Here is a 57671-nt window from a genome sequence, read left to right as displayed (position 1 = left end):
GCTGGACCTTCTCGGTGTTCGGCGGCCTGCTCGGCTGGGCGGCGCTGATCGGCTTCGCCGTGGCGCACCGGCGCGGCTGGAACGCGGTGGCGCCGTGGATCAAGCTGGGCTGCGCGCTCGGCGTGGCGGCCGGGCTGGCCTTCGAGCCGGGCCGGCTGCTGGCGCTGGCGCCCATCGTCTGCGCGGTGGCGCTGCTGCTGCGTTCGATGCTGGTGCCCGGCGGCGACGCGGCGGTCAGCCCGCAGGCGCGAGCCGCCGGTACAGCCGCACCACCAGCCCGCCGCCCAGGTTGAGCGCAAAGGCCCACAGCGCGCGCCCGGGCACCACGAAGCTCAGCGCCATCGTCAGCAGGCACGACACCAGCAGCACCAGCAGCGACACGCGCCGCTCCACCCAATGCGCGTCGCGCACCGGCTCGGGCAGCAGCGACATCAGCAGGAACCCGATGAGCGCGAGCGCGCCGATGTTGGCCGCGTACATCACCGTGGCGGTGGCGTGCGAGGTGAAGCGGCCCATCAGCACCGTCGAAAAGGGCACCAGCGTCACGAAAAGCAAATAGAACAGGCTCCATTTGGCATAGGCCTCGCCCACGGTTTCGCCGCGCGAACGCGCCTTGATGAGCGACAGCCAGCTCTCCCCCAGCACGTAGAAGCTCAGCAGGTACGGCAGCAGCTTGGGGCCGAGCGCCAGCAGCGCCCGCAACAGCGAAGCCTCGTCGGCGCCCACGGCGGCTTCGTCGGGAATGCGCAGGTCGAGCACGAGGATGGTCATGCCCACGGCGAAGATGCCGTCGGTGAGCGCGTCGAGGCGGTTCTTGGGGTACATGGCGGGTCCGGTGGAGGTTCAGGCGGCTGGCACAACTGGCACGACAGGCACGACGGGTACATCCAGCCCGAGCTTCACCGCGTCCATCGTGACCAGCGTGCGAAAGCGCTTGACGTTGTTGCTCTGGAAGAAAAGCTGCCGCGTCAGCGCCGTGTACTGCGCCATGTCGCGCACCACGAACACCAGGATGAAGTCCCACTCGCCGGTCACGTAGTAGCACTGCTGCACCTGCGGGCAGGCCTTGAAGCTGCGCTTCATGGCGTCGAGCAGGTCGATCTGCTCGCTCTCGGTTTCCACCTCGGCCACGATGGTCAGCGGGTGCCCCAGCGCGGCGGGCGACAGCACCGCGCCATAGCGCTGGATCACGCCCTCGTCGCGCATGCGCTTCAGCCGCCGGTTGACCGCCGCGGTCGACAGGTGCACCCGCTCGCCCAGCTCGCTCTGCCGCGTGCGGCTGTCGGCCTGGATCAGTTCGAGCAGGCGGAGGTCGAGGGCGTCGAGCGGGGTCATGGGTGGAGAGCGTGGAGAGCTTGGAGAGGGTCGGATCCGGCCTGCGCCGCGCAAAAACGTTGCGCGAACAGGGCCGATTTTGCGCGCCTGTATCGCACTGCAGTCAATAGCATCTCTCCATGAACTCCACCGACGCTCCCCTGCGCGACACACTCACCGGCTGGCGCCGCCAGCTGCATGCCATGCCCGAGACCGGCTTCGAGGAGGCGAAGACCTCGGCCTTCGTCGTGCGCGTGCTCAAGGCGCTGGGCCTCGACGTGCACACCGGCATCGGCGGCACCGGCCTCGTGGCGAACCTGAAGGTGGGCCAGGGCCGCGGCGTGATCGGGCTGCGCGCGGAGATGGACGCGCTGAACATCACCGAGCTGCCCACCGACCGCGCCTACGCCTCCGCCACGCCCGGCAAGATGCACGCCTGCGGCCACGACGGCCACATGTCGATGGTGCTCGGCGCGGCGCAGTTGCTGCGCGAGCGGCAGGACTTCGACGGCACCGTGCGCTTCATCTTCCAGCCGGCCGAGGAGCATGGCCGCGGCGCCAAGGCGATGATGGACGACGGCCTGTTCACGCGCTTTCCGGTCGACGAAATCTACGGCCTGCACAACATGCCCGGCATGCGCGCCGGCACCATCGCCACGCGCACGGGCGGCATCATGGCCAGCGAAGACAACTTCACGGTCCACGTGAAGGGCCGCGGCACGCACGCCGCGCGGCCGCACATGGGCGTGGACGCCATCGTGATCGGCGCGCAGATCGTGCTGGCGCTGCAGACCATCGTCTCGCGCACGCTCGACCCGGGCGCGCAGGCGGTGGTGTCGTGCACCGAGTTCGTCACCGACGGCATCCGCAACGCGATGCCGTCGAACGTGGTCATCAAGGGCGACACGCGCAGCTACGACCCCGCCGTGCAGCGCATGCTGGAAGACCGCATGCGCGAGATCAGCGAGGGCATCTGCCGCATGCACGGCGCAGGCTGCGAGTTCAGCTACACGCACGAGTTCGCGCCCACCGTGAACTGGGCCGAATGCGTGCCCACGGCGGTGGCCGCCGCCACGGCCGTGGTGGGCGCGGACCAGGTCGACGCCAACGTGGCGCCGATGATGATCTCGGAAGACTTCGGTGCCTTCCTGAAGGTGGTGCCGGGCGCCTTCGTGTTCCTGGGCAACGGCGCCGAGGGCGAGGCGGGCAGCACGCCGCTGCACAACGGCAGCTACGACTTCAACGACGCGGTGCTCGCCACGGGCGCGCGCTACTTCGCGGAAATCGTCCGCCTGCGCCTGCCGCGCTGAACCCCGCAACATTCGAAACGACACCCATGCTGGTCACCAACACGAACGCCGTGCGCTCCGCGTACCCCCGCGAGCTGCAACACATCATGAGCATCGCCGAGGCGCAGCGCACGCGCGACTGGCTCTCGGCCTGGCCGATGCTTTCGCGGGCGCCCACGCCGCTGTGGCCACTGCCCGACATGGCGCAGTCGCTCGGCGTGGCGGGCGTTTTCGTGAAAGACGAATCGAAGCGCTCAGCGCTCGGCAGCTTCAAGGCCCTGGGCGCACCGGCCGCGCTGGTGCGCCTGGTGCTGCGCGCCCACCCCGCGTGGGAGCCGAAGGCCGTGCTGCAGGGCGCGTACGCCGAGGCGTTGCGCGGGTGGGTCGTCGTGAGCGCGACCGATGGCAACCACGGCCGCGCGCTGGCCGCGGCCGCCCGCGATGCCGGCGTGCGCTGCGTGATCGTGCTGCACAAGCACGTGAGCGCCGAACGCGAGAGCGCCATCGCCGGCTTCGGCGCGGAAGTGGTGCGCATCGAGGGTAACTACGACGCCTCGGTCGCGCACGCCGCGGCGCTGGCGCGGGAACATGGCTGGCAGGTGGTGTCCGACACCTCGTACGCGGGCTACGAAGACATTCCGCGCGACGTCATGCAGGGCTACGGCACGCTGGTCGACGAGGTGCTGGCGCAGCATGCGCGGCCTTTCACGCACGTGATCCTGCAGGGCGGCGTGGGCGGGCTGGCCGCGGGCGTGGCCAGCTACATGTGGGAACGCTTCGGCGCGCGGCGCCCCACGCTGGTCGTGGCCGAGCCGCGCCAGGCCGACTGCCTGCTGCAGAGCGCGCTGGGCGGCCGGGCCGCGAACGCCACGGGCACGGTCGATTCGGTGATGGCGGGCCTGGCCTGCGGGGAAACCTCGCCGCTGGCCTGGCGCTTCCTGCAGCCGTCGGTCGATGTGTTCATGACCATCGAGGACGACGACGCCATCGACGCCATGCGCCGGCTGGCCCGGGGCTCGGTGCGCGACGTGCCCATCGAGAGCGGCGAGTCGGGCGCGGCCGGGCTGGCCGCGCTGCGCGTTCTGGCGCTGTCGCAGGCGCACCGCGCGCAGGTCGGGTTGGCGGCGGACGCCAATGTGTTGCTGATCAACACCGAGGGCGCGACGGCGCCGTCGGTGTACCGGGAGCTCGCCGGCCTGGACGCCGAAGAGGTCTTGCGCCTGCAGCGCCTGCAGCGCCTGCATGTCGATCAGGTCCAGGCGAACCCATGACCGACCTCTGACCGATCCATGACCAATGGCACTGTCGCGCGACCACCCCGCCGATAGCATGAGCGGGTGACCACCCGCGACCTTCTCATCCCCCGCTGTTCCAACCCGCGCCACCGCCCGCGCCGCGCCGGGCCATGACATCGGCCGCCGGCGCGCCGCTGGACGACCGCGCGCTCGGCCAGCGCGTGCTGCGCGAGCACGTGGCCTCGGTGTACGCCTCGCGCCGGGTGTCGGTCAGCGCGCACCTGTGCTTTGCCTGGGCGCTGGGCGTGGCCTTCTACTGGCAGTACGGCACGCAGTGGGCGCTGTTCTGGCTGGCGCTGATCACGCTGGTCGACCTGTACGCGCTGCTCACGCCGGGCTGGCATGCGGGCATCGCGGCGGACCGCAGCCCGTACTGGGCGCGCAAGTACACGCGGCTGGTCACGCTGGTCAGCAGCGCCACGGCGCCGGCGCCGCTGTTCGTCATTTCCAACGACAACCTGCCGATCACCACGCTGCTGGTGGTGGTCATCATGAGCAGCTGGACCCGCGCCATGCAGGCGCTGTGGCCGCTGAAGCCGGCGCTGTTCGGCTACGGCCTGCCGATGATGCTGGGGCTGATCGTGGCGCTGGCCTGGCAGCGCGACGCGCTGCACGTGTTCCTGGCGGTCTTCGGCGCGGCGCACCTGGGGCTGACCTTGCGCACCGGCATCGAGCAGAACCGCATCCTCACCGACGCGCTGATCCTGCGCTTCGAGAACGAGGCCCTGGCCGGGCGCCTGGGCGAGCAGATTGCCGCCACCGAGCGCGCCAGCGCCGAGAAGACTCGCTTCCTGGGCACCGCCAGCCACGACCTGCGACAGCCGCTGCACGCCATTGCGCTGTTCGGCGCGGCGCTGCGCAACGAGCTCAGCGACCGCCCCGAAGGGCAGAACGCCGAGCGCCTGATGCGCGCCGTCGATGCGCTGGGCATGTCGCTGGACACCATGCTGGACGTGTCCCGGCTCGACGCCGGCGTGGTCACGCCGGTGGTGCGCCCGGTGCAGCTCGACGCGCTCTTCTTGCGGATGAACTTCAGCTTCGGTCCGCTCGCCGAGCAGAAGGCGCTGCAGCTGCGCGTGCGCGCCAGCCGCCTGTGGGTGCGCAGCGACCCCGAGCTGCTGCACCGCATGCTGTCGAACCTGGTCGACAACGCGCTCAAGTACACCGCGCGCGGCGGCGTGACGGTCACGGCGCGCGAGCGCGGCGAGGCGGTGTGGATCGAGGTGCGCGACACCGGCATGGGCATCGCGCCCGAGCAGTCGGGGCGCATCTTCGAGGAGTTCTACCAGGTGGGCAACCCGGGGCGCGACCGTTCGCGCGGGCTGGGCATCGGGCTGTCGATCGTGCAGCGGCTGTCGCGCTTGCTGGGGCATCCGGTGCAGCTGCATTCGCGCCTGGGGCGCGGCACGCACTTCAGGGTGGTGGTGCCCAGGGTGGCGCCGCCGCCGGGCGCGGCCGCCAGCGCGCTGGCCGATGCCGCGTCGCTGGCGCCTGTGAGCGGAGGGGTGGGCGCGGGTGCCGATGCGGCCCCGGCGTTGCCGCGCCGGGTGCTGCTGGTCGACGACGAGGCCGACATTCGCGCCGCCATGACCGGCCTGCTGCGTTTTCATGCGATCGACGTGCGCACCGTGGCCGACGAGGCCGGCGCGCTGGACGAGCTGGCGCGCGCCGAGGCCGAGCGCCAGCCCTTCGACATGCTGCTGTGCGACTACCGCCTGGCCGACGGCGCCGACGGGCTGGACGCCGGGCTGCGCCTGCAGCAGCGGCTCAATAGCGGCGTGCCCCTGCTGCTGGTGACCGGCGAGACCGCGCCCAGCCGTCTGCAGCGCGTGCGCGAATCGGGCGTGCCGGTGCTGTTCAAGCCGGTGGTGGCCGAGAAGCTGCTGCAGACGATGTCGGCGCTGGTCTCGGGGCGGCGCGCCGGGCACTGAAAGGCCGGCGAGCGGTCAATCTGCCAGCCTGTCAGATGGTCAGGCGGCGTTCCAGCCGAAGAAACGCAGCACCTCGTCGTGCTGCTTCATGGCGTCCGCGCGCCCGAGCGCCATCAGCTCGCGCGTGTAGGCCGACTCGAACAGCAGGTAGCTCGCCAGCGCGCCGCCCTTCACGTCAGCCGCCACCCTGGAGCCGCCCAGCAGGTGGCGCACGGCGCCGGGCAGGGCGTCGACATGGCGCGCGGCAATCACGTCCAGCCGCTGCGACGGCGAAATCACCAGCAGGTCGAGCGGGCGCAGCGCGCTCGCCGCGCGCGCTTCTTCGGGAATCAGCCCCAGCGTGTGGTTGATGCGGCGCAGCCGCTCGATGTCCACCGCCAGCGCATCCAGAAAGATGCTCGAAAGCGCATGGCCGGCGATCTGCGCCATGGTCGGGTAGCCGCTGTGGGTGTTGGGCGCGGCGGTTTCGCGCGGCTCGTGCATGCGGCCCGCGCCGATCACCAGGATGCGCTGCGCCCCCAGGTGGATGGCCGCCGCGATGGGGGCCGACTGCCGCATCGAGCCGTCGCCGAAGTACTCGGTGTGGCCCTGCTGCATCGGCAGCGCCGTGGCCGGAAACACGAAGGGAATGGCCGAGGACGCCAGCAGGTGCGTGTGCGTGATGCGGTCGCGCACTGACAGCCGCTGCGAGCGCACCCAGGGCTCCATGGGCACGGCCGCCTCGAAGAAGGTGACGTGCTCGCCCGAGCTGTAGCTCGACGCGGTCACGGCCAGCGCCTGCACGTGGCCGGCGGCCATCAGCCCGGGCAGCCGCTCCAGCGGCACCAGGCGGCGCAGCAGCTCGGCCAGCGGCCGATTGTCGAGCAGCGACTTCGGCTTGATGCGCATCCAGTTGGCCGCGAAACGCCCCAGCCCGAGCAGCATGCGCCAGCGCGCGCCGCTGCCGATGACCGAGAGCGAGTCGGCGCGGTACACCTGCTCGGCGCGGAACTCGCTCCACACCTTGGCGATGTGCGCCACCATGGCGTCGAAGTTGTCGGCACCGCAGGCCAGCGCCGCCGCGTTGATGGCCCCGGCCGAGGTGCCGGTGATGACGGGAAAGGGGTTGTGCGTGCCGGTGACGGCGGGGCCGGCAGCGCGCCGGATGTCTGCAATGGCCTGCAGCACGCCCACCTGGTAGGCGGCCCGCGCGCCGCCTCCGGTGAGCAGCAGGCCGGTAACGGGGCTTGTCTCGGGCATTTTTTATTCGTTTCAGGCTTTTGGGAGGCCGATCGATGAGGGCTTAGGGAGCGAACTAGACTACCGGCCATTCAGGAGTTTGATCAATGGCACTCACCCCAGAAGGGCTCACCGACGCGCTCAAGGCCGTCGCGGACCCTAACACCGGCAAGGAATTCGTGGCGAGCCGGTCGCTCAAGAACCTGCAGGTCTCGCAAGGCGATGTCTCGTTCGACATCGAGCTCGGCTACCCCGCCCGCAGCCAGCACGCGGCGATTCGCGCGGCGCTGGTGGCCGCCGCCAAGGCGGTGCCGGGCGTGGAGAACGTGTCGGTCAACATCGTCACCAAGGTCACCAGCCATGCGGTGCAGCGCGGCGTGCAGCTGCTGCCCAACGTGAAGAACATCATTGCCGTGGCCTCGGGCAAGGGCGGCGTGGGCAAGAGCACCACCGCCGCCAACCTGGCGCTGGCGCTGGCCTCCGAAGGCGCCACCGTGGGCCTGCTGGACGCCGACATCTACGGCCCGAGCCAGCCCATGATGATGGGCATACAGGGCCGCCCAGACAGCGCCGACGGCAAGACCATGGAGCCCATGGAGCGCCACGGCGTGCAGGTGATGTCCATCGGCTTCCTGGTCGACCAGGACCAGGCCATGATCTGGCGCGGCCCCATGGCCACCCAGGCGCTGGAGCAGCTGCTGCGCCAGACCAACTGGAAAGACCTCGACTACCTCATCGTCGACATGCCCCCGGGCACCGGCGACATCCAGCTCACGCTGAGCCAGCGCGTGCCGATGACGGGCGCGGTGATCGTCACCACGCCGCAGGACATCGCGCTGCTCGACGCCAAGAAGGGCATCAAGATGTTCGAGAAGGTCGGCGTTCCCATCCTGGGCATCGTGGAGAACATGGCGGTGCACATCTGCTCGAACTGCGGGCATGCCGAGCACATCTTCGGCGCCGACGGCGGCAAGAAGATGGCGGCCGAGTACCAGATGGACTACCTGGGCGCGCTGCCGCTGGACATCAGGATCCGCCTGCAGGCCGACAGCGGAGCGCCTACCGTGGTGTCCGAACCCGACAGCGACGTGGCCGCGCTCTACAAGGACGTGGCGCGCCGCGTGGCCGTGGGCATCGCCGAGAAGGCGAAGGACTTCTCGGCGAAGTTCCCGACGATCTCGATCAGCAAGAACACCTGAGGCATGAACCTGCTCGCCTCCATGCGCTACCTGGTGGCGCTGAACGAGCACAAGCACTTCGGGCGCGCCGCGCAGGCCTGCCATATCACGCAGCCCGCGCTGTCGAACGCGCTGCGTGCGCTGGAGAGCGAGTTCGGCGTGGTCATCGTCAAGCGCGCGCGGGTGTACGTCGGCCTCACGCACGAGGGCGAGCGCGTGCTGGCCACGGCGCAGCGCATGCTGCGCGACAACGAGGTGCTGCTGCAGGAGCTGCGCAGCGAGGCGGGTGACCCGCACGGCCGCCTGCGCATGGCGGCCGTGCCCACGGCCATTCCCATGCTCTCGCGCTTCGCGGCCATGCTGCAGCAGCGGCACCCGGGCATCGTGCCGGCCGTGCTGTCGATGAGCTCGCAAGACCTGGAAACGGGGCTTGAGAGCCTGTCGGTGGACCTTGCGCTGGGCTACACCGAACGCATGCACCTGCCGGGCATCAAGCTCACGGCGTGGCCGCAGAGCATCGAGCACTACTTCCTGCTGCGCCGCGCGAAGAAGGCGTCGGCCGACCAGCTGCGCATCGGCAAGCCCATGACCTGGGCCGTGGCCGGCAAGCTGCCGCTGTGCCTGCTCACGCCCGACATGCACAACCGCACCATCGTCGACCAGGCGCTGCGCGAGGCGGGCGTGCCCGCCGCGAATGCGTCGCCCGCCATCGAGACCAATTCGGTGCTCACGCTCGCGCTGGCCGTGAGCGTGGGCACCGTGAGCAGCGTGCTGCCCGGCGGCATGGTGGCCGCGGTGCGCAGCCATCGCGAACTGGAGGCGCTGCCGCTGGTGGCGCCCGAAGTGCGCACGCCCATCGGCTTCATGACGCAGGAGGGCGTGCGCCCTTCGCGCGCGCTCGACGCCGCGCTGGCCTTCATGAAAACGCCCGAGTGGCAGTCACAGGTGCAGCAGCACAGCGGCACGCTCGGCGAATAGCGGTCCATTTACTTATTGAATCGGGCCATGCGTTGATCGAATTTGACGCACATCAAAGCGTTCACTCACACTCCGCGGCCCGGATCAGCAACAACCTTACACATCCGGCGAACAAGGAGATATATGGCAGGCTCATCTGCAGGCGTTCTCGAGGGAGATCGCATCAACGGAGGCGGACTGCAGCAGCAGCCCGGCTTCCTCGACAAGGAACGCATCATCGCGGGCCCGGGCTTCAACCGCTGGCTGGTGCCGCCGGCCGCGTTGGCCATTCATCTTTGCATCGGCATGGCCTACGGCTTCTCGGTGTTCTGGCTGCCGCTGTCGAAGGCGCTGGGCACCGCGGGCACCGGCGCGCAGGCCTGCGCGAAAGACATGAGCTTCTTCGCGGAGCTGTTCGCCACCACCTGCGACTGGCGCGTGGCCACGCTCGGCTGGATGTACACGCTGTTCTTCGTCTTCCTGGGCTGCTCGGCGGCCCTGTGGGGCGGCTGGCTCGAGCGCGCCGGCCCGCGCAAGGCCGGCGTGGTGTCCGCGCTGTGCTGGTGCGGCGGCATGCTGCTGTCGGCGCTGGGCATTCACCTGCACCAGTTCTGGCTGATGATCCTCGGCTCGGGCGTGATCGGCGGCATCGGCCTGGGGCTGGGCTACATCTCGCCGGTGAGCACGCTGATCAAGTGGTTCCCCGACCGCCGCGGCATGGCCACCGGCATGGCCATCATGGGCTTCGGCGGCGGCGCGATGATCGGCTCGCCGCTGGCGGTCGACCTCATGAAGCGCTTCGGCACCGCCACCGACGTGGGCGTGATGCAGACCTTCGTGGTGATGGCCATTGGCTACTTCGTCTTCATGATGGCCGGCGCGCTGGGCTACCGCGTGCCGCCCTCGGGCTGGAAGCCCGAAGGCTGGACGCCGCCCCCGGCGCAGACCGCCAACACCATGATCACGCAGCGCCACGTGCACGTGAAGAAGGTCTGGGGCATTCCGCAGTTCTGGCTCGTGTGGCTGGTGCTGTGCATGAACGTGAGCGCGGGCATCGGCGTGATCGGCATGGCCTCCCCGATGCTGCAGGAAGTGTTCGGCGGCGCGCTGATCGACCTGCCGGCCAAGTACGGCCAGCTCGACAAGACCCAGCTCGCGGCCATCGCGGTGGTGGCAGGCGGCTTCACGGCGCTGCTGTCGCTGTTCAACATCGGCGGGCGCTTCGTGTGGGCCAGCCTGTCGGACAAGCTGGGCCGCAAGCTCACCTACACGGTGTTCTTCGTGCTCGGCGGCATCCTGTACGCGAGCATTCCGTCGTCGGCCGGCGCGGGCAGCAAGCTGCTGTTCGTGGGGGCGTGCTGCGTGATCGTGTCGATGTACGGCGGCGGCTTCGCCACCGTGCCGGCCTACCTGGCCGACCTGTTCGGCACGCAGTTCGTGGGCGCCATCCATGGCCGCCTGCTCACCGCATGGGCCACGGCCGGCATCCTGGGGCCGGTGGTGGTGAACTACATGCGCGAGTACCAACTGGGCCTGGGCCTGCCGCGCGAGCAGGTCTACAACCAGACCATGTACATCCTGGTGGGCATGCTGGTCATCGGCTTCATCGCCAACCTGCTGGTGCGCCCGGTGGCCGACAAGCACTTCATGAGCGACGCCGAACTGGCGGTGGAGAAGAAGCTGGCGCACGAGAAGGCATCGGCTGCCGAGGTGGGCCTGGGCAGTGGCTCGGGCCGCGTCGACGCGGTGAGCCCGCTGGTGGTGGCGCTGGCATGGATCGCCGTGGGCATTCCGCTGGCGTGGGGCGTGTACAAGACCCTGGTCAGCGCGGCCAAGTTCTTCGGCTGAGCTGCCGAACCAACCGTTTGACGGTTCAGCGGCCCGAAGGCTGCGCGGCGAACACCTCGATCGCCGCCAGCCGGGCCACCGAACGGCCCGGCTTCACATCGCCGGGCAGCACGAGCCGCGCCATGCCGTTGCGACCCAGCGGCGCGCCGTTCAGGCTGTAGGCGACCAGCGCCGCGCGGTTGCCCGACTCGGGTGCGATCTCTGCCAGCGAGACCACCGCGCGGTAGCCGTCGCTGCCGACCAGCACCGCATACATCGAGAGCACCGGGTTGCGCACCGCGGTGTCGGGCTTCAGGCCCACCGACGCATCGTTCAGCAAGGCCCACAGGCTCACGCCGGTGTAGCTGTTGCTGCCCACCGTTTGCGTGACGGCAGGCAGCGCCTGCAGGGCGGCGAGGTCGAAGGTGGCGCGCCTGGCGACGGCGCCGGAGACGGTGAAGGAGGGCGATGCGCCTTCGCTCGCGGACGTATGGGGTGTCGCGGACATCGGGGAGGCCGCTGCTACCGTCGCTGCCGCCAGTGCCGCGCTTCCCGAAGCCGACGGGCCGCCCGCGCAACCTGAGAGGGCCAGCACCGCCGTTGCCGCGGCGGCGCGGCAAAGCCATCGGGTGGGCTGGAACAGGTGGCGGTCTTTCACTGGAGCTCTCCTCGTTTCCCCGTCGCGGGCGCGTCGTATTCATTCTTGCACGACGCTGAGAAACGACAATGGCGGCCCGCATTGGTTTACGCTTGGCGCCCACATGAAATCCAAAGTCCAGTTCCGCCTGCGCGTCTACCGGGACGACACCATCGCCATCGGCCCCGGCAAGATCGCCGTGCTCGAGGCCGTGGCCGAGACCGGCTCCATCTCCGCGGCCGCCCGGCTGCTCGGCATGTCGTACCGGCGCGCCTGGATGCTGATCGACGAGATGAACCACGCGCTGGCCTCGCCGGCGGTGAACACCGCGGCGGGCGGCTCGCGCGGCGGCGGCACGGCGCTCACGCCGGTGGGCGAAGACATCGTCAAGCATTACCGCGCCATCGAAAACGCGGCACGGCTGGCCACCGCGGCCGACATTCGCGCGCTGACGCGCCTGCTGGCGCCATGAACCCGGAAGCTGCCGACGTCGTCAGTCGCCCCGTGGGCATCGTGCGCAGCCGCTTCACCGAAGCCACCGGCATGCCGATACAGACCGCCGGCGCGCCCGACGAGCCCGGCAGCCTCGAGGTGTTCGCCGAGTTCGCGCCGGGCCTGCGCGACATCGAGGGCTTCGACTACCTGATCCTCGTCACCCACCTGCACCGGTGCGCGCACGAGCGGCTGGAGGTGGTGCCCTTCCTGGACAACGAATCGCACGGCGTCTTCGCCACCCGCGCGCCCGCACGGCCCAACCGGCTGGGCCTGTCGATCGTGCGGCTGCTGTCGGTCGAGGCCACCACGCTGCGCTTCAGCGGCAACGACATGATGGACGGCACGCCCGTGCTCGACATCAAGCCCTACGTGCCGGCGTTCGACGTGCGCCAGACCGAGCGCGTCGGCTGGTTCGGTGCCAGGCTCGATCAGTTGCCGCGCATCCGCTCCGACGGCCGGATGGGCTGAGCGGGCGCCGGGCCCGGCAACTCGGGTGGCTCGGGCAACTCTGGCAAAGCCTGCAGCGCATTCCCTTGCCAGCACGACCACACGTCCTGCGACAGCAGCTCGCGTGCCTGCGGAGGCGCCTCCCTGATGGTGCCCATGCTGATGAAGCCCACCAGGTATTCGCCCGGCAGCACGCCCACCTGGCGCGCCAGCGTCTCGTCGAAGCAGCGCTCGCCGCTCAGCACGATCGCGCCGTAGCCCAGCTGGTGCGCTGCGCTCAGGATGTTGCCCAGCGCCGCGCCCGCGCTCAGCCACTGCTCGCGCGCCGGTATCTTGCTGCGCTCGCGCGGCGACACCACGAAGCCCAGCAGCAGCGGCGCCCGCGTGGCGTGTTCGCGCGCGCGCTTCAGGTCGGCCGGCGCGGCCAGCGGGTCGCGCCGCAGTTTTTCCTGCTCGAAGCACCAGGCGAGCGCCTCGCGGTTCTGCGCGCGGAACTCGATCACGCGCCACGGATGCAGCGCGCCATGGTCGGGCGCGCGCAGCCCGGCCTGCAGGACGGCGTCGAGCTCGTCGGGGTTGGGCCCGGGCGCCTGCAGGCGGCGCGGCGACACGGAGCGGCGGGTGAGCAGCACTTCGAGAATGCGCTGCGCGCCCGTCATGTGCCGGGGCATGGGGTGGGTCACTGCGCCCGGTGGTCGATCCACGCCGCCTGCCGGCGCAGCACTTCGCCGATGTCGTTGGCGTCGGCATCGGCCACGAAGAAGCACTGGCTCTCGCCGTCGGGGCCGGTGATGGAGAGCACGAAGCCGTGGGCGTCCATGGCGCGCTCGATGCGCCACTCCTGCACCTGCGTCACATGGCGGCGCTCCGGGCGGCCGGAGATCGAACGAACAACCGTGTCTTGGGCGGATGGGCGCATGGGGACTGTCTCCGACGCTGTATTCCTCAGTATATGGAGACTCATGGCTTTGCGCATCCCCGTGAGAACCTTGAGCCTCATCATGTAACAATCCCGCCGTATTTTCATGAACACGACGAACTCGCTCATCGCCTCGACCGACTGGTTTCCGCTGGTGCTGTCGCTGAAGGTCGCCGCCGTGGCGACCTTGATGGCGCTGGTGGTGGGCGTGGCGCTGGGCTGGGTGTTCGCGCGCAAGCGCTTCTTCGGGCGCACCGTGCTGGAGGCCGTGTTCATGCTGCCGCTGGTGCTGCCGCCCACGGTCATCGGCTACGCCATCCTGGTGGCGGCGGGCCGGCGCAGCCCGCTGGGCGCCTGGCTGCGCGAGCACCTCGACTACACCATCATCTTCAGCTGGCATGGCGCCGTGGTGGCCTCGGCCGTGGTGGCGCTGCCGCTGGTGCTGAAGTCGGCCAGCGCCGCGTTCGCGGGGGTCGACCGCTCGCTCGAGGCCGCGGCCAGCACGCTGCGGCAGTCGCCGTGGTCGGTGTTCCTGCGCGTCACGCTGCCGCTGGCGTGGCCCGGCATCCTGGCGGGCACGCTGCTGGCCTTCGCGCGCGCCATGGGGGAATTCGGTGCGTCGCTGATGGTGGCGGGCTCCATTCCCAAGCAGACCCAGACGCTGTCGATGGCCATCTACGACGCGGTGCAGGCGGGGCACGACGACCTCGCGCTGCTGCTGGTCATCGTCACGTCGGTGCTGTCGATCACCGTGCTGGTGCTGTCGAACCGCTTTTTCTCGCTTCGCTGATTTCTTTCCTCATTCCTATAAGGAGTTGCACATGCGTCCGTTTCGCCTCTTGTCCCTTGCCACCGCCGTGGTGGCCCTTGCGCTGCCGCTGGCCGCCGCCGCGCAGCAGATCACCGTGTCGGCCGCCGCCAGCCTGACCGACGCCTTCAAGGAAATCGGGCCCAAGTTCGAGGCCGCCACGTCGGGCGCCACCGTGCGCTTCAACTTCGCCGCCTCGGGCGTGCTGCTGCAGCAGATCGGCCAGGGCGCGCCCGTGGACGTGTTCGCCAGCGCCGACCAGGACACCATGAACCGCGGCGTCGAGCAGAAGCTGGTCGACACCGCCACCCGCAAGGACTTCGTCACCAACAGCCTGGTGCTGATCGAGCCCGCGCAGGGCGCGGTGGGCGTGAAGACGCTGCAGGACCTGGGCGGCGCCAGCGTGAAGAAGATCGCCGTGGGCAAGGTCGCCACCGTGCCGGTCGGCCGCTACACCAAGCAGGTGCTCGACGGCGCCAACCTGTGGACCACGCTGGAGCCCAAGTTCGTGCAGGCCGACAGCGTGCGCCAGGTGCTCGATTACGTGAGCCGCGGCGAGGTCGAGGCCGGCTTCGTCTACCGCACCGACGCGGCCGTGGCCGGCGACAAGGTGAAGATCGCCTTCACCCCCACCGGCCACACGCCCGTGACCTACCCCATCGCCGTGGTGGCCGACAGCAAGCAGAAGGCGCTGGCCGGCGATTTCATCGCCTTCCTGTCGAGCCCCGCCGCGCAGGAAGTGCTCACCCGCTACGGCTTCGGCAAGCCATGATCGACGTCGATCTGAAGCTGTCGGTGCAGGACGGGGCGCGCCGCTTCGACCTGGCCGTGCGCTTTCAGACCGACGTTCCCTTCGCCGCGCTCTACGGCCCCTCGGGCGCGGGCAAGTCGCTCACGCTGCAGGCCATTGCCGGCCTGCTGCACCCCACCTCGGGCCATGTGCGGCTGGACGGGCGCACGCTGTACGACTCGGCCCGGCGCATCGACGTGCCCGCGCCGTCGCGCCGCGTGGGCTACCTGTTCCAGGACTACGCGCTGTTCCCGCACCTCACGGTGCGCCAGAACGTGGCCTTCGGCCTCACCGCCTGGCACCGCCGCAAGCCCGCCGCCAGGGACGCCGAGCGCGTGCAGGCCCTGCTCGACAGCTTCGGCCTGGCGGCGCTGGCCGACAGCCGCCCGCGCAACCTGTCGGGCGGACAGCAGCAGCGCGTGGCCCTGGCCCGCGCGCTGGCCTGCGAGCCGCAGGTGCTGCTGCTCGACGAACCCTTCGCCGCGCTCAACCCCATGCTGCGCGCCGAGCTGCGCAACGAGCTCGCGCAGGTGCGCAAGGACTGGGGCATTCCGGTGCTGATGATCACGCACGACATCGAGGACGTGCTCGCCCTGGCCGACGTGGCCTTCGTCTACAGCGACGGGCAGGTGGTGCGCGAGATCGACCTGCACAACGCCGAAAGCCGCGACTTCGCGCTGCGCGACGTCGCGGGGGTGCAGGATGTCGAAGACACGCCGCTGCGCAGCAAGTTGCGTGGGTTGTTGATGCAGGACGTGCGGGGATGAGGTCCGTGTATCGCATAAGCGATACACTTTGGCGATGAAAACCGCCACCATCCCTTCCGTGCGTGTCGAGCCCGAGTTTCGGGACGAGGTCGAGCAAGTGCTTGGCAAGGGCGAGTCCTTGTCCCAATTCGTCGAGACGGCCGTTCGCGCCTGTGTGCTCCAGCGAAAGAGCCAGGCCGAATTTGTGACGCGCGGCATGAAGTCGCTCGCCAGTGCGCGCCGCAGCGGTGACTATGTGGATGCGGGCGAGGTGGTCGATCGCCTGAAGGCAAAGCTCGAATCGGCGAAGAAGCGGCAGGACGCGGCGCGTCGGTGAGCTACGCGATCCGGTTCACGCGCCAGGCGGCCGAAGACCTGGAGCGGCGGTACGACTTCGTTCTTGAACGCGAGCTCGACAGAAACGGCGACCTGGCGCTGGCCTCACGCGCCCTCGAAGCCATCGAGCACGGTATTTCCGCCCTTGCTTTTTCGCCGTTCACTTGCCGCAAAGCGGGCGACAGCCCTTTCATCCGCGAACTCGTGATTCCCTTCGGCGCCAGCGGCTATGTCGCCTTGTTCGAAATAGAGGCAAGCGACTCGATCGTCGTGGCCGCCGTGAGGCACCAGCGCGAAGACGATTACCACTGAGCTGCGACGGGCGGCTGCTCGGCGGGCGCTGCTTCATTTCCATTTTGAATCACCGCATGTGCGGATCCAATTTGACTGCGGCCCCCCAGCGGCGAACACTCCCGCCATGAGCGAGCAGAAGATCGAGTTTTACAAGGGCCCCGCCGGTGGCTGGGGCGCGTTGCGCAGCGTGACCAACGCGCTGCTGCGACAGGACATTCCCATCAAGGGCGCGAAGACGCTGCTGTCGGCCAACCAGCCCGATGGCTTCGACTGCCCCGGCTGCGCCTGGCCCGACCGCAACCACGCCTCGACCTTCGAGTTCTGCGAGAACGGCGTGAAGGCCGTGGCCGCCGAGGCCACCGCGCGCCGCGCCGGCCCGGAGCTGTTCGCGAAACACACCGTGGCACAGCTGGCCGAGCAGAGCGACTTCTGGCTCGAAGACCAGGGCCGCCTCACGCACCCCATGGCCTACGACGCGGCCAGCGACAAGTACGTGCCCATCGAATGGGACGACGCCTTCGCGCGCATCGCCGGTCACCTGAACGCGCTGCCCGACCCGAACCAGGCCATCTTCTATACCTCGGGCCGCGCGAGCAACGAGGCCGCCTTTCTGTACCAGCTGTTCGTGCGCGAGTACGGCACCAACAACTTTCCCGACTGCTCGAACATGTGCCACGAGCCCAGTGGCAGCGGCATGCGCCCGCAGCTGGGCGTGGGCAAGGGCACGGTCACGCTGGAAGACTTCGAGAAGGCCGACGCCATCTTCATCTTCGGCCAGAACCCGGGCACCAACCACCCGCGCATGCTGGGCGAGCTGCGCGCGGCCTCCAAGCGCGGCGCGCGCATCGTCAGCTTCAACCCGCTGCGCGAGCGCGGCCTGGAGCGCTTCGCCGATCCGCAGGACAAGCTCGAGATGGCGACGATGGGCTCGACGCCCATCAGCACGCACTACTTCCAGCTGCGCGTGGGCGGCGACTTCTCGGCCATCAAGGGGATGATGAAGCACGTCATCGAGCGCGAGGACGCGGCCGTGGCGCGCGGCGAGCCGAGCGTGCTCGACCACGAATTCATCGCCACCCACACCACCGGCTTCGAGGCGCTGGCCGACGACCTGCGCGCCGAGTCGTGGGGCATCCTGGTGCAGGAGTCGGGCCTGAGCGAGGAACAGATCCGCGCCGCCGCCGACGTGTACCTGGGCGCGAAGCGCGTCATCGCGTGCTGGGGCATGGGCATCACGCAGCACCAGCACTCGGTGGCCACCATCCAGATGATCGGCAACTGGCTCATGCTGTGCGGCCACATGGGCCGCGAAGGCGCGGGCGCCTGCCCGGTGCGCGGCCACAGCAACGTGCAGGGCGACCGCACCATGGGCATCTGGGAGAAGCCGCCGGCCGCGCTGCTCGACCGGCTGCAGAAGGTGTTCGGCTTCGAGCCGCCGCGCCAGAACGGCGTGGACACGGTCGAGGCCATCCGGCTGATGCTCGACGGCGGGGGCAAGGTGTTCTTCGCGCTCGGCGGCAACTTCGCGGCCGCCACGCCCGACACCTACCAGACCTGGAAGGGCCTGCAGAAGTGCGACCTGACGGTGCACGTGACCACCAAGCTCAACCGCAGCCATGTCATTCACGGGCGCGAGGCAATCATTCTTCCGTGCCTGGGCCGCACCGAGATCGACATGCAGGCGGCCGGCCCGCAGGGCGTGACGGTGGAAGACTCGATGAGCATGGTGCACATCTCCATGGGCATCAACCCGCCCGCGTCGGAGCACCTGCTGTCGGAGCCCGCCATCGTGGCGCGGCTGGCCGCGGCCACCATCGGCGCGCGCAGCAAGACACCGTGGCTCTGGCTGGTGGAGGACTACGCGCGCATCCGCGACAAGATCGAAGCCGTGTTCGACGACTTCAAGGACTTCAACACCCGCGTGGCGCACCCCGGCGGTTTCCGCCTGCGCAACACCGCGAGCGAGCGCGTGTGGAACACCGCCTCGAAGAAGGCCGTGTTCTTCACTCACGCCGTGCCGCTGGACACCCACTCGCACCGCGCCCGCGCGCGCTTCGCGAAAAAGGGCGACACCATCGTCTTCACGCTGCTGACCACGCGCTCGCACGACCAGTACAACACCACCATCTACGGCATGGACGACCGCTACCGCGGCGTGTTCGGTCAGCGCCGCGTGGTGTTCATCCACAAGGAAGACATCCGCAAGCTGGGCATGAAGGACGGCGACTGGGTCGACATCCAGACCGTGTGGAGCGACGGACAGGAACGCCGCGCCGACCGCTTCAAGCTGGTGGCGTACGACATTCCGCGCGGCAACCTCGCGGCGTATTACCCCGAGACCAACCCGCTGGTGCCGCTGTCGTCGGTGGCCGAAAACGCGGGCACGCCGACCTCCAAGTCGATTCCCGTGGTGCTCACGCCGCACGCGGCGCACGCTCCCGCGCCTGCCGAAGCGGACTCCGTCGCCGCATGACCGGTGCCGCAGCGTTCGACGCCGATGCCTTCGCCGCGGCCATCCTGCGCGCGCTGGCCGAGGCACCGGGCGAGGGCGGCATGTCGCTGCCGCGGCTGGGCAAGCGGCTGGGGCAGGGCGCGAGCGTGGTGATGCGCCAGCTCACGCTGATGGGCGATGCCTCCATCGGCGGCACGCGCGGACCCGGCTGGGTGCGTGTGGTGCAACTGGACGACCGCTGGGTCGCGCACCTGACGGACGCCGGGCGCGCCCTCGCCCAGGCCTTGCCCTCGACCCTGCCGGCTGACGAAAACCCCCGCTGAGCGGAGAATGGCCGCGGCCATGCAAGACACTCCAGACCCCGATTCGTTGCCGTCGCTCGCGCGGCATGCCGTGCATGTCTTCGGCGAGCGCGGCCTCGCGCCCGAAGGCGTGGTGCGTGACGACACGCTGGCCGCCGAGGTGCCGGTGGCGCTGGTGTTCAACGGCGTGTCGCACGCGGTGATGATGGCCACGCCGCAAGACCTCGAGGCCTTCGCGCTGGGCTTCGCGCTCAGCGAGGGCATCCTCGACGCCGCCGCCGATTGCCGCGGCATCGAGGTGCGGGTGGTCGATGCCTGCGACGCCGGCCTGCCCGAAGGCATGCCCGGCATCGAGGTGCAGCTGGAGGTTTCCACCCGCAGCTTCGAGCGCCTGAAAGACCGTCGCCGCAGCCTCGCGGGCCGCACCGGCTGCGGCGTGTGCGGCGTCGAGAGCTTCGCGGGGCTCGACCTTGCGCCGCAGCGCGTGCCGCCACGCGCGTGGATCGAACGCATCGACCTGGCCACCGTGCTGCGCGCGTTCGCCGCGATGCCGCCGCGCCAGGTGCTCAATGCCGAAGCCGGCGCGATCCACGCCGCCGCGTGGGCCACGGTCGATGGCGAACTCACCGACCTGATGGAAGACGTGGGCCGCCACAACGCGCTCGACAAGCTGCTGGGCAAGCTCGCGCGGGCAGGGCGGCTTGAAGAGCCGGGCTTCGTGCTGATGTCCAGCCGCGGCAGCCACGAGCTGGTGCGCAAGTGCGCACGCCTGGGCGTCGCGGCGATGGCGACCATCTCGGCGCCGACCGCGATGGGGGTGCGCATGGCGGAACTCAGCGGGTTGCGGTTCTGGGGCTTGTGCAGGGCGCCGCGTGGGGTGCTTTATGCGGATGGGCGAAGCGGCGGCAGCTGAAGCTTCGCGACCGTTTCGAATCGCGTGCAATTGATAACAAGAGCGTTGGCTTATGTTGGCTTTCTGCTCGCCGCGCGATGCAACGGTGTTGCATATCTAACGAAAAACACCCGAATTCTCTAGTTCACTTTTGGCCACATATGTGCAGCCAAACGCCCCCTGAAAATCCGCGCCCGCAGCGTATTCCTCGCTGCATCAGCCCGGATTTTCATGTTCCTGTGTCCACACGCTCGCGCGCCGCAACTGCGTCGCGCCGTTTATCTCGCTTGCCTGTTGCTGGTCACGTCGTCCGGCGTCATCGCACAGGCGAATCCGTCGGCCCCTGATCCTTTTGTAGAGCAACTGCGAAGGCAGGAGCGCGAGCAGGCGCTGCGCGAGCAGCAGGAGAAGTCGATAGACGCTCGCCTGCCGGGCGCACCGAAGACCAGCCCGGCCCGCTTGCCGGAGGTCGAGTCACCCTGCTCGCGCATCGACCGCCTCGTGCTGGCGGGCGAGCGTTCGGCGGACTTTCAGTGGGCGCTGGAGGCTGCCGCAGGCGAGGAGTCGAACGACAGCCCGCTCGGGCGGTGCCTGGGCACGCAGGGTGTCAATGTCGTCATGGGCCGCCTGCAGCAGGCGCTCATTGCGAAGGGTTTCGTGACCACCCGCGTGTTGGCCGCGCCGCAGGACCTTTCAGGCGGAACCCTGACGCTCACGCTCGTACCCGGCCGCATCGCCGCCATTCGCGCAACGCCCGACGCCAGCAGCCGCTTCGGCGGGCACCGGTCGCTGCTTGCAAGCGCCATTCCCGCCGCGCCGGGCGACCTGCTCGACTTGCGAGACATCGAGCAGGGCCTGGAGAACCTCAAGCGAGCGCCCACGGCCGAAGCCGATATTCAGATCGAGCCATCGACCGCACCCGATGCCCGTCCCGGCGACAGCGACCTGATCGTCAAGTACGTGCAAGCCCGCGTGTTCCGCGGCACGCTGAGCACCGACGACAGCGGCACGAAGTCGACCGGCAGGTACCAGGCGGGCGCCACCGTCTCGGTCGACAACCTTTTCGGGCTCAACGACCTTCTTTACCTGAACGCCAACCACAGCGTCGACGGGCACGCCCTGGGCAACCCGCGCCACGGTACCGAAGGCCAGACCTTTCACTACTCGCTGCCCTGGGGCTATTGGCTTCTCGGGTTCACCGCGTCGAACAGCCAGTACAGCCAGACCGTGGCCGGCCTGAACCAGGACTACGTCTATGCAGGCAAGGCCAACAACGCCGAGCTGAAGCTTTCGCGCCTCGTCTATCGCGACCAGCGCCGCAAGACGACCGTGGCTGTGCGCGCCCTGCGGCGTGAGTCGCGCAGCTTCATCGACGACACCCAGATCGACAACCAGCACCGCGTCGTCGGCGGCTGGGAGGCCAGCCTGAGCCACAAGGAATTCATCGGCGAGGCCACGCTGGACGGCAGCCTCGCATTCCGGCAGGGCACCGGCGCATTCGGCGCTCGGCGTGCCCCGGAAGAGGCCTTCGACGAAGGCACGAGCCGCTTTCGGCTCATGACGGCGGACGTGAGCCTCAACGCACCTTTCAAGCTCGGCGAACAGAAGCTTCGCTATGCGGCCCAGTGGCGCGCGCAATGGAACCGCACCCAGCTCACCACGCAGGACCAGTTCGGCATCGGCGGGCGCTACACCGTGCGCGGCTTCGACGGCGAGACCAGCCTGCTCGGCGAGCGCGGCTGGCTGTTGCGCAACGACATCGGCTGGGCGTTGGGGCAGAGCGGCGCCGAGCTCTACGCCGGCATCGACTACGGCCACGTGGGCGGCAGGTCGGTCGCGCTGCTGCTGGGCAACCACCTGGCGGGGGCGGTGATCGGCGTGCGCGGCGCATGGAAGGGCTTGAACTTCGACGTCTTCGTCGGCGCGCCTGTCAGCAAGCCCGAGGGGTATCGCACGGCCAGGGTCACGACGGGGTTCAACCTCAATTTCAGTTTCTAAGGCGCAGGGAGAAAGACACAATGAACAAGCACCTTCACCGGATCATCTTCAATGCCGCGCGCGGCGTGCGCATGGTGGTTCACGAAACCGCGACCAATATTGGCAAGGGGGTCTCGAAAGGCACTTCCAAAGCCGTCGGCACGACGACGATTGCGGCCTCGGCCACGCTCTTCGGTGTGCTGGTGGCGTTGCCCGGCCAAGCCCAGATCGTCTCCGACCCATCGGTGCCAGGCCCTCTGCGCCCGACCGTCCTGGTGGCGCCCAACGGCGTGCCGCTCGTCAACATCCAGACGCCTTCAACCGCAGGCGTGAGCCGCAATGTCTACCAGCAGTTCGACGTGATGCGCAACGGTGCCATCCTGAACAACAGCCGCGTCAATGTGCAGACGCAGCTCGGCGGGTTCGTGCAAGGCAACGCCTGGTTGGCCAAGGGACCGGCGCGCGTCATCCTCAACGAAATCAACAGCGGCAGCCCGACGCAACTGCGCGGGTACGTCGAGGTCGGCGGCCAGCGCGCTGAAGTGATCGTGGCGAACCCGGTCGGCATCAGCGTGGATGGCGGCGGCTTCATCAACGCGAGCCGCGCCACGCTGACCACCGGCACGCCGCAACTCAACGCGATGGGCGGACTCGACAGCTTTCTGGTGCGCGGCGGCACTGTCAGCATCGACGGTGCGGGGCTTGATGCCGGCAAGACGGACTACGCGGCTATCCTGGCGCGCGCCGTGCAGGTGAACGCGGGCATATGGGCGAGCGAGCTGAAGATGGTGGCCGGTGCCAACCAGGTATCGGCGGATTCCGGGCAGGTCACGCCTTTGACCGCCACCGGCGCTGTGCCGACGTATGCGCTCGACGTGGCGGGGCTGGGCGGCATGTACGCGCAAAAGATCACGCTCGTCGGCACCGAGGCCGGGCTGGGCGTGCGCAATGCGGGCATTGTCGGCGCGAGTGCGGGCGGCCTCGTTGTGACCGTGCAAGGTCGGCTGGAGAACACAGGAACGCTCGAGGGGCCGCGGGTCGAACTCGCCAGCAGCGGCGACATCGACAATCGTGGGGGGACGATTCGCCAGACCAGCATGGCCGCGCTCACGATCGATTCGCCGGTGCTGAGCAACACGCGGGGCGGCGTGATCGGGTTCGAACCCATGACCGCAACCACGCCCGCTGCCGGTACAGGCGCGACGGGTTCGACCGGCGCCGCAAATTTTTCGAGCGGCGGTACGGAAAACACCGGCACGACGGCCTCGTACCTGCCCCTGTCTCCAGGAAGCATCACAGCAGCAGGCACGCTCCGGAACGACGGCGGCAAGATCTACGCAGGCGGCCCCATCACCCTGCACAGCGCCAACATCAACAACAACGGCGGCACGCTCAACCTGGCGAGCATGGCCGTCAACCAGCCGACGTTCGACAACCACGGCGGCACGATAACGGTCAGCAACGGCTTCAGCGCGAAGGTCGATCGCTTCGACAACACGGGGGGCAAGCTGAATGCGGGCACCCTGGCGATCGCGGCGACCGGTGACCTGCTCAACGTCGGCGGTGCGTTGACCAGCGCGGCCGACGCGAGCTTTACGGTTGGTGGCAACGCGGACAACACGCGAGGCACGATCGCGGCGAACGGTGCGCTGACGGCTTCCGTCGCGGGTGCCACGAACAACGGCGGCGGCGCCCTGGCTTCCAACCAGCGAGTGGCGTTGAACACAGGGTCGCTTGACAACACCAAGGGCAGCATACTGTCAGCGCAGGCGGGCGTGCAAATCACTGCGATCGGGATGATGGTCAATGGCGTCGGTGGCTCGATCGACGCAGCCACCGACCTGAAACTGAACGCGGGAACGCTCACCAACAACGGCGTGCTGCGCGGCGAGAACGATGTCGACGTGGTGGTCGGCGATGTGCTCGTCAACAACGACAGCATCACGGCGAGGCGTCACACGACGATTGCCGCGGGGCGCGTGCTAAGCAGTGCCGATGGTGTGCTTGCCGCCGGGGTGCAGAGCGACGGACAACTCGGCAGCGCGGGCGATCTGCGCGTTATCGCCACCGGTACTCTGGTCGCCAACGGCACCAACCTTGCCGCCGGCAACGCGACGCTGCGGGGCGCAAGCGTCGATCTCTCCGGCAAGCGGACGAGCGCGGAGAATATCGCCGTCACCTCGACGAGAGGCGATGTGAAGACCAGCAGAGCGACGATCGCGACGCCTGGCGCATTGAGCATTCTTGCCAACGCACAGGCCGGCCAAACGCTGGTGAACGACGGTGGCAAGCTCAATGCCGCTCGGTTGAACCTGAAGGCGTCGAACATTGCCAATACGAACAATGGCGAGATCGTGCAGACGGGGACGGATGCGTCCGCCATTGCGACGTCCGGCGCCTTGAACAACGATGGTGCGCGCATTGCCAGCAACGGCCAGGACCTGAGCCTGCGCGGCGCGACCGTTACCAATGCGGGCGGCAGAATCGAGCATGCCGGCTCAGGCACGCTGAACATCTCGGGCGGCAACTACAGCGGGACGAATGGACAGGTCACGGCCACTGGCTCGTTGGTCGTCGGCATGACGGGGGCCTTCAACCAAGACGGCACCAAGTCCGGCACGAGCGCGAAGCGCATCACGATCGAAGCGGGCTCCTTGAGCAATCGTGGAGGGCAGATCGTGCAGACCGGTACCGATGCGATGCGCATCACGGTGGCCGGTGCGGCGGACAACTCGGGCGGTACGATGGCCGGCAACGGGAACACCACGCTGGTGGCCGCTACGCTGGACAACAGCAGCGGGACCGTGTCGGCAGTCAAGGGAAACCTGAGCGCCACGACCACGGGCAAAACCACCAACGACGCCGGCGTCCTGCAGGCGGGAGCCAGGACCACGTTGTCCGTGGGCGGGCTCGTCAATAGAGGCGGCAAGGTCTTCGGCGACATCCTGAGTGTCGACGCCGGCGGCAACACCTTGGACAACAGCCTCAAGGGCACACTGGCGGCGACCACCACGCTTGACGTGACGTCAGGCCTGCTGAACAACGACACCGGCCTGATCCAGTCCGGTGGCGCGATGACCATCGACACGAACGGCAAGGCGCTCGTCAACACCCATGCGGCCGGCTACACCACGCAGCAGGGCGGCATCAGCAGCGCCGACACCCTCGCGCTGAAAAACGTGGGGGCTGTCGACAACACAGCCGGCTTCATCGGCGCCAAGAATGCGCTGACTGCCAGGACGCAGGCTTTTACCAATACGCTAGCCGGTACAGTGCTCGGCCAATCCAATGTGGAGATCGATACCGGCGGTGCGCGCTACGACAACACCGAAGGCCGGACGCAGGCCGTGAACGACCTGCGCATCGATGCCGGCGGCCTCGTCAATACGCGAGGCCTGATTCGCTCCGGCGCCAGGACCATGGTCAACGCAGGCAGCGTCGTCAACAATAAAACCCAGGGAGAGAGCCAGGGCATCGAAGGCAAGAACGTCGTCATCGGCGCCGCAGGCCTGGACAACACCTCGGGTGCCATCCGCGCCGAACTCGACGCAAGAATCAGCAGCGGCGGCCGTGTCGACAACACGAAGGGCCTGATGTCCGTGAGCGGCACCTTGGCTGTGGTCGACCCCAACGCAGCGAATCCCGGCGCCAAGACGCTCGACCTCGTCAACACCGGCGGCACTTTGGTGGCAGACAAGCACCTTCTGGTGGACGGTGCGGCGTTCAGTGGCGATGGCCGTGCCGTCTCGGCAAAAAATCTGAGCATGGCGCTGACGCAGGACGTCGTCAACAACGGCGAAGTCGCCGCCAACGGAAACCTCAGCTACACCACCACCGGCACGTTCACGAACAACGGCAAGCTGATGGCCGGCCAGAGGCTCACGGTGGGCGGCGCCGACGTCGACAACACCGCAAACGCGGAAATGTCAGGCACCGACACCGTGGTCAACGCTAGTGGGAGCCTGACCAACCGCGGTCTGATCGACAGCAAGGGAAAGACCCAGATCAACGCAGTCACCCTGAAGAACATAGGCACCGGGCGGATCTACGGCAACGCGGTTTCCGTCGGTGCGGTGGCAGTCGAGAACAGCGCTGAAACGCTCAATGGCGCAACCAAGGCAGCGACCGTCGCTGCGCGCGACACACTTCACATCGGTGCGCAGACCGTCGGCAATCGCGAAGGTGCCCTGCTTTTCAGCGTTGGCGCCATGTCCATTCGCGGCGCGCTGGATTCCGGGCGGCTGGCCACGGGCACGGGTGTGACGCTCGACAACGAGAGCGCCAGCATCGAATCGCTGGGCAAGATGACCATTGCCATGCGCAATATCAACAACGTCGATACGCATCTGAAGGTGGCGACCAACAGCAGCACGGTGTTGGTGCCCAGCATCATCACGATGGACGCGAAATCATGGAGTCCCGCAGACACCTGGGGCGAGGTCGACACGCGCTTGGTTCGTCACAGGGGCGCCGATGGCACGGTGAGCGTGATCGGCAAAGGATGGACGGACGCAATCACCAACACGACAGTCACCGAAGACGCGGTCGCTGTCGGTAGCGCTGCACCGGCGCGGATCGTCGCCGGCGGCAACATGACGCTTGACGGGCATCTTTTCAACCGCGACAGCCAGGTGATGGCGGGTGGCGAACTCAATGCGCCCGACGTGGACAACCAGGCCACGCCAGGAAAGCGGGAAACCAGCGTGAGCGCGGTATGGACTGGCTACAACCCCAATCTGCCCGGAAAGGGGCCGGAGAAGCCGCTGTTCATTCCCGCGACAAGGACGGTCGAGACTTACAGGCTCACCGATTACAAACCGTTGTCGAATCTGAACGCGACCCAGGGCTACAACGCTGGCGCTGCTGGAAGCACCCTCGTCGGTGATGCCGCAGGTGGCACAGGCAAGGTCGCTTTCAGCGAGCGCCAACGAGTCATCGTCGAGGTCGCCTCCGATGTAAAAGGCGTGGTCAAGGCCAGGCCGGTGAGTGCGGGTGCGGTCGTCGAAGGTCTCGAAACCGGCAATGCTGGAAGTCGGACGGTGCCGATGGTGGTTCGCACCAGCGTGCCCGATGTGACTGTGCCTCGGGCCAGCCTGTTCGGCTTGAATACGGGCGGCCGGTATCTCATCGAAACCGACCCGCGCTTCGCCAACTACCGCCAGTGGCTGAGCAGCGACTACCTGCTGGCCAACATGGGTGTCGACCCGAACGCCACGCTCAAGCGCCTGGGCGACGGCTTCTACGAGCAGAAGCTCATTCGCGAGCAGGTGGCGCAGCTCACCGGCTATCGGTTCCTGGAAGGTCAGCACAACGACGAGGCGCAGTACACCGCCTTGATGAACAGTGGCGCGACCTTTGCCATGCAGTACGGGCTGCGGCCCGGCATTGCCCTGACGGCAGCTCAGATGGCGCAACTGACCAGCGACATCGTCTGGCTGGTGGAGCAGACGGTGACCCTGCCCGACGGCAGCACGCAGAACCTGCTGGCACCGCAGTTGTATGTGCGCGTGCGCCCGGGCGACATCGACGGTTCTGGGGCACTGCTGAGTGCCGACGCCACGGTCATCGAACGGGGAGGCGGCGATCTTGTGAACACCGGAACCATCGCGGGCCGCGCGATGGTGAAGATCGACAAGGACAACGTCCACAACCTGGGCGGTCGCATCGTAGGCGGTGACGTGAGGGTTCATGCCGCCGGAGACATCGACAACATCGGTGGAAGCATCGTGGCCGGCGACTCGGCGGTGCTGACGGCCGGGCGCGACATCAACGTTCGCACGACCACGCAGACACAGGGCGGGGCGCAGGCCAACCGGACGAACATCGATCGGGTGGCCGGGGTGTATGTGAGCAACCCGAAGGGCACCCTGGCGGCTTCGGCTGGGCGCGATGTCAATTTGGTGGGCGGCATTTTTGCGAACGCCGGTGCGGACAGCGAAACGCTGTTGAAGGCCAAACGCGACATCAACGTATCGACAGTCAAGGAAGCCGTGCACCAGGAGCAGGGCCGTGGCACCGCCCGGTTCCTCAGCCAGAGCAGCAGCCGGGAGATCGGCAGCCAGATCGTCGGTGACGGTGCCGTTACTCTCGATGCCAGGAAAGACATCCGCATTCGCGGCTCGGCCATCAATGCCCAGGGCGATCTGACCCTCAAGGCCCGGGAAGGCAACGTACGCGTCGAAGCTGGTCGCGCCACCGTGGCCCTGGACCTGGCGAGCGACAGCAAGATCAAGGGCTTTCTTTCCAGCAAGACCAACGCGCAGCGCGACAGCCTGCGCGAAGATACCGCCGTCGGCAGCGCGCTCGGCGGGCACAACGTCGGGGTTTCGGGCCAGAACGTCACCGTGTCGGGCAGCGAGGTCATTGCCGACGAGAGCCTGGCGATCGTCGCCAAGCGCGATCTCACGATCGAGGCTGCCCGGAACACCCGCTCGGAGAGCAGCTACCGGGGCACCGCCAAGTCCGGGCTCATGGGCTCGGGCGGCGTTGGCTTCACTGTCGGCAGCCGCAGCGAGAGTACCGACACCCGCGGCGAGAGCACCAGCGCGGCGGCCAGCACCGTGGGCAGCATCGGCGGCAACACGACGCTCATCGCCGGCAACCAATACACCCAGACCGGCAGCCATGTGGTCGTACCCGAGGGCGACGTGACCATTGCCGCGAAGAGCATCAAGATTCAGGAGGCTCGCGAAACCAGTCGAACGCAGACCGTGCAGAAGCAACAATCCGGCGGCCTGACTATTGCGTTGACCGCGCCCGTCGCCAGCGCCGTGCAAGGCATAGGCAACACCGCCAAGGCGGTGCAACGCGCCGGCAGCGGTCGCATGCAAGCATTGGGCGCAGCCTCCATGGCCGCTGAGGCCAAGGGTGTCGCCGACGCCCTGGCCAACGCCAACACCGCGAACCTGGCGGAGTCGATGGGCGTCAACCTGTCGATCAGCCTGGGCGGCAGCCAAAACGTCAGCAAGCGCAATGAGACCAGCGACAGCGCAGCGGGCAGCCGGGTCGAAGGCAAGAACGTCAACCTGCTTGCCTTGGGCGGCGGCAAGAGCAGCAACATCGTGGTGCAAGGCAGCGACATCATTGCGCGCGACACCGCGAGCTTGGTGGCGGAGAACCGCATTGACGTTCTTGCAGCCAAGAACACCAGCGAGCGGCAAGGCGCCAACAAGGGCAGCGGCGGCAGCGTGGGCGTGAGCTTCGGCACCAACGGCCTGATGTTCAACGTCAGCGCGAACGCAAGCCAAGGCAAATCGGATGGAACCGATACCAGCTACACCAACAGCCATGTGAGCGCCGGCAAGGCTGCAAACCTTGCGAGCGGCGGCGACATGACGATCCGTGGCGGCGTGATCGAGGCCGACCGGGTCACCGCCAAGGTTGGCGGCGACCTCAAGATCGAAAGCCTGCAAGACACCAGCACCTCGACCAGCAAGCAGCAAAGCGTCGGCGGCTCGTTGAGCGTGGGATACGGTGTGTGGAGCGCGAGCGTGAACGCAAGCAGCGCCAAGGCCAGCGGCAACTACGCAAGCGTGAAGGAGCAGTCGGGCATCAAGGCCGGAGATGGCGGCTTCGATGTCGACGTGAAGGGCGCCGCGGGCTTGAAGGGCGCGGTGATCGAGAGCACCCAGGCGGCCGTAGATGGCGTGAAGAACACCTTCAAGAGTGCCAGCCTGAGCACCAGCGATATCCAGAACGTCGACATGCACAAGGCAAGCGGAGCGAGTCTGGGCATGGGCGCCTCTGGCCAGCAGCACAAAGGCGAGGACAAGCAACCCATCGCGGGCTCGGATTTCAAGGTGGGCACGGGTGGAGGTGCGGGTGCGGGCACTGCGTCTGGCAAGCAGGCCAGCGTAACGAAGTCGGGCATCAGTGGCATCGCGGGCGACCAGAGCGTGCGCACGGGGGTGGACAGCACGAATGCGCTGGCGAAGAAGTGGAGTACCGACCAGCTTCTGGGCGAAGTACAGGCCCAGGCGCAGATCACGCAGACGTTCGGGCCCAAGGCGGCAAAGGCGGTCGGCGACTATGCCGGCACGCAGATCGACAAATACGAGCGGGCTCAACTGCAGGCGCAGCAGGCGAACAAAGTCTTGAACGACCCGGGCGCGAGCGACGGACAAAGGGCGCAGGCCGCTGCTGATCTGGCCAATGCCAACAGCACGCTTGCAGCGGAGCAGCAGAACTACGACAACTGGAAGGAGGGTGGCGCTTCGCGTGTTCTGGCGCATACCTTGGTTGGAGGGCTCACTGGCAATGTGCAAGGTGCGGCGGGTGCTGCGCTGGCGTCGGCGGCGGCGCCGACCATCGAAGACTTGACTCGCAACATGCCCGAAGGGATCAAGGGCGCTGTGGGTGCGGGGCTGGCTGCGGGGCTGGGGGCGGCAGGAGGGGGGATGGCCGGCGCGGCGGCGGGGGTAAATGAGGACTTCAACAACCGTCAGTCAAATGCCGCACAGCGAGAGGCGCTGGCCCGTCTGCAGCAAAGCAAGGGGGAAGCCGATCAGAAAAAGCTGGCCGACGCCATGTGCGCGATTTTGAAGTGCGCGGCGGGGGTGGATCCGAACAGCGCGGGATACGCCGCGCTGGTGTCCTCGCAGAACCGTGGAACTGACTACACGGACGAGCAACGGTCGCTCCTGACGAAGGGTGTGTTCTCAGAGTATGGGTTGTGGTCGGACGGTGCCATTGACATTGCAAGCCGGCTCTTGCACAACGCCCGGGATGAGGTTCATGGGGCGGGCAGCGGTGCGGGCTATCTCGGAAATGTTGTAGCCAACGATTTCAGATCTGCAGTAGCGTCGGCAAACCAGCCGGATATTCCGCCTGACATTGATAGCGGAGGCAAGCCGCCTGCGGCGGGCGGAAGTGCGGTCGTTGTGGGACTGGCGCCGACGATGTGGTGCATCCCCCCTGCTTGTATTCCTGGCCTCGCACCTGTGGTTTCCGGAGGACGACTTGGATATGCGCCTGGAAATTGGACGCTGGCGACCGACGGTTCAAGCGAGCGCGCAAGCCATGTTGGAGGTCAACTTGGCGGCACGAAGAAAGGTGGAGAAAAAGGCGAAATAAATCCTTCCCCTTCTTCGGGATTTTCTCCGTACTTGAAGAGATCGATCAAAAGCGCGCTATTAAATATAGAAGGCGGTGGCGGTGTACCACGTATGGATGAAAAAACGGGAGCGCAAACAGTATTTGATGGAACGAGAAAAATTGGTCAGGCCCAATGGGCGGGAGCTCTTGAGTACAGCGTTCCAGGAGGAACATCATTAGAAAGGATCTTAATTAAAAAACTTCCCAATGGCGAAGTAATTCGAGGATATAGCCTCGATCACTACACAACAATTGTTAAGTTAAAGTAGGCGACATGAGTAATGCTGCACCCCTTTTTTTGCGCGACGAGTCTGGTGAATTGGATTGTCATTTTTTAGTTAAATCGATTTCCGGAATTCCTTTGCATGCCTCGTTAGAAGATGGATGGGAAGAAAGAAATTATTTAATCTTTATTGAGGAAGTGGCAGGCTCGGAGGAAAAACTCGTTTTGCACGAAACGACCTTTTATTCTGTATCCAAAATAATCGATGCTATTCCCGTATGCATCGCAACTTTCGCTTGTAAAAGAATCTTCTTGAGGGAAGATGGAATTGGATTTATTGGCGCCGTTGGAGAGTCGAATATGCTGGCTGCTCAAATAATGGATATTTGGTCGAAAGGGGGCGAATTTGGGTGGCGAGAATTAAGCGTAAATCTTAGGAGCTCTTGGTTGATGGCATGCATGACTTTAGCTAGCAGTCGCGATTGGAAGCAATCTGTCGTGAGTAGCTTGATTGTCATTGATCCCTCCGATTTGGAATCGGAATATGATTTATATTGTTATTTCGGGGAGAAATTCTTTGGAGCCAAGGGGTATGTAGGAACAAACCTTGCCGGGTTTTATGACGTCTTGTCGCACAACGAATTTAGAGGTGTCGCGGTTTTTATTTCAGATGAATTTCGATGGCGCGATATTTTTAAAAAGGCGACTCAGGATCACGGCTATTTCGATGATTTTGTTGCAACGGCTAGACGGGCTGGAGTAGTCATAGAAAATAAAAAATAGCAAGGTCAAGGGCGCCGTTTTGAGTATTCGCTGAACTTCAAGCGGCTAGCAATGCAACCGAGCAAAAAAATGTTGACTGTTTTTTCATGGCAATTGAGCCACGCGGCGTGCGCCCGGCCCTGCGCAGGTTGTTAGCGGTAGCGTGACCGACATACAAATGCCCGGTAACTTTAGGCTTGGCTATGTCACTCACCTGGTGGACCCCATCACTCAATCCGTCGTCAACATCACGCTACCTAAACAGCATGGCCTTGACCGCGGTTGGGTTGTTCGCTCTGTGTCGACAAACCCGAGCGGTCAAACTTTCGTCAATTCGTACGGAGCAGGAACAGGTGCGAATCCGATGAATGTCAACGTGTGGGGCGCAAATCCCGTATGGGGAGGCAATGTCAACATGTCTATTCGACCGCTTAGCTCGCCAAGCAGCGCAGTAAACAGTATCTTGTGTCAGAGATTTGGGAGTTGCAATTAATGACTGCACTTTCCTTTGGCTGGAAGGCTGGATGGCTCTGCTTTTTTGGCGGATTTTCGCTGGTGCTCTTTATGGTGACTTCGGTTGTTTATCTTGGTCAGCAAACATCAGAGATTTTGGGTTTAGAAGGAATCAGTGAAATTTTTACCATTTGGGTAATGGGTGCTGTGATAACAGGAATTTTCGGTACTCCTTGTTTGGCAGTCATCGAAAAATACTTCTTTCGGTTCTCCTCTCGCTACATGATCGGCGGTGCTATCGCCGCTTGGATTGCATGGATTTCGATGGCGGGTCCCCTCTTCACTCCTGATCGTTGGCATTTTGAGGACCTGAATAATTGGGTGGGATCTGGACTTGGTTATGTAGGGATTTACGTAGGTCTTGGCTTCACGACAGGTACTTTTTTAACCCTCTTTCTCCGGTTCTTCGAACGTCGGACCAATAGTTGATGCCACTGTCTTGGTAGCAGATGTGGTGGAGCGACGGCAGTCGGTGCCGTACTGAGGTATGGCCTGTCGATATTGGTAAGTTCGGTTCATGGAGTAGGAGTTAAAGATCATGACGTTTTCAATTTATGCATTGATTGGCGACAAGGCTCCAATTGTTACGATTGAATCGCTGGCATCTGATCTAAGGCGTTTCTTTCGCAACGAGGAAAAATTCTCGTTTAAATTTGAGCAGTTGCCATTTGCACGAATGCGGGGATGGGCTCAGCGGCTTCGGGCACTGTCGCAGGTTACGTCGTCGGCAAAGGCATCGAAATCCAGGTACAGCGTCGAATGGACCCACAGGGCTGGTGGAGGCCTGCGTGGGTAGATGTTGGTCTCGGCATATTTAGACCAAATACACCGAACAAAGTCTCGGGGGCTTTTGGAAATATCGGATAAAGCACCAGTCAAGAGGTGCTTGGAAAAAATAAAGAATAATTTGAATGAGCCTTTGTCGAAATGAAATCAATTTTTCAATTCACTGGAGCATTCATTTTTTCGACGCTGGCGTGCATGCTGGCCCTAGCTTTCATGACGCTGATCTTGGAAGGATTCGTGGGGCCGCTGTTAAGCTGGATTTTTTTGGACAGATGGGAGTGGTCGCCAATCGGCGCCTGGGTTCGCACGAGCATATTAGGTGCCGCGGTCGGCGCGGTCGCTAACGTATTTTTTACCAACTACACGTGGCTTTTGAAAGCGCGGGCGACATTGCTTCGAAGGTCAGTTGTTACTGCGCTGGTCATTGGTGGCAGCATCTTTGCCATCGTAATGGTGCGTGAATATGTGGGCCAGTTTCTGCCTGACGAAGGACGCTATGCCAACCAGACGGGCCCTGACAAGGATCTCGTCTTCTATACGAACGCCCGAGCGCAGCAAAAGAGCGAAACGATTCGCCAGATTATGTTTATGCATGTGGAGCAAGCGGACAACGGAAAATAGACGAGGTGGCAAATCTTCCTGTTCGAATTGACGCTCGCAGCTACGTGTAAGCACAGATCTAACTCTTGCTAACGCTCACCATAAATCCCCACGCACCGATTATTCGTCAGCAGTCCAACCCCAAAACCAGATCAGCCACAGCGTCGATCCCCTGATCAGACAAATCCCCAGCAACCACACTCCGCCGCCTCCCCCAATCCCGAAAATGCATCTCCTGCGACTTCTCATAATGCGGGTCGTAATGCAACGCCATCAGCTCCGCAAACAAGCGCGGCAAATCCGCCTCCCGCGCCCACTGCTGCCAGCGCCCCACCGTCTCCTTGCCCTGCAGTTCCTTCAGCGCCCCTAGCTTCTCCGCCAGCGCCTCGCGGTCATCCCCCAGGTACGCGTAGTCGCGCAGCAGATAGTCCAGCCGCGCCTCGGGCGTCGCGGACACCTCGATGCAGGCCGCCGCGCGCATCTGTGTCACCAGCGGCAACGGCAGCGACAGCCTGCCGATGCGGATGCTCTCCCCCTCCACGTACAGCGGCCGTTCAAGGTCGATGGCCTCCAGCACGCTCGCGATGCGCGTCTCGAAGTGCTTCTGCGACGGCTGCGCCACCCCTGGCAGCGACCCCAGCAGCGAGCCCTTGTGGCTCGCGAAGTCTTCCAGGTCGAGCACCTGCGCCCCGCGCGCGGCCAGCGCATGCAGCACGCGTGTCTTGGCGCTGCCGGTGGCGCCGCAGACCACGCGCAGGTCGAGCCGGGGCGTGAGCGCGTCGATCTGTGAAATCACGTGTCGGCGAAAGCTTTTGTAGCCGCCCGCGAGCTGCTGCGCGTCCCACCCCACGAGCCGCAGCCACGTGACCATCGAGCCGCTGCGCATGCCGCCGCGCCAGCAGTACACCAGCGGCTTCCACTTCTCGGGCCGGTCGGCCAGCGTGTCGCGCAGGTGCCGCGCGATGTTGGCCGCGACCATCGCGCCGCCGATGCGCCGGGCCTCGAAGGCGCCGGTCTGCACGTAGGTGGTGCCGACGATGCGGCGCTCTTCGTCGTCGAGCACGGGGCAGTTGATGGCGCCGGGAATGTGGTCGAGCGCGAACTCCGCCGGTGAGCGGGCGTCGATCAGGGTGTCGAAGGCGTGGCGGTCGGGCACGCGCACGGGTTGGCGATGGCTCATGGCGGGTTCGGGCTCATGGGGGCATTGTCTGCCTGCCGGTCAGGCATACGCGGGCCCGAGGCCGCGGCGCAAGCGAGCGCTCGCCAGGTCGACGAAGGTGACGAGCACGAACATGGCGATCAGCACGCTCATGGCCTGCTGCTGCTGGAAGATCGACAGGTGGAAGTACAGCAGCTGCCCCAGCCCGCCGCCGCCCACGAAGCCCAGCACGGCGGCCATGCGGATGTTCATCTCCCAGCGGTACAGGGTGTAGGCCACCCACTGCGGCAACACGATGGGCAGGCTGGCGTAGCTGAAGGCGGCGACCGGGCCGGCGCCCGACAGGGTCAGCGCATGCTCGGGCTCGCGCGGCGCGTTCTCCAGCGCCTCGGCGAACAGGCGGCCCAGCACGCCGGTGGTGTGCAGCGCCAAGGCCAGCGCGCCGGCGAACGGGCCGATGCCCGCGGCCAGCACCATCAGCGCGGCCCACACGAGCTCGGGCACGCTGCGCAAGAAGTTGAGGACAAAGCGCGCGCCATGGCGCAGCACGCCGCCCGGCCCACCCCCTCGCCCCGAAGCCGGCAGTGCCAGCGCCGCGCCCGCGAGGGCGGCCAGCACCGTGCCCAGCGCCGAGACGGCCAGCGTCTGCAGCGCGCCGTGGCCGACCTTGGCGAGGAACTCCGGCGACGTGTCCGGCGGAAAGAACTCGGCGATGAACTTGCCCATGAGCCGCAGCGACTCGGCCGAGCCCAGCGCCCGGTAGTCGATGCCCAGGTAAACAAAGCTCGCGACCACGGCCGCGCCGATCAGCAGCAGCGCGATGCGGCAGCGCCAGCAGGGCGGCGGAGAACTCGGTAGGGAGGGCGGCAACGTGCTCATGCGAGCAGCCTTCGCAACGCGTTGCTCAGCACGTCCGCCAGCAGCACCAGCGCCAGGAACACCAGCAGGATGCTGCTGGCCTCGCCGCCGTTGAGCATCTTCATCGACTGGTCCATCAACTGACCCAGCCCGCCCGCGCCCACGAAGCCCATCACCACCGACGCGCGCACGGCGCATTCCCAGCGGTACACGGTGTACGAGGCCAGCTCCTGCGCGGTGTTCGGCAGCAGCCCGTAGCACAGCGCTGCGAGCCGGCCGCTGCCGCCTTCGAGCAGGGCGCGCGCGGGGCGGGTGTCGGTCGACTCGAGGATCTCGGCATACACCTTGCCGAGCATGCCGCCGTAGGTGATGGCCAGTGCCAGCACGCCCGACGCCGGACCGAGCCCGAGCGCGCGCACGAACAGCAGCGCCCACACGATCTCCGGAATGGCGCGCAGCACCATCAGCACCCAGCGCGCGGCCTGGCGCACCACGCCGGCCTGCACGCGACCCGGCCCCGGGCCGATGCGCGAGATCGACAGCGCGCGCGTGGTGACGAAGCCCAGCGGCGCGCCGATCAGCAGCGCCAGCGCGGTGCCGGCCGTGGCCATGGCGAGCGTCTCCAGCGTGGCCTTGAAGAGCAGGGCCAGGAAGTCGGGCGCGGCGGCCGGCGGAAAAAAGCCTGCCAGGAAGCCGCCGATGACGGCGAGGTTGCCGCCTTTGAACAGCGCCCACGGCTTGAATTCGGACAGCGCCAGCATCGGCCACGCAATGACCAGCGCGGCGAGCCATGCGGCCAGCCGGCGTGCCACGGCCGGGTCGCGCGGGGTGACGGCGGCGGCGGCGGCGGCGTTCATGCGCAATCGGGGCGCTGGAAGGCCGCTTCGGTCGCGGTGCCCGGTGGCGCCGGCCGCTGCGGCGTTGCGAGACCGCCTTCGCTCGCATACAGCGCGTCGAGCATGGCGGGCGTGACCTGCGCGGCTGGCAGGTCGAACATCACTTGCCCGTTGCGCATGCCGACGATGCGCGGGAACCAGCGCAGCGCCAGGTCGACTGCATGCAGCGACGCCACCAGCGTGGCGCCGGTCGCTTCACTCTGCGCCACAAGCTGCGCGATGGCGGCATCGGCCAGCGTGGGATCGAGCGCGGACACCGGCTCGTCGGCCAGCAGCAGGGCGGGGCGCTGGTACAGCGCGCGTGCGATGCCGACACGCTGCAGTTGCCCGCCCGAGAGGCGGTCGCAGCGATCGAACAGGCGGTCTTCCATCGACAGGCGCGACAGGGCCTCGTGCGCGCCGGCGATGTCAGACGGATGAAAGAGCGAGCCGAGCGCGCGCAGCGTCGACCATTCGCCGAGCCGCCCTGCGAGCACCGCGGTGACCACGCGCAGGCGCGGCGCGATGGGCGGCGACTGGTGCACGGTGCCGATGCGGGCGCGCAGTTGCTTCAGCGCGGTGGCGTTGAGTTGCCAGGGCTTCACGCCCAGTGCTTGAATTTCTCCTTCGGTGGGGCGCAGCGCGGCGCCGAGCACGCGCAGCAGCGTGGTCTTGCCGGCGCCTGAAGGGCCGATGACGGCGATGCGTTCGCCTGCAGTGGCGGACAAGGTCACGTCGGACAGCGCGCGGTGGCCGTTGGGGTGGACCATGCCGAGGGCTTGGAGGGAGAAGCTCACGTCGCGCGATGTCCCGAGGCTGCCCCCTCACCCCAGCCCACTCCCGCGAGTGGGAGAAGGAGAGGGCGCCCATGCAAACAGCCAAGCCCTGTCTTGCCCCCTCTCCCGCCTGCGGGAGAGGGTTGGGGTGAGGGTCCCCCCGCCTTCCACGGAATCACTTGATCAACCCAGCCGACTTCCCCGCCGTCTCGATCCCGTCGTAGTTCGACGACTTCGTCGGAATGAACTTGCTCGCGCGTTGCAGCACCATGATCTCCTTGTGCGCCGGGTTCGCCGGGTCGAGCTTCAGGAAGGCGTCGGTCAGCTTCTTCTGCAGCGCCGGGTCCATGCCGGGGCGCACCGTCCAGTTGTAGTCGTAGTAGGTCGGCGTGGTCGCCAGCACGCGCACCTTGGCGGCGTTGGGGTTCTTGGACTCCACCAGCTTGTCCCACACCGAGGCGTTGAGCACGCCTGCTTCGGCGCGCGACGCGGCCACGAAGGCCACGGTGGCGTCGTGCGCGCCCGAGAAGGCGACGGTCTTGAAGTCTTTCTCGGGGTTGATGCCCGCCTGCAGCAAGAAGTAGCGCGGCATCAGGCTGCCCGAGGTGGACGAGGGCGCGCCGAAGGCAAAGGTCTTGCCCTTCAGGTCGGCCAGGGTCTTGGCGGGGCTGTCGATGGGCACGATGAACTTGCTGGTGAACACCTCGTCTTCCGCGCGCTGCACGATGGGCACCGCGCCGCCGTTGGTGCGGATGCGCGCCTGCACGTAGGTGAAGCCGCCCAGCCAGGCCAGGTCGATCTTGTTGGTGGCCAGGCCTTCGACCACGGCGGCGTAGTCGGTCACGGGCGTGAACTGCACGTCCATGCCGGTCTCCTTCTTCAGGTAGTCGCCCAACGGCGTGAACTTGCGCTGCAGCTCGGTGGGCGCCTCGTCGGGAATGGCCGACACGCGCAGCACGCCCTGGGCCAGGGCGCCGAGGCTCGCGACGGAAAGGGCCAGCGCGATCGCTGCATGGGTGAGAGTCTTCTTCATGGATATGCCTCCGGCACGTGGGGGATGGGAAAGGACGGGGTGGTCAAAAAGAGGGGCGCTTCGATAATCGGCCGATGAACCCAACGCTCATGAACCCGCTCGCGCCGTTGCGCCTCACGAGTTTCTCGCATGGCGGCGGCTGCGGCTGCAAGATCGCGCCGGGCGTGCTCTCGCAGATATTGAAGAACCACGCGGGCGGCATGATTCCGCCCGAGCTCATGGTGGGCATCGAGACCGCCGACGACGCGGCCGTGTACAGGCTCAACGACCAGCAGGCGCTGGTCGCGACCACCGATTTTTTCATGCCCATCGTGGACGACCCGTACGAGTTCGGCCGCATCGCCGCAACCAACGCGATCAGCGACGTGTACGCGATGGGCGGCCGGCCGATCATGGCGCTGGCGCTCGTGGCCATGCCGATCAACCAGCTGCCGGTGGAGGTCATCGCCGAGATCGTGCGTGGCGGGCAGGACGTGTGCCGCGCGGCCGGCATCCCCATTGCGGGCGGCCACACCATCGATTCGGTGGAGCCCATCTACGGCCTCGTCGCGCTGGGACTGGTGCACCCCGAGCGCGTGCGGCGCAATGCCGACGCCAGGGCCGGCGACGTGCTGGTGCTGGGCAAGCCGCTGGGCGTGGGCGTGCTGTCCGCGGCGCTGAAGAAGGAGCAGCTGTCGGAGACGGGGTACCGACAGCTCATCGACAACACGACGCGCCTGAACACGCCGGGCATTGCGTTGTCCGCGCTCGACGGCGTGCATGCGCTGACCGACGTGACCGGCTTCGGGCTGGCCGGGCACACGCTGGAACTGGCACGCGGTGCGAAGCGCACCGCCGTCGTCGAATGGTCGAAGGTGCCCTTGCTCGACAACGTGGTGGCGATGGCGGCGGCGGGTTTCGTCACCGGTGCGTCGGGGCGCAACTGGGCGGGCTACGGCGCCGACGTCGCGCTGGCTGCCGGGTTGCCCGCCACTGCGCGGGATTTGCTGAGCGATCCGCAGACCTCGGGCGGGTTGCTGGTGAGCTGCGCACCCGAGGCGGTCGATGCGGTGTTGAAGATTTTCCGCGACGAAGGGTTCGCGAAGGCGGCGGTGATCGGGCGTGTAGAGGCTGGCGAGCCGGCGCTGCGCGTGGTTCCGTAGCGCTTCGTGTTTCTCCCTCCCCCTCTGGGGGAGGGCAGGGGTGGGGGCACGCGGCGGTCGATGAAGCACCGCGGCAGAACCAGGGCCGCCTGCCCCCATCCCAGCCTTCCCCCAAAGGGGGAAGGAGCAAGACAAATACGGCGGAAGAGCGAAGGAGTCGAACCTTCCCGGCGACGACTGGCGCCACCCACCGGGTTTGAAGCCCGGCCGCCCCACCAGGGACGATCCCCTCCCATGACTGCGTTCGTCGTTCACGGCCTCGCCCCGAACAACGAGGTGTCGGGCCGCAGCAGGTGCGTGTCCTTCACGCGCCTTGTCAGCCCCACACGGTCGAAAAACTCCAGCAGCTGGATCGCGCGCTTGCGCCCCAGCCCCGTCGCGTCGCGAAAGCTCGCGGCCTGCAAGCCTTCGGGCCCCGCGAGCGCATCGCGCGCGATGGCCGCGAGCCGCTCGACGGTGGCCAGCGGATAGTACAAGTCCTTCACCACCTGGAAAGCCTCGCCCCGGCGCGCGAGGCCGGCCAGCGTCTGTCGCACCATCTGCTCGCTCGCCGCGCAGTCCTTCGCCAGGTCGCGCACCCACGGCGGATCGAAGCCGCCGTCGGCCAGCCTGGGCAACAGCTTCTGCGCGAGCTTCTGCTCGGCCTCGTTCAGGCGCGCCGCGTGGTCCGGCAGGTGCATCCACGTGCCGCTGCGCACCAGCGCGCCACGCGCGAGCAGCGCGTCGATCGCGTGGCGCCACAGTGCATCGCCGGTGCGCGGCGCGGCCAGGCGCTTCAGGCGTCGCGCGTCGGGGCCGACCTCGTCGGGCGAGCCGCGGTGGAAGTCGGCGAGCCGCTCGACGACCTGCGCTTGCAGCGCGTCCAGGTGCGCTTGCGCGATGGCCGTGTCGGCGATGCGCACCGCGTCGTCGGGCCACTGCAGCGCCGCTTCGTTCGCCAGCGACAGCGCACGCGCCAGCCGTTCGGCGTCGATGCCCAGCGGCGCGCTGTGCAGCAGCGCGGCCACGCGCGCGGCACGGTGGTCGATGGCCCACGCCGCCAAGGTTCGCAGCCGCTCGGGCGTGCGCCGATAGCGCACCGGCGCGAACGGGTCGAGCACGCGCACGCCGGCCACCGTGCGCGTGGCCGACGCGTCGCGCAGCACGCCCCGGTCGCCGTGCCATGCGCCCACTGCGTCGCGCAGCACCAGCTGCGCCGGCGCGGTCTCGCCGGGCGTGAGCGCGTCGCGGTCGAGCAGCGCGACCGAGGCCATCACGTCGCTCGCGCCCAGGTGCGCATGCACTGCGGTGCCCGAGCGAAGCGGCCTGGCCTCGCCGGGCCACAGCGTGAGCAGCACATCGATGCGGTCGCTCGACAGCGCGACCTCGCGTGCGCAGACCCAGTCGCCGCGGTGCATCTCGTCCTTCGCGACGCCGGCCAGCGCGAGCGCGCAGCGTTGCCCCGCGTGCGCGGCTTCGGCCTGCTGGTTCTGCGCATGGATGCCGCGCACGCGCACGGTGCGCTCGCCGGGCATCACGCGCAGCTCGTCGCCGATGCGCACGCTGCCGCTGAAGACCGTGCCGGTGACGACCGTGCCCACGCCCGAGAGCGTGAAGCTGCGGTCGACCGCCAGCCGGAACGCGAGCGCGTCTTCGTGTGTGCGCTCGGTGCGCGCCACGTCGAGCAGCCGCTCGCGCAGCGCCTCCATGCCTTCGCCTGTCGTGGCCGACACCGCGAGCATCGGCGCCTGCGACAGGGCCGTGGGTGCGAGCAGGGCCGCGACGTCGGCACGCACCTCGGCAAGCCTCTGGTCGCGAAGGCCGGCGTCGATGCGGTCGATCTTGGTGATGGCGACGGTGGCCTCGCGCACGCCGAGCAGCGAAACCACCGCCAGGTGCTCGCGCGTCTGCGGCATCACGCCGTCGTCGGCGGCGACCACCAGCAGGGCGTGGTCGACGCCGGTGGCGCCGGCCAGCATGGTGTGCAGCAGGCGCTCGTGGCCGGGCACGTCGACGAAGCCGAGCGACACGCCGTCGGGCGCGTGCAGGTAGGCGTAGCCCAGTTCGATGGAGATGCCGCGGCGTTTTTCCTCGGGCAGGCGATCGGTGTCCACGCCGGTGAGCGCGCGCACGAGCGTGGTCTTGCCGTGGTCGATGTGGCCCGCGGTGCCGATGATCATGGCGCGCGGACTTGCTCCTTCCCCCTTTGGGGGAAGGCTGGGTTGGGGGCAGGCCTTCGATAAGGCGTCGGGCTTTTTCGGAGGCCGTCGTGCCCCCACCCCGGCCCTCGCCCAGCGGGGGAGGGAGGAACGCGGGGGCCGTTCATGACAACCGCTCCTTCAACAGCGGCAACTGCGCCACGAACGGCCCGCTGTCTTCCAGGCAACGCAAATCGAGCAGCAACCTGTCTTCCGCGATGCGCCCGATCACCGGCAGCGGCAGGCCGCGCAGCGCCGTGGCAAGCGCGTCGAGCGCAGTGCCCAGGCCTTTCTTCGACGTTCCGGCCGGCGCAAGCGCCAGCCCTGCCGAAGGCAGCCTTTCCACCGGCAGCGAGCCCGAACCGATCTGCCCCAGCAGCGGCACGACCTGCACCGTGAAGCGTGGCGACACGGCCGCCTGCACCGCGGGCAGCAGCGCCTCGGCCATCTCGCGGATCGCCTCGGCGGGCCGCGTCAGCAGCCGCAGCGTGGGCAAATCCTGCGCGAGCCGCTCGGGCCGCAGGTACAGCGACAGCGTGGCCTCCAGCGCGGCCAGCGGCAGCTTGCTCATGCGCAGCGCGCGCTTCATCGGGAACTTGCGGATGCGGCCGACCGCCTCCCTGCTGCCGACGATGAGCCCGGCCTGCGGGCCGCCCAGCAGCTTGTCGCCCGAGAAGGTGACCACGTCGCAACCGGCCGCGAGCATCTCCTGCGGCAGCGGCTCGCGCGGCAGGCCGTAGTGCGCCAGGTCGACCAGCGAGCCGCTGCCCAGGTCGGTGGCCAGCGGCACGCCGCGCGCATGCGCGATGCCCGCGAGCGTGGCCTCGTCGACCGCGGCGGTGAAGCCCCGCACGGCGTAGTTGCTGGTGTGCACCTTCATCACCAGCGCGGTGTTCGCGTTGATGGCGCGCTCGTAGTCCTGCGGGTGCGTGCGGTTGGTGGTGCCCACCTCGACCATGCGCGCGCCGGCGCTGGCCATCACGTCGGGCATGCGGAAGGCGCCGCCGATCTCGACCAGCTCGCCGCGCGAGACGATCACCTCGCGCTCGCGCGCCAGCGCCGCGATGGTCAGCAGCACGGCGGCGGCGTTGTTGTTGACCACCGTGGCCGCCTCGGCACCGGTGATGGTGCACAGCAGCTCCTCCACCAGCGAATCGCGGTCGCCGCGGCTGCCGGTGGCCAGGTCGTACTCGAGGTTGTTCGGCGACGTCATCACCGCCAGCAGCCGCTGCAGCGCGGCATCGGCCAGCAGGGCGCGGCCCAGGTTGGTGTGGATGACGGTGCCGGTCAGGTTCAGCACCGCGCGCATGCGCGGCGCGAGGCGGGCCTGCACGCGCGCGGCCAGCGCGTTGCCCAGCGCTTCGTGCTGCACCGCGACCGTCTCCAGCGTGCCCGCCAGCGCCTGCGCGCGCAGCGCGTCGAGCAGGGCGCGCGCCTCTTTCACCACCAGCGTGTGGCCATGCGTGGCCAGCAAGGCAACCGGGCCGGCGAGGCGCAGCAGTTGATCGACAGAAGGCAGATCCTGGGGCCTTGCCGTCGAGCCGTGGACCACGGACTCTTTCGGCGTGCCCATCAGCCGCCCCCGCCGTCGTCGGTGGCGTTGCTTTCGTCTTCCGCAGCTTCCTCGGCTTCCACGGCTTCGGGGTCGCCGAACAGCAGCATCAGGTTGTGCCCGCTGCGCTGGTGGCCGGCGTCGGACACCAGCAGGTCCAGCGTGACGCTGGCCAGGTCGTCGGCCACGGGCTCGACCTCGGGGTCTTTTTCCATGGCGACCTGCTTGAGGTAGTGGCCGCAGCTGTCGCAGCACTCGGCCTTCACCGCGCCTTCGCGCGCGCCGGTGGCGGGCAGCTCGACGCCGGGCTGCGGCGAGAGCGATTCGAAATGGATGCCCTTGGTGCTCTCGCAGTGCGTGCACTTGATGCGCACGTAGTGCCACTCGGTGCTGCACAGCGAGCAGTGCAGGTACCTGAAGCCCGCCTCGTCGGCGCCGATGCGCGTGATGCTCACGGTCGGCACGCTGCCGCAGCAGGGGCACTCGGTGCCGGGGTCGGTGCGCCCGAAGATGTTCTCTCCCTCGCGTTCGGCCACCTGCAGCACCAGCTGCGCCCAGTAGGCCTGCAGCCCGGCCGCGATGAGCGGCGCCGCGGCCAGGTCGAGGCCGAGCATGAGGCGGCGCGACAGCTTGTCGGCCTGTTGCTCGATCCACGCGTCGTCGGCCGCCATCACGCGCTCCAGCGTGTCGCGCGCCGGGCCTTCGGGCAGGCGCGCGCGGAACAGCGCCAGCAGGCGGCGCAGCTCCGTGAGCCACACCGCGTCGCGCGTCCAGCCGAAGGCGGGCATCGGCGGCTTCAGCAAGGTGGCGGCGGCTTCGAGCGCTTCTTGCGCAGGCAACGCGACCGCCGCGTAGTCCTGCAGCACCTGGTGCTGCGCGTGCGCCAGGTCGGCGATGAAGATCAGGTATTCCCGCATCGGGTGCGAGGCCGCGAGCTGGCGCAAGCGCAGCTGACGGTCGAAGAACACGAGCGAGCGAACCGGCAAGCGCAGGAACGGCATTTGCCGCCCGGCCTGCATCGCGATCTGCTCGGGATCGAGCACGCGCGTGGTCCGAAGCGGTGAGGAGCCGGGGGGGCTGTTCATTGGGTCACTCTACAGCGATCCGCGCTATTCACCACGCGTCATCTTCCGGTGCCACAGCGGGTGGTTCAGCTTGGCCCAGCCTTCGGTGACGGTGCCGCGCGTCATCGCGCGCATCGTGCCCTTGACCCAGATGGCCGCGTAGATGTGCGTGATGACCGACAGGATCAGCACCACCGCCGACACCGAATGCACCACCACCGCGATGCGCCGCACGAGGATGGGAAAGAAGCCCACGAACCACGGGCTCCAGAACATGAAGCCCGTCGCGAACAGCAGCAGCAGGCTCACGCCGAAGGCCCAGAACACCAGCTTCTGCCCGGCGTTGTACTTGCCCACCGGCGGCATGCCCGACTTGTCGCCCCTGAGCATGCGCGGCGCGTTGGCGATCCACTCGCCGTCGACCTTGTCGAACACGTTCTCGCGCCACATCGTGAAGAACAGGAACACGAAGCCGAACACCATCAGGAGGCCCATGAACGGGTGCAGGATGCGCGTCCACGGCCCGCCGCCGAACAGCGTGCTCAGGAAGAACAGCGCGGGGTGAAAGAAGGCCAGCCCCGAGAGCGCGGCCGCGAAGAACATGATGGCGACGAACCAGTGGTTCATGCGCGTGGCGTCGCGGTAGCGGCGAAGGTAGTAGCGGGTCATCGCGTTCTCCTCATGCACGGGGCGGTGGGGGCGGCGGGGGCGGCGGCGCTGTTCCGGGTGTAGCCGGTATCGCGGGTGTCGCGGCCCATGGGGGCGGGGGTTCCCCCGGGCGCACCGGCGGCGGTGCCTCGATCACCATCACGTCGTCGGGCCGGCCGTCGCGGTCGGCGTCGGGGTGGTCTTCCTTCGGCTCGATGGGGCCGGCCTTCATGTAGTGGAAGAAGCTGCCGACCACCGCGCCGATCATCGCGACCATGGCCAGCGGCTTGGCCACGCCCTTCCACAGCGACACCAGCGGGCTGATGCGCGGGTCCTTGGGCAGGCCGGCGTACAGGCCCGGGCGGTCGGCGTGCTGCAGCACGTACATCACGTGGGTGCCGCCCACGCCGGCCGGGTCGTACACGCCGGCGTTGGCGAAGCCGCGGTCCTTCAGGTCGACGATGCGCTCCGAGGCGTACTCGTGCATGTCTTCCTTGGTGCCGAAGTGCAGCGCGCCGGTCGGACAGGCCTTGACGCAGGCCGGCTCCAGGCCCACGCCCACGCGGTCGGAGCACAGCGAGCACTTGTAGGCCTTGTTGTCGGCCTTGCTGATGCGCGGCACGTCGAAGGGGCAGCCGGTGACGCAGTTGCCGCAGCCCACGCAGTGCTCGCTGATGAAGTCGACGATGCCGTTGGCGTACTTGACGATGGCGCCCGGCGAGGGGCACGACTTCAGGCAGCCGGGGTCGTCGCAGTGCATGCAGCCGTCCTTGCGGATCAGCCACTCGAGCTTGCCGGCCTCGGGCTCGACCTCGGAGAACTTCATCACCGTCCATGACGAGGGCGTGAGGTCGACCGGGTTGTCGTAGGTGCCGTGGTTGGTGCCGACCTCGTCGCGCAGGTCGTTCCATTGCATGCACGCGACCTGGCAGGCCTTGCAGCCGATGCAGGTGGACACGTCGATGAGCTTGGCCACTTCCTGCACCTGCGGCCGGTGGCGGATGTCGGGCGAAGGCGTGGTGGTGGCCGAGCGGGCGGCGATGTCGAGGGTCTGGAGGGAGGACATCAGCGGCTCCGGTTCGGGGTCTTGCTCCTTCCCCCTCTGGGGGAAGGCGGGGATGGGGGCAGGCCTTCGATGAGGCGCCGCGTGGTCGTGGAGGCCGTCGTGCCCCCACCCCGGCCCTCCCCCAGCGGGGGAGGGAGAAAGACCAGGGCATCGAGTGTGTCGAGAAGCTGCTTCATCTCACGCCTTCTCGATATTCACAGTGAACGACTTGTACTCCGGCGTCTGCGTGTTCGCATCCCCCACGAACGGCGTGAGCGTGTTCACCAGGTACCCCGGCTTCGCGATGCCCACGAAGCCCCAGTGGTTGGGCAGCCCCACGGTGTGCACCGTGCGCCCGTCCACCTGCAGCCCGACGATGCGCTTGGTCACCACCGCCACCGCCTTGATGTGGCCGCGCTTGCTCCACACCTTGACCATGTCGCCGTGCGCGATGCCCTTGTCCTTCGCGAGCTCCTCGCCGATCTCCACGAACTGCTGCGGCTGGATGATGGCCGAGGTGCGCACGTTCTTCGTCCAGTAGTGGAAGTGCTCGGTCAGCCGGTAGCTGGTGGCCACGTACGGAAAGTCCGCCGGCACGCCCAGCCGCTCGAGGTCGCCCTTGAAGATGCGCGCCGCCGGGTTGGCGCGCGCCACCGCGTTGTTCGGGTGCATCAGGTTGTTCACCAGCGGCGACTCGAAGGGCTCGTAGTGCTCCGGCAGCGGCCCTTCGGCCATGCCCGTGGGCGCGAAGAGCCGCGCCACGCCCTCGGCCGTCATGATGAAGGGGCGCACCGCGTCGGCCTCCATCGGGTTGGCGTCGGGCCGGATGTCGGGAATGTCCGAGCCGGTCCACTGCTTGCCGTCCCACGCGATGAGCTTGCGCCTGGCGATCCAGGGCTTGCCCGTGGTCGGGTCGGTGGAGGCGCCGTTGTACAGGATGCGCCGGTTCGCCGGCCAGGCCCACGCCCAGTTCAGCGCCTGGCCGATGCCGTACGGGTCGGCGTTGTCGCGCCGCGCCATCTGGTTGCCGGCCTGCGTCCACGCGCCGCTGTAGATCCAGCAGCCGCTGGCGGTGCTGCCGTCGTCGCGCAGCAGGCCGAAACCCGAGAGCTGCTCGCCGGCTTTCGCGGTCGGCGGCTTGCTCGGGTCTTTGGCGTCGAGCAGGTCGGTGAGCGCGCGGCCGTTGTATTCCATCGCCAGTTCCTGCGCGGAAGGCGAGTCGGGAATCTTGTAGGGCCAGGTCAGCTTGACGATCGGGTCGGGGTACGCCCCGCCGTCCTTGATGTACGCCTGGCGCATGCGGTTGAACAGGCTCGCCACGATCTCGATGTCGCCCTTGGCCTCGCCGGGCGGCTCCGCGCCCTTCCAGTGCCACTGCAGCCAGCGGCTGGAGTTGGTGAGCGAGCCGTCTTCTTCCGCGAAGCAGGTCGAGGGCAGGCGGAACACCGTGGTCTGGATGTCGGCCGTCTTCACGTCGTTGAACTCGCCGAAGTTGCGCCAGAACTCGCTGGTCTCGGTCACCAGCGGGTCGATGGTGACCAGGAACTTGAGCTTGGAGAGCCCGTCGACGATCTTCTTCTTGTCCGGGAACGAGCCCACCGGGTTGAAGCCCTGGCAGATGTAGCCGTTGAGCTTGCCCAGGTTCATCAGCTCGAAGGCCTGCAGCACGTCGTAGAGCTTGTCGATCTTGGGCAGGTAGTGAAAGCCCCAGTCGTTCTGCGCGGTGGCCGCGTCGCCCCACCACGACTTCTGCATGCTGACGAAGAACTTCGGGTAGTTCTGCCAGTAGCTCATCTGGTTGGGGCGCAGCGGTTTCAGGGCGCGGGTCTTGTAGTAGTCCTCCAGCGTCTGCTCGCTGTCACGCGCCAGCGACATGTAGCCCGGCAGCGAGTTCGACAGCAGCCCCAGGTCGGTCAGCCCCTGGATGTTGCTGTGCCCGCGCAGCGCGTTCATGCCGCCGCCGGCTACACCGATGTTGCCCAGCAGCAGCTGCACGATGGCGCCGGTGCGGATCATCTGCGAGCCCTGGCTGTGCTGCGTCCAGCCCAGCGCGTACATGATGGTCATGGTGCGCGTGGACGTGCTGGTGCTCGCGATGTACTCGCACACCTTCAGGAACTTGTCCTGCGGCGTGCCCGTGATGCGGCTCACCATCTCGGGCGTGTAGCGCGCGTAGTGGCGCTTCATGACCTGCAGCACGCACTGCGGGTCCTGCATGGTCATGTCGACCTTCGCCATGCCGGCGTCGTCGAGCGCGTAGTTCCACGACTTGGGGTCGTAGTTGCGCTTCTCGGCGTTGTAGCCGCTGAAGATGCCGTCCTCGAACTTGTAGTCGGGCCCCACGATGAACGGCGCGTTGGTGTAGTTGCGCACGTACTCGGTCTGGATCTTCTCGTTGCCCAGCAGGTAGTTGATGACGCCCGCGAGAAACGCGATGTCCGAGCCCGCGCGCACCGGCGCGTAGTAGTCGGCCATGGCGGCCGAGCGCGTGAAGCGCGGGTCGACCACCACCAGGCGTGCCTTGTTCTGCTTCTTGGCCTCGATCACCCACTTGAAGCCGCAGGGGTGCGCCTCCGCCGCGTTGCCGCCCATGATCAGCACGACGTCCGCGTTCTGGATGTCCTGCCAGTGGTTGGTCATTGCGCCTCTGCCGAACGTCGGGGCCAGACTGGCCACCGTGGGTCCGTGTCAGACGCGTGCCTGGTTGTCGAACACCAGCATTCCGGTCGAGCGGAATGCCTTGTGGGTGATGTAGCCCGTTTCGTTGGAGGAGGCCGACGCGCACAGCATGCCGGAGCTGGTCCATCGGTTGACGGTCTTGCCGTCGGCGTTGGTGGTCTGGAAGTTGGCGTCGCGGTCGGCCTTGAGCAGCTTGGCGATGCGGTCGAGCGCGTCGTCCCAGCCGATGCGCTTCCACTCCATGCTGCCGGCCTCGCGCACCTCGGGGTACTTCAGGCGGTTGGGGCTGTGCACGAAGTCGAGCAGGCCCGCGCCCTTGGGGCACAGGGTGCCGCGGTTGACGGGGTGGTCGGCGTCGCCCTCGATGTGCAGGATGTCGGACACCACGTTCTTCGCCTTGTCGCCCAGGCTGTACATGATGAGCCCGCAGCCCACCGAGCAGTAGGGGCAGGTGTTGCGCGTCTCGGTGGTGCGCGCGAGCTTGAAGTTGCGGGCCTCGGCCAGCGCGGCGGTCGGCGAGAAGCCGAGCGCCACGATGCTGGAGCCGACCAGCCCCGCGCTGCTGACGCGGAAGAATTGCCGGCGGTTCATGTCCATGACCTGACCTCCTGCATCGCTGAAGTGGGGTGTTTCATCGGGAGCTTCTTCTTTGCGTGGGGAAACTGGGGCTGGGTTCTCTTGTTCTCTTGGTGTGCAGCTACTTCGGGGCCGTGCCGTCGCCGCCGCTCGGCGCGGGCGCCGCACCGCCTGCCGCACCGCCCCCGTTCGGCCCGCTCATGCCGCCGACGGCCGCGCCGCCCTCGGAAGGGCCCTTGTGGGCGGTGGATTCGTCGACCTTGTCGCCGGAGTCGGCGGGCTTGATGCCGCTCGGGCTGGCGCCGGACTGGCCTGCGGAGGCTTCGGGCGCCTTCGCCGTGGGGCTGGAAGTGGAAGTGGCCGTCGCAGTTGGCTTGGGGTCGCAGGCGCTCAGCAGGAGGCCCAGGGCCAGGCACGCTGCAAGGCAGGGGCCCAGGGTTGGCAGGCGCTGACTTCTCGGCATCGACACTCCTTCGGGGAAAGGATGGCCAGGCAGTGGAATGTTGTTCTGTTCACCCGCTGCGCCGGCAAGACGAGGCCCCGTGGGTGCCGCAAGGTGTTTTTTGCATCATGCGGCAGCGTTCTGGTGCGATCAAGTAGGCCAAGGCCTGCAATCGCTTGGCAATAACCCTTGGATGCCGCCGTGTGCGGGGCTCTCGGCTATCGTCGCGGCCATGAATGCCTCCCTCCGCCTGGGTTGGCGCACGCTCTGGCGCGACCTGCGCGCCGGCGAGTTGCGCCTGTTGATCGTTGCCGTGCTGCTGGCCGTGGCCGCGCTCACGGCCGTCGGCTTCTTCGCCGACCGCCTGCAGGGCGGGCTGAAGCGCGATGCGCGCCAGCTGCTGGGCGGCGACGCGGTGGTGGTCAGCGACAACCCCACGCCCGAGGCCTTCGTGGCGCAGGCGAAATCGCTGGGCCTGGAAGGCACGGGCACCTACGGCTTTCCGACCATGGCGCGGGCCGAAGAGGCCCAAGGCGGCGCCAGCAAGCTGGTGGCGCTGAAGGCGGTGGCGCCCGGCTACCCGCTGCGCGGCAGCCTGCAGACGTCGACCACGCTGGACGGCGCGGGCGCGGTCACGCGCGACATTCCGCCGGCCGGCGAGGTGTGGGTCGATGCCTCGCTGCTCGACTCGCTGGGCCTGAAGGTGGGCGACACATTGCTGCTGGGCGACACCGGCCTGCGCGTGGGCCGCGTGATCACGCTGGAGCCCGACCGGGGCGCGGGCTTCATGAGCTTCTCGCCGCGCGTCATGCTCAACCAGGCCGACGTGGCGCGCACCGCGCTCGTGCAGCCGGCCAGCCGCGTGGGCTACCGCTATGCGGTGGCCGGCAACGACCTGGCGGTGAAGCGCTTCACCGACTGGGCCGAGGCCTCCATCAAGAAGGGCGAGCTGCGCGGCGTGCGGCTCGACTCCTTCGAGGGCGGCCGCCCCGAAATGCGCCAGACGCTCGACCGCGCGGAGAAATTCCTGAGCCTGGTGGCGCTGCTGGCGGCGCTGCTGTCGGCCGTGGCCGTGGCGCTGGCCGCGCGCGGCTTCGCGGCCAGCCACCTGGACGACTGCGCCATGCTGCGCGTGCTGGGCCAGAGCCAGCGCACCATCGCGATGGCCTATTCGTTCGAGTTCGCGGTCATCGGGCTGGTGGCCAGCGGGCTGGGCGTGGCCATCGGCTTCGCGGTGCACTACGTGTTCGTGCTGCTGCTGGCCGGACTGGTCGAAACCGCGCTGCCGGCCGCTACGCTGTGGCCGGTGGCCTTCGGCCTGGGCATGGGGCTGACGCTGCTGTTCGCCTTCGGCCTGCCGCCGGTGCTGCAGCTGGCCAAGGTGCCGCCGCTGCGCGTCATCCGGCGCGACGTGGGCGGGCTCAAGCCGGCCTCGCTCGCGGTGCTGGGCGTGGGCGTGGCGGGCTTCGCGGCCTTGCTGATGGCGGCCAGCAGCGACATCAAGCTGGGGCTGATCGCGGTCGGCGGCTTCGCCGGCGCGGTGGCCGTGTTCGCGCTCTTGAGCTGGCTGGCGGTGAAGGTGCTGCGCCGCAGCGTGAACGAAACCACCGCGCCGCGCTGGCTGGTGCTGGCCACGCGGCAGATTTCGGCGCGGCCGGCCTACGCGGTGGTGCAGGTCAGCGCGCTGTCGGTGGGCCTGCTGGCGCTGGTCCTGCTGGTGCTGCTGCGCACCGACCTGGTGGCCAGCTGGCGCCAGGCCACGCCGCCCGACGCGCCGAACCGCTTCGTCATCAACGTCATGCCCGACCAGAGCGACGCCTTCCAGAAGTCGCTGCGCGACGCGGGCGTGGGCAAGTTCGACTGGTACCCGATGATTCGCGGCCGCCTGGTCGCCATCAACGACAAGCCGGTGACGCCCGACGACTACGCCGAAGACCGCGCCAAGCGCCTGGTCGACCGCGAGTTCAACCTGAGCAACGCGGTGCAGGCGCCCGAGCACAACGCCATCACGGCCGGCAAGTGGACGCCCGGCGCGGCCGGCGAGGTGAGCGTGGAAGAGGGCCTGGCCGAAACGCTGGGCCTGAAGCTGGGCGACACGCTGCGCTTCGACATCGGCGGCATGCAGAACGACGCGCGCGTCACCTCGCTGCGCAAGGTCGACTGGGGTTCGCTGCACGCCAACTTCTTCGTGATGTACACGGTGGCCTCGCTGGCCGACGTGCCGGTGACCTACATGGGCGCCTTCCGCGCGCCCGAGACGCGCGGCTTCGACAACGCGCTGGTGCGCAGCTACCCCAACGTGACCAACGTCGACATGAGCGCCACCATCAACCAGGTGCAGCGCGTGCTCGACCAGGTGATTCGCGCGGTCGAGTTCCTGTTCGGCTTCACGCTGGCCGCCGGGCTGGTGGTGCTGTTCGCGGCCGTGACGGCCACGCGTGAAGAACGCGCGCGCGAGTTCGCGGTGATGCGCGCGGTGGGCGCGCGCGCCAGCCTGCTGCGCCAGGTGCAGCGCGCGGAGCTGGCGGGCGTGGGGCTGCTCGCGGGCTTCCTGGCGAGCATCGTGGCCTCGGTGATCGGCTGGGCGCTGGCGCGCTATGTGTTCGAGTTCACCTGGACCGCTTCTCCGCTGGTGCCGGTGGCCGGCGCGCTGGCCGGCGCCGTGCTGGCGCTGGGCGCCGGATGGTGGGGCCTGCGCGACGTGCTGCGCCGCCCGGTGGTGGACACGCTGCGGCGCGCGGCCGAGTAATTTTTTTCTGCGCCGGGGCGGCGGTCGGGGCTGTACGGGGTCGGGGATGCAATACATTCCCCGACCCCGTATCCAATTCAGAAAAGAAACCCCTGCATGCGCTTGGCGTCATTCCAGATCACCAACTTTCGCTCGATCAACGACAGCGGCCTCATCCATTCCTCGCAGATCACGGCGATCCTCGGTCGAAATGACAGCGGCAAATCGAACCTGCTGCGCGCGCTCCACAGCCTGAACCCCACCGAGGGCCTGGCCGAACTCAGCCCCATCAAGGACTTTCCGCGGCACCGCCGCCTCGACGAGTGCACGGGCGACACGCCGGTGGTGTTCACGCGCTGGGCGCTGGACGAGGCCGAGCAGGCCGTGCTCGCCGAGATGCTGCCGCGCGCGGCCGGCGTGCGCCACGTCACCGCGAGCCGGGGCTACGCCGCGGTGCGCCAGGCCGGGCTCGAAGGCCTGGCGGCGCTGTCGCTGGACGTGAGCGACATCAAGGCCAAGGTGCGCAAGATCGTGCCGGCCGTGAAGGCCGCCGCGGAGAAAGTCGCCGAAGAAGCCAAGGCCCTGCTCGAGCAGGAGGCCGACACCTTCGACGCCGCGATGATCATGAGCCCCGACTACATCCGCTGGTCCGCCGGCGCGGTGCAGGCGGCGCAGGCGCTGCGCAAGGCGCTGGCCGTGGCCGGCGCCGAGCTGAGCGACAAGCAGGAGCAGATGCTGGCCGAGCTCGAGGACATGGCCCTGGCCATCGCCAACGACGCGCCCGCGCTGGCCCGCGCCCGGGCCTGGGTGCTGCAGAAGCTGCCGCGCTTCGTCTACGTCGACGAATACCCCGCGCTGCCCGGTCGCCAGAACATCCCTGAGTACCTGGGGCGCGAAGGCTGGGGCCAGCGCACGCCCGCGCAGCGCAGCTTCGGCAAGCTGTGCAAGGTGGCGGGGCTCGACCCGCGCCAGCTGCAGGCGCTGCTCGAGAAGAACGACATGGCCACGCGCAACCAGCTGGTCAACCGCGCCGGCGCGGTGGTGACGGCGCAGATCCGCCGGCTGTGGAAGGACCGGCCGCTGAAGGTGCGCTTCAACCTCGACGGCCAGCACCTGGACACGCTGGTGTCCGACCCCGACGACGCCTACGAGGTGGAAGTGAACCTCAACGAGCGCAGCCGCGGCTTCCAGTGGTTCTTCGCGTTCTACATCGCGTTCTTTGCGGACACCCGGGCCGACATCCAGGGCGACACCCAGGGCGCGGTGCAAGCCGCCGTGCTGCTGCTGGACGAGCCCGGCCTGCACCTGCACGCCCACTCGCAGGCCGACCTGTTGGCGCATTTCGAGAACGACTTCGGCAACCAGATCCTCTACACCACGCATTCGCCGTTCATGGTGCCCACGCACCGGCTCGACGCGGTGCGCACGGCCTGCATGAGCGAGGCCGGCGGCACCACCGTGAGCAACACCGCCGAGGGCGATGCGCGCACGCTGTACCCGCTGACGGTGGCGCTGGCGTTGAGCCGGATGGCGGCTGACAACACTGCATCGGCTGCCGCTGCCGCTGCCGCTGCAGCGCCGGTGCCTGCACGCGCCCCTGCACCTGCAGCCCCGGTGGCCGCAACCGCCCCGGCGGCGGTGGTCGAACCGGCCTGACCCGTCAGGCGACGATGCGCTGCAGCGCATCGAAACAGGCCGGGTCGATCGCCGTGCCCACGCTCGCGGCCATCACCGAGAGCGCCTGCGCGACCGGCATCGCCGCGCGGTGCGGGCGGCTGGCGCACAGCGCGTCGAAGATGTCCGCGGCCGTGATGATGCGTGTCTCCAGCGGAATCTGCGGCGCCTTCAGCCCGCGCGGGTAGCCCGTGCCGTCGAGCCGCTCGTGGTGGGCCGCGGCCACGCGCCCGAGGTCGCCGAAGGCGCCCACGCGCGAGAGGATCGCCTCGGTGTGCTGGGCATGCCGCTTCATGGCGGCCCACTCGGTGCTGTCGAGCTTGCCGGGCTTGTCGAGCACCGCGTTGCTCACGCCGAGCTTGCCCACGTCGTGCAGCAGCGCGCCGCGGCGCAGCCAGCGCCGGCGCGCGGGCGCAAGGCCGAAGTGCTGGGCAATGCCGTCCACGTTGCCGGCCACGCGCGCGCTGTGGCCGCTCGTGAACGGGCTCTTGCCGTCCACCACCTGCCCGAAGGCCTCGGCGATGTCGTCGAGGTAGTCGTCGTCCACCGCGACCCGGCCCCTTGCGGGCTCCATGGCGAACACGCGGGCTTCCAGCGCCGGCGATGCCAGCCGGTGCCAGAACAGCGGGTCGAGCGCCACGTGGTCGAAGGCGGCCACCAGCGACGGGTCGAACCAGCTGCCCGCGCGGGAGCGCGCCTCGTGAATGGCCAGCGGCGCATGCCCCGCCGTGTGGTGCACGTCGACGGCCTGCGCCAGCAGCGCGACGCGCGCGGTCAGCGGAATGGCGTCGCCCCGGCGCTGCTGCGGGCGGCCGCTGCCGTCCCAATGCTCGTGCAGGCTGGCAATGCCGTGCTGCACCGCTTCGCCGAAGCGCAGCTGTCGCGCGATGGCGGCACCCTGCGTGCAGCGCGTGCGCATCAGCTCGTCGGCAATCTGCGGGCCGTTGCGCAGCACGTTCAGCAGGCCGCGCAGCCGCGCCGGCAGGCTGGCCTTGGCGCCCGTGTGGGTGAAGACGAAGCGCAGCATGCGCGGCCAGCTGTCGCCGACCTGCTTGAGGTCGCGCTTGAAGCGCAGGTCGTCGGTCAGGTACAGCTCGGAAATGCGCGCCGCATTGCTGCTGCAGCCCAGGTCCTTCAGGAGCACGGTGTAGTACACGTCGCGCAGCGCCAGCTCGTCCAGCCCGAGCTGGCGGCCGATGTTCATGCCGATCCAGCAGGAGCGCACCGCGTGGCCCCGGGGCTGGCCCGAGGTGAGGTCCAGCGCATGGCTGAGCGAGCCGATGAGCGGGGAAAGCCCGAGGTTTTCGGTCGCGAACGCCTGGGGGTCCGGGGAGGCGTTGGGAGGCAGCATCTTCGTTTTATCGGCAAGGCCGGTGGAAACTTGAGAGCTTATTTCGTAATTTGGCCGGTGGCAGCGTCTTCGACGGTTTCCTTGAACATGTGCTCGCCCGCGAAATCGACGAACGCCCGCACCTTGGGCGAAAGCTGCCGGCTCGAAGGCCACAGCGCCGAGAACTGCCCCTGGCGCACCAGGTGCGCGGCCAGCACGCGCTGCAGTTCGCCGCGCGCCAGCGAGTCGCGCGCCAGGAAGTCGGGCATGTAGGCCACCCCCAGCCCCGCGATGGCCGCGCCCAGCATCGCCTCCATGTTGTTGCACAGCAGGCCGGGCGGCAGGCGCTCGGGCAGGCCGGGCAGGTCCCACTCCTCGACCTTGCCGCCGGTGACGAACTTGTAGCGCAGGCAGGCGTGCCGCGCGAGGTCGGCCGGCACCTGCGGCACGCCCTGGCGCGCCAGGTAAGCCGGCGAGGCCACCAGCACGAACTGGAACGGCCCCAGCCGGCGCGCGACCAGTTGCGAGTCGACCAGCTCGCCGCTGCGGATGGCCACGTCGACGCCCTCGGCGATCACGTCGACCAGGCGGTCGTTGAAGTCGAGGTCGAGCTCGATCTCGGGGTAGCGCGCCTTGAAGGCCGGCAGCACCGGCAGCAGGAAGCGGTAGCCGATGGTCGGCAGGCTCACGCGCAGGCGGCCGCGCGGCGCGGCAATGGCGTCCTGCATCATGGCGCGCGCATCGTCCAGCTCGTCGAGGATGCGGCGGCAGCGCTCGTGGAACAGCGCGCCTTCCTGCGTGAGCCGCGTGTGGCGCGTGGTGCGGTTGAACAGGCGCACGCCGAGCTGCTGTTCGAGCCGCGCCACGTTCTTGCCTACGGCGGAAGCCGAGATGCCCAGCAGGCGCCCGGCCTTGGCGAAGCTCAGCAGGTCGGCGGCGCGCACGAAGGATTCAAGGCCGGCGAAGCTGTCCATATTGGCAACCTTTGGTTGGGAGTCTGAGGATCGTCGCGGCTATTTTGATTTCATTCAATCCTTTTTATCTTCGTGCTTTCGTTTTTGCGTGAAAGCACCCGCGATGTCCTCGATGTCTTCGTCCCTGTCGTCAACGTTTTCCAGGAACTGGCTGCTCGCCGCCGTCTGCCTTGCCGCGCTGGGCATGCCGCTGAGCTTCACCGGCCCGGCGGTGGTGCTGCCCGCCGTGCATGCCGCGCTCGGCGGCAGCCCGGTGCAGCTCAACTGGGTGACCAACGCCTTCATGCTGAGCTTCGGCGCCACGTTGATGGCCGCCGGCGCGCTGGCCGACGCCTACGGGCGCAAGCGCGTGTTCCTGCTCGGGCTGGCGGTGGTGGCGCTAAGCGCGTCGCTGCTCACGCTGGCGCCGGGCATCGTGGCCTTCGACCTTGTTCGCGCCTTGCAGGGCCTGGGCTCGGCGGCCGCCTTCGCCGCGGGCACCGCGGCGCTGGCGCAGGTGTTCGACGGCCCGGCGCGCATGCGGGCGTTCAGCGCCATCGGCACTTCGTTCGGCGTGGGGCTGTCGTGCGGCGCCATCCTGTCGGGCTGGCTGGCCGAGCGCTTCGGCTGGCAGGCCGTCATGCTGAGCCCCGGCGCGGCCAGCCTCGTGGCGCTGTGCATTGCCGCGCCCGGCATGCGCGAATCGCGCAACCCGAACGCCATGGGGCTCGACGGGCCCGGCACCCTGAGCTTTACCGCCGCGCTGAGCCTGCTCACGCTGGGCGTGCTGCAGGCGCCAGAAAGCGGCTGGGGCAGCCCGTGGGTGGTTGGCTTGCTGGCCAGCGCGGCACTGATGGGCGCGGCCTTCATCGCCATCGA

Annotated in this window: 46 protein-coding genes and 1 tRNA gene (2 of these 47 cut by a window edge); 26 read left to right on the top strand and 21 right to left on the bottom strand. The window is 67.8% G+C overall.

What is annotated here, in order from left to right:
- A protein-coding gene (locus QTI51_RS25135; protein ID WP_116910863.1) for a hypothetical protein crosses the window boundary here: on the top strand, positions 1-293 show its 3' portion. 232 nt of this gene lie to the left of the window's left edge; 293 of the gene's 525 nt are visible here — the last part of the coding sequence; the start codon falls outside the window, past its left edge; its stop codon occupies positions 291-293.
- On the opposite strand, the gene QTI51_RS25130 is transcribed toward QTI51_RS25135, so the two are convergent.
- Entirely contained in the window at positions 235-825 is a 591-nt protein-coding gene (locus tag QTI51_RS25130) for a TMEM175 family protein (protein WP_116910864.1), read from the bottom strand. The two genes, QTI51_RS25135 and QTI51_RS25130, sit on opposite strands and share 59 nt — an antisense overlap.
- Before the next feature lie 18 nt (positions 826-843).
- Positions 844-1335, bottom strand: a complete 492-nt coding sequence (locus tag QTI51_RS25125) for an Lrp/AsnC family transcriptional regulator (RefSeq protein WP_116910865.1) — start codon at positions 1333-1335, stop codon at positions 844-846.
- Positions 1336-1454: 119 nt separating this feature from the next.
- Here QTI51_RS25125 and QTI51_RS25120 point away from each other — a divergent pair, with 119 nt between their 5' ends.
- The 3 genes from QTI51_RS25120 (at position 1455) to QTI51_RS25110 (ending at position 5829) form a co-directional block, all read left to right on the top strand.
- Entirely contained in the window at positions 1455-2624 is a 1170-nt protein-coding gene (locus QTI51_RS25120; protein WP_116910866.1) for a M20 aminoacylase family protein, read from the top strand.
- A 26-nt stretch (positions 2625-2650) separates the two neighbouring features.
- A complete protein-coding gene (locus QTI51_RS25115; RefSeq protein WP_116910867.1) occupies positions 2651-3874 on the top strand; it encodes a diaminopropionate ammonia-lyase in 1224 nt (407 codons plus the stop codon).
- A 134-nt stretch (positions 3875-4008) separates the two neighbouring features.
- Positions 4009-5829 carry an ATP-binding response regulator gene (locus QTI51_RS25110; RefSeq protein ID WP_116910868.1) on the top strand — a complete coding sequence of 607 codons (1821 nt, stop codon included), beginning with the start codon at positions 4009-4011 and terminating at the stop codon, positions 5827-5829.
- Between the two features lie 39 nt (positions 5830-5868).
- On the opposite strand, the gene QTI51_RS25105 is transcribed toward QTI51_RS25110, so the two are convergent.
- A complete protein-coding gene (locus QTI51_RS25105) occupies positions 5869-7068 on the bottom strand; it encodes a patatin-like phospholipase family protein (protein WP_116910869.1) in 1200 nt (399 codons plus the stop codon).
- Positions 7069-7154: 86 nt separating this feature from the next.
- Between QTI51_RS25105 and apbC the strand changes: the two genes are divergently transcribed.
- The 3 genes from apbC (at position 7155) to QTI51_RS25090 (ending at position 11030) form a co-directional block, all read left to right on the top strand.
- Positions 7155-8246 carry an iron-sulfur cluster carrier protein ApbC gene (apbC, locus tag QTI51_RS25100; RefSeq protein ID WP_116910870.1) on the top strand — a complete coding sequence of 364 codons (1092 nt, stop codon included), beginning with the start codon at positions 7155-7157 and terminating at the stop codon, positions 8244-8246.
- Between the two features lie 3 nt (positions 8247-8249).
- The gene (locus QTI51_RS25095) at positions 8250-9203 is read left to right on the top strand and encodes a LysR family transcriptional regulator (RefSeq protein WP_286516295.1); all 954 of its coding nucleotides are present in this window, start codon (positions 8250-8252) and stop codon (positions 9201-9203) included.
- Between the two features lie 123 nt (positions 9204-9326).
- Positions 9327-11030 (top strand): OFA family MFS transporter, encoded by a 1704-nt coding sequence (locus tag QTI51_RS25090; RefSeq protein WP_116910872.1) that lies wholly within the window; start codon positions 9327-9329, stop codon positions 11028-11030.
- A 25-nt stretch (positions 11031-11055) separates the two neighbouring features.
- Here QTI51_RS25090 and QTI51_RS25085 read toward each other — a convergent pair whose 3' ends face one another.
- Positions 11056-11667, bottom strand: coding sequence for a molybdopterin-dependent oxidoreductase (locus tag QTI51_RS25085; RefSeq protein WP_132748874.1), 612 nt, complete (start codon positions 11665-11667; stop codon positions 11056-11058).
- A 103-nt stretch (positions 11668-11770) separates the two neighbouring features.
- Here QTI51_RS25085 and QTI51_RS25080 point away from each other — a divergent pair, with 103 nt between their 5' ends.
- Both QTI51_RS25080 and tsaA read left to right on the top strand, forming a co-directional pair.
- The gene (locus tag QTI51_RS25080) at positions 11771-12118 is read left to right on the top strand and encodes a winged helix-turn-helix domain-containing protein (RefSeq protein ID WP_116910874.1); all 348 of its coding nucleotides are present in this window, start codon (positions 11771-11773) and stop codon (positions 12116-12118) included.
- Entirely contained in the window at positions 12115-12609 is a 495-nt protein-coding gene (gene tsaA, locus QTI51_RS25075) for a tRNA (N6-threonylcarbamoyladenosine(37)-N6)-methyltransferase TrmO (RefSeq protein WP_116910875.1), read from the top strand. Before QTI51_RS25080 ends, tsaA begins: the two co-directional genes overlap by 4 nt.
- Here the strand turns inward: tsaA and QTI51_RS25070 are convergent.
- Together QTI51_RS25070 and QTI51_RS25065 are read right to left on the bottom strand one after the other, a co-directional pair.
- On the bottom strand, positions 12570-13259 hold the full coding sequence (locus QTI51_RS25070; RefSeq protein WP_116910876.1) for a nitroreductase family protein: 690 nt from the start codon (positions 13257-13259) through the stop codon (positions 12570-12572). The genes tsaA and QTI51_RS25070 overlap by 40 nt on opposite strands.
- 8 nt (positions 13260-13267) lie before the next feature.
- A complete protein-coding gene (locus tag QTI51_RS25065; RefSeq protein ID WP_116910877.1) occupies positions 13268-13507 on the bottom strand; it encodes a hypothetical protein in 240 nt (79 codons plus the stop codon).
- Between the two features lie 106 nt (positions 13508-13613).
- Here QTI51_RS25065 and modB point away from each other — a divergent pair, with 106 nt between their 5' ends.
- From modB to QTI51_RS25000, 13 genes are all read left to right on the top strand, one after another.
- Positions 13614-14297 (top strand): molybdate ABC transporter permease subunit, encoded by a 684-nt coding sequence (modB, locus tag QTI51_RS25060; RefSeq protein WP_116910878.1) that lies wholly within the window; start codon positions 13614-13616, stop codon positions 14295-14297.
- Positions 14298-14328: 31 nt separating this feature from the next.
- Positions 14329-15087 (top strand): molybdate ABC transporter substrate-binding protein, encoded by a 759-nt coding sequence (gene modA / locus QTI51_RS25055; protein WP_286516299.1) that lies wholly within the window; start codon positions 14329-14331, stop codon positions 15085-15087.
- Positions 15084-15872, top strand: a complete 789-nt coding sequence (locus QTI51_RS25050) for an ABC transporter ATP-binding protein (RefSeq protein ID WP_116910880.1) — start codon at positions 15084-15086, stop codon at positions 15870-15872. Before modA ends, QTI51_RS25050 begins: the two co-directional genes overlap by 4 nt.
- 34 nt (positions 15873-15906) lie before the next feature.
- A complete protein-coding gene (locus QTI51_RS25045; protein WP_116910881.1) occupies positions 15907-16188 on the top strand; it encodes a YlcI/YnfO family protein in 282 nt (93 codons plus the stop codon).
- The gene (locus tag QTI51_RS25040; RefSeq protein ID WP_116910882.1) at positions 16185-16499 is read left to right on the top strand and encodes a type II toxin-antitoxin system RelE/ParE family toxin; all 315 of its coding nucleotides are present in this window, start codon (positions 16185-16187) and stop codon (positions 16497-16499) included. Before QTI51_RS25045 ends, QTI51_RS25040 begins: the two co-directional genes overlap by 4 nt.
- Before the next feature lie 106 nt (positions 16500-16605).
- On the top strand, positions 16606-18954 hold the full coding sequence (locus QTI51_RS25035; RefSeq protein ID WP_116910883.1) for an FdhF/YdeP family oxidoreductase: 2349 nt from the start codon (positions 16606-16608) through the stop codon (positions 18952-18954).
- Positions 18951-19256 carry a helix-turn-helix domain-containing protein gene (locus QTI51_RS25030; RefSeq protein WP_116910884.1) on the top strand — a complete coding sequence of 102 codons (306 nt, stop codon included), beginning with the start codon at positions 18951-18953 and terminating at the stop codon, positions 19254-19256. The genes QTI51_RS25035 and QTI51_RS25030 overlap by 4 nt, the downstream gene beginning before the upstream one ends.
- A gap of 19 nt (positions 19257-19275) precedes the next feature.
- Positions 19276-20148 carry a formate dehydrogenase accessory sulfurtransferase FdhD gene (gene fdhD / locus QTI51_RS25025; protein ID WP_116911111.1) on the top strand — a complete coding sequence of 291 codons (873 nt, stop codon included), beginning with the start codon at positions 19276-19278 and terminating at the stop codon, positions 20146-20148.
- Positions 20149-20358: 210 nt separating this feature from the next.
- Positions 20359-22125, top strand: coding sequence for a ShlB/FhaC/HecB family hemolysin secretion/activation protein (locus tag QTI51_RS25020; RefSeq protein ID WP_116910885.1), 1767 nt, complete (start codon positions 20359-20361; stop codon positions 22123-22125).
- 20 nt (positions 22126-22145) lie between these two features.
- The gene (locus QTI51_RS25015) at positions 22146-31466 is read left to right on the top strand and encodes a two-partner secretion domain-containing protein (protein WP_165840378.1); all 9321 of its coding nucleotides are present in this window, start codon (positions 22146-22148) and stop codon (positions 31464-31466) included.
- 5 nt (positions 31467-31471) lie between these two features.
- On the top strand, positions 31472-32203 hold the full coding sequence (locus QTI51_RS25010) for a hypothetical protein (protein WP_132748876.1): 732 nt from the start codon (positions 31472-31474) through the stop codon (positions 32201-32203).
- A 471-nt stretch (positions 32204-32674) separates the two neighbouring features.
- A complete protein-coding gene (locus tag QTI51_RS25005; protein ID WP_132748877.1) occupies positions 32675-33124 on the top strand; it encodes a hypothetical protein in 450 nt (149 codons plus the stop codon).
- Between the two features lie 498 nt (positions 33125-33622).
- Positions 33623-34102, top strand: a complete 480-nt coding sequence (locus QTI51_RS25000; protein WP_132748879.1) for a hypothetical protein — start codon at positions 33623-33625, stop codon at positions 34100-34102.
- 106 nt (positions 34103-34208) lie between these two features.
- Here QTI51_RS25000 and mnmH read toward each other — a convergent pair whose 3' ends face one another.
- The 5 genes from mnmH to QTI51_RS24975 form a co-directional block, all read right to left on the bottom strand.
- Complete coding sequence (gene mnmH / locus QTI51_RS24995; RefSeq protein ID WP_116910888.1) at positions 34209-35261, bottom strand: tRNA 2-selenouridine(34) synthase MnmH; 1053 nt, start codon at positions 35259-35261, stop codon at positions 34209-34211.
- A 39-nt stretch (positions 35262-35300) separates the two neighbouring features.
- Entirely contained in the window at positions 35301-36119 is an 819-nt protein-coding gene (gene phnE / locus QTI51_RS24990) for a phosphonate ABC transporter, permease protein PhnE (RefSeq protein WP_286516302.1), read from the bottom strand.
- Positions 36116-36955 (bottom strand): PhnE/PtxC family ABC transporter permease, encoded by an 840-nt coding sequence (locus QTI51_RS24985; protein WP_286516303.1) that lies wholly within the window; start codon positions 36953-36955, stop codon positions 36116-36118. The genes phnE and QTI51_RS24985 overlap by 4 nt, the downstream gene beginning before the upstream one ends.
- On the bottom strand, positions 36952-37770 hold the full coding sequence (locus tag QTI51_RS24980) for a phosphonate ABC transporter ATP-binding protein (RefSeq protein ID WP_116910890.1): 819 nt from the start codon (positions 37768-37770) through the stop codon (positions 36952-36954). The genes QTI51_RS24985 and QTI51_RS24980 overlap by 4 nt, the downstream gene beginning before the upstream one ends.
- Before the next feature lie 154 nt (positions 37771-37924).
- Positions 37925-38782, bottom strand: coding sequence for a putative selenate ABC transporter substrate-binding protein (locus QTI51_RS24975; protein WP_116910891.1), 858 nt, complete (start codon positions 38780-38782; stop codon positions 37925-37927).
- A 74-nt stretch (positions 38783-38856) separates the two neighbouring features.
- On the opposite strand from QTI51_RS24975, the gene selD reads away from it, so the two are divergent.
- Positions 38857-39924: a selenide, water dikinase SelD gene (selD, locus tag QTI51_RS24970; RefSeq protein WP_207786740.1), complete on the top strand. Its 1068-nt coding sequence runs from the start codon at positions 38857-38859 to the stop codon at positions 39922-39924.
- Between the two features lie 141 nt (positions 39925-40065).
- Here the strand turns inward: selD and QTI51_RS24965 are convergent.
- From QTI51_RS24965 to QTI51_RS24930, 8 genes are all read right to left on the bottom strand, one after another.
- Positions 40066-40158, bottom strand: a tRNA-Sec gene (locus QTI51_RS24965).
- A gap of 17 nt (positions 40159-40175) precedes the next feature.
- Positions 40176-42083 (bottom strand): selenocysteine-specific translation elongation factor, encoded by a 1908-nt coding sequence (gene selB, locus QTI51_RS24960; RefSeq protein WP_116910893.1) that lies wholly within the window; start codon positions 42081-42083, stop codon positions 40176-40178.
- A gap of 142 nt (positions 42084-42225) precedes the next feature.
- On the bottom strand, positions 42226-43674 hold the full coding sequence (gene selA / locus QTI51_RS24955; protein WP_116910894.1) for an L-seryl-tRNA(Sec) selenium transferase: 1449 nt from the start codon (positions 43672-43674) through the stop codon (positions 42226-42228).
- Positions 43674-44738 carry a formate dehydrogenase accessory protein FdhE gene (fdhE, locus tag QTI51_RS24950; RefSeq protein WP_116910895.1) on the bottom strand — a complete coding sequence of 355 codons (1065 nt, stop codon included), beginning with the start codon at positions 44736-44738 and terminating at the stop codon, positions 43674-43676. Before fdhE ends, selA begins: the two co-directional genes overlap by 1 nt.
- 24 nt (positions 44739-44762) lie before the next feature.
- A complete protein-coding gene (locus QTI51_RS24945; protein WP_116910896.1) occupies positions 44763-45386 on the bottom strand; it encodes a formate dehydrogenase subunit gamma in 624 nt (207 codons plus the stop codon).
- A 10-nt stretch (positions 45387-45396) separates the two neighbouring features.
- Positions 45397-46431, bottom strand: coding sequence for a formate dehydrogenase subunit beta (gene fdxH / locus QTI51_RS24940; RefSeq protein ID WP_286516304.1), 1035 nt, complete (start codon positions 46429-46431; stop codon positions 45397-45399).
- 177 nt (positions 46432-46608) lie between these two features.
- Positions 46609-49686 (bottom strand): formate dehydrogenase-N subunit alpha, encoded by a 3078-nt coding sequence (gene fdnG / locus QTI51_RS24935; protein ID WP_165840379.1) that lies wholly within the window; start codon positions 49684-49686, stop codon positions 46609-46611.
- Positions 49687-49786: 100 nt separating this feature from the next.
- The gene (locus QTI51_RS24930; protein ID WP_116910899.1) at positions 49787-50128 is read right to left on the bottom strand and encodes a hypothetical protein; all 342 of its coding nucleotides are present in this window, start codon (positions 50126-50128) and stop codon (positions 49787-49789) included.
- Positions 50129-50339: 211 nt separating this feature from the next.
- Between QTI51_RS24930 and QTI51_RS24925 the strand changes: the two genes are divergently transcribed.
- Positions 50340-52856, top strand: coding sequence for an ABC transporter permease (locus tag QTI51_RS24925; RefSeq protein WP_116910900.1), 2517 nt, complete (start codon positions 50340-50342; stop codon positions 52854-52856).
- A gap of 96 nt (positions 52857-52952) precedes the next feature.
- Positions 52953-54491: an AAA family ATPase gene (locus tag QTI51_RS24920; RefSeq protein ID WP_116910901.1), complete on the top strand. Its 1539-nt coding sequence runs from the start codon at positions 52953-52955 to the stop codon at positions 54489-54491.
- 4 nt (positions 54492-54495) lie between these two features.
- On the opposite strand, the gene QTI51_RS24915 is transcribed toward QTI51_RS24920, so the two are convergent.
- Both QTI51_RS24915 and QTI51_RS24910 read right to left on the bottom strand, forming a co-directional pair.
- A complete protein-coding gene (locus QTI51_RS24915) occupies positions 54496-55860 on the bottom strand; it encodes an HD-GYP domain-containing protein (protein WP_116910902.1) in 1365 nt (454 codons plus the stop codon).
- A gap of 38 nt (positions 55861-55898) precedes the next feature.
- Positions 55899-56813, bottom strand: coding sequence for a LysR family transcriptional regulator (locus QTI51_RS24910; protein WP_116910903.1), 915 nt, complete (start codon positions 56811-56813; stop codon positions 55899-55901).
- Positions 56814-56925: 112 nt separating this feature from the next.
- Here QTI51_RS24910 and QTI51_RS24905 point away from each other — a divergent pair, with 112 nt between their 5' ends.
- A protein-coding gene (locus QTI51_RS24905; protein WP_116911113.1) for an MFS transporter crosses the window boundary here: on the top strand, positions 56926-57671 show its 5' end (the start). The gene runs 787 nt beyond the window's last position; the window shows 746 of its 1533 coding nt (coding positions 1-746); the start codon lies at positions 56926-56928; its stop codon lies beyond the right edge, outside the window.

The organism is Variovorax sp. J22G73, from assembly GCF_030317035.1.
GTDB lineage: Bacteria > Pseudomonadota > Gammaproteobacteria > Burkholderiales > Burkholderiaceae_C > Variovorax.
Note: the sequence above shows the minus strand (reverse complement) of the source record. Positions and strands in the feature narration are given on the sequence as shown.

What these genes read in the sequence shown, in the direction of transcription:
- QTI51_RS24930 (WP_116910899.1), bottom strand. Translation starts at nt 50,128, where the DNA reads ATGCCGAGAAGTCAGCGCCTGCCAACCCTGGGCCCCTGCCTTGCAGCG.
- QTI51_RS24975 (WP_116910891.1), bottom strand. Translation starts at nt 38,782, where the DNA reads ATGAAGAAGACTCTCACCCATGCAGCGATCGCGCTGGCCCTTTCCGTC.
- QTI51_RS25035 (WP_116910883.1), top strand. Translation starts at nt 16,606, where the DNA reads ATGAGCGAGCAGAAGATCGAGTTTTACAAGGGCCCCGCCGGTGGCTGG.
- selB (WP_116910893.1), bottom strand. Translation starts at nt 42,083, where the DNA reads ATGATCATCGGCACCGCGGGCCACATCGACCACGGCAAGACCACGCTC.
- QTI51_RS25020 (WP_116910885.1), top strand. Translation starts at nt 20,359, where the DNA reads ATGTTCCTGTGTCCACACGCTCGCGCGCCGCAACTGCGTCGCGCCGTT.
- selA (WP_116910894.1), bottom strand. Translation starts at nt 43,674, where the DNA reads ATGGGCACGCCGAAAGAGTCCGTGGTCCACGGCTCGACGGCAAGGCCC.
- QTI51_RS24945 (WP_116910896.1), bottom strand. Translation starts at nt 45,386, where the DNA reads ATGACCCGCTACTACCTTCGCCGCTACCGCGACGCCACGCGCATGAAC.
- fdhD (WP_116911111.1), top strand. Translation starts at nt 19,276, where the DNA reads ATGCAAGACACTCCAGACCCCGATTCGTTGCCGTCGCTCGCGCGGCAT.
- QTI51_RS25015 (WP_165840378.1), top strand. Translation starts at nt 22,146, where the DNA reads ATGAACAAGCACCTTCACCGGATCATCTTCAATGCCGCGCGCGGCGTG.
- selD (WP_207786740.1), top strand. Translation starts at nt 38,857, where the DNA reads ATGAACCCAACGCTCATGAACCCGCTCGCGCCGTTGCGCCTCACGAGT.
- QTI51_RS25080 (WP_116910874.1), top strand. Translation starts at nt 11,771, where the DNA reads ATGAAATCCAAAGTCCAGTTCCGCCTGCGCGTCTACCGGGACGACACC.
- QTI51_RS24910 (WP_116910903.1), bottom strand. Translation starts at nt 56,813, where the DNA reads ATGGACAGCTTCGCCGGCCTTGAATCCTTCGTGCGCGCCGCCGACCTG.
- phnE (WP_286516302.1), bottom strand. Translation starts at nt 36,119, where the DNA reads ATGAGCACGTTGCCGCCCTCCCTACCGAGTTCTCCGCCGCCCTGCTGG.
- QTI51_RS25115 (WP_116910867.1), top strand. Translation starts at nt 2,651, where the DNA reads ATGCTGGTCACCAACACGAACGCCGTGCGCTCCGCGTACCCCCGCGAG.
- QTI51_RS25090 (WP_116910872.1), top strand. Translation starts at nt 9,327, where the DNA reads ATGGCAGGCTCATCTGCAGGCGTTCTCGAGGGAGATCGCATCAACGGA.
- fdhE (WP_116910895.1), bottom strand. Translation starts at nt 44,738, where the DNA reads ATGAACAGCCCCCCCGGCTCCTCACCGCTTCGGACCACGCGCGTGCTC.
- QTI51_RS25130 (WP_116910864.1), bottom strand. Translation starts at nt 825, where the DNA reads ATGTACCCCAAGAACCGCCTCGACGCGCTCACCGACGGCATCTTCGCC.
- QTI51_RS24920 (WP_116910901.1), top strand. Translation starts at nt 52,953, where the DNA reads ATGCGCTTGGCGTCATTCCAGATCACCAACTTTCGCTCGATCAACGAC.
- QTI51_RS25030 (WP_116910884.1), top strand. Translation starts at nt 18,951, where the DNA reads ATGACCGGTGCCGCAGCGTTCGACGCCGATGCCTTCGCCGCGGCCATC.
- QTI51_RS25000 (WP_132748879.1), top strand. Translation starts at nt 33,623, where the DNA reads ATGAAATCAATTTTTCAATTCACTGGAGCATTCATTTTTTCGACGCTG.
- QTI51_RS25065 (WP_116910877.1), bottom strand. Translation starts at nt 13,507, where the DNA reads ATGCGCCCATCCGCCCAAGACACGGTTGTTCGTTCGATCTCCGGCCGC.
- QTI51_RS25125 (WP_116910865.1), bottom strand. Translation starts at nt 1,335, where the DNA reads ATGACCCCGCTCGACGCCCTCGACCTCCGCCTGCTCGAACTGATCCAG.
- QTI51_RS24925 (WP_116910900.1), top strand. Translation starts at nt 50,340, where the DNA reads ATGAATGCCTCCCTCCGCCTGGGTTGGCGCACGCTCTGGCGCGACCTG.
- QTI51_RS25095 (WP_286516295.1), top strand. Translation starts at nt 8,250, where the DNA reads ATGAACCTGCTCGCCTCCATGCGCTACCTGGTGGCGCTGAACGAGCAC.
- QTI51_RS25045 (WP_116910881.1), top strand. Translation starts at nt 15,907, where the DNA reads ATGAAAACCGCCACCATCCCTTCCGTGCGTGTCGAGCCCGAGTTTCGG.
- QTI51_RS25105 (WP_116910869.1), bottom strand. Translation starts at nt 7,068, where the DNA reads ATGCCCGAGACAAGCCCCGTTACCGGCCTGCTGCTCACCGGAGGCGGC.
- QTI51_RS25050 (WP_116910880.1), top strand. Translation starts at nt 15,084, where the DNA reads ATGATCGACGTCGATCTGAAGCTGTCGGTGCAGGACGGGGCGCGCCGC.
- modB (WP_116910878.1), top strand. Translation starts at nt 13,614, where the DNA reads ATGAACACGACGAACTCGCTCATCGCCTCGACCGACTGGTTTCCGCTG.
- QTI51_RS25110 (WP_116910868.1), top strand. Translation starts at nt 4,009, where the DNA reads ATGACATCGGCCGCCGGCGCGCCGCTGGACGACCGCGCGCTCGGCCAG.
- QTI51_RS25120 (WP_116910866.1), top strand. Translation starts at nt 1,455, where the DNA reads ATGAACTCCACCGACGCTCCCCTGCGCGACACACTCACCGGCTGGCGC.
- apbC (WP_116910870.1), top strand. Translation starts at nt 7,155, where the DNA reads ATGGCACTCACCCCAGAAGGGCTCACCGACGCGCTCAAGGCCGTCGCG.
- mnmH (WP_116910888.1), bottom strand. Translation starts at nt 35,261, where the DNA reads ATGAGCCATCGCCAACCCGTGCGCGTGCCCGACCGCCACGCCTTCGAC.
- QTI51_RS24985 (WP_286516303.1), bottom strand. Translation starts at nt 36,955, where the DNA reads ATGAACGCCGCCGCCGCCGCCGCCGTCACCCCGCGCGACCCGGCCGTG.
- QTI51_RS25010 (WP_132748876.1), top strand. Translation starts at nt 31,472, where the DNA reads ATGAGTAATGCTGCACCCCTTTTTTTGCGCGACGAGTCTGGTGAATTG.
- modA (WP_286516299.1), top strand. Translation starts at nt 14,329, where the DNA reads ATGCGTCCGTTTCGCCTCTTGTCCCTTGCCACCGCCGTGGTGGCCCTT.
- QTI51_RS25070 (WP_116910876.1), bottom strand. Translation starts at nt 13,259, where the DNA reads ATGCCCCGGCACATGACGGGCGCGCAGCGCATTCTCGAAGTGCTGCTC.
- QTI51_RS24915 (WP_116910902.1), bottom strand. Translation starts at nt 55,860, where the DNA reads ATGCTGCCTCCCAACGCCTCCCCGGACCCCCAGGCGTTCGCGACCGAA.
- tsaA (WP_116910875.1), top strand. Translation starts at nt 12,115, where the DNA reads ATGAACCCGGAAGCTGCCGACGTCGTCAGTCGCCCCGTGGGCATCGTG.
- fdxH (WP_286516304.1), bottom strand. Translation starts at nt 46,431, where the DNA reads ATGTCCTCCCTCCAGACCCTCGACATCGCCGCCCGCTCGGCCACCACC.
- QTI51_RS25005 (WP_132748877.1), top strand. Translation starts at nt 32,675, where the DNA reads ATGACTGCACTTTCCTTTGGCTGGAAGGCTGGATGGCTCTGCTTTTTT.